Origin of the sequence: Roseomonas sp. KE2513, assembly GCF_016107305.1 — a bacterium.
Lineage (GTDB): Bacteria > Pseudomonadota > Alphaproteobacteria > Acetobacterales > Acetobacteraceae > Roseomonas.
In genome coordinates this window covers 111,213-164,119 of the sequence record NZ_RCVR01000012.1, presented here as the reverse complement: position 1 = coordinate 164,119, position 52,907 = coordinate 111,213, and the positions used below count along the sequence as shown (strand labels likewise).

The 52,907-nt window shown below is 72.0% G+C and carries 44 protein-coding genes and 1 tRNA gene (1 of these 45 only partly in view); 16 read left to right on the top strand and 29 right to left on the bottom strand.

The window, feature by feature from the left end; translation table 11 throughout:
- Positions 1-62: 62 nt before the first annotated feature.
- From D9599_RS14400 to hrpB, 4 genes are all read right to left on the bottom strand, one after another.
- Positions 63-1,496 carry a HAMP domain-containing sensor histidine kinase gene (locus tag D9599_RS14400; protein WP_309228629.1) on the bottom strand — a complete coding sequence of 478 codons (1,434 nt, stop codon included), beginning with the start codon at positions 1,494-1,496 and terminating at the stop codon, positions 63-65.
- A gap of 28 nt (positions 1,497-1,524) precedes the next feature.
- Positions 1,525-2,211, bottom strand: a complete 687-nt coding sequence (locus D9599_RS14395) for a response regulator transcription factor (protein WP_198381916.1) — start codon at positions 2,209-2,211, stop codon at positions 1,525-1,527.
- Positions 2,212-2,362: 151 nt separating this feature from the next.
- Entirely contained in the window at positions 2,363-3,484 is a 1,122-nt protein-coding gene (locus D9599_RS14390; protein ID WP_198381915.1) for a trypsin-like peptidase domain-containing protein, read from the bottom strand.
- Positions 3,485-3,566: 82 nt separating this feature from the next.
- A complete protein-coding gene (gene hrpB, locus D9599_RS14385; protein WP_198381914.1) occupies positions 3,567-6,005 on the bottom strand; it encodes an ATP-dependent helicase HrpB in 2,439 nt (812 codons plus the stop codon).
- A gap of 149 nt (positions 6,006-6,154) precedes the next feature.
- On the opposite strand from hrpB, the gene D9599_RS14380 reads away from it, so the two are divergent.
- From D9599_RS14380 to D9599_RS14360, 5 genes are all read left to right on the top strand, one after another.
- Complete coding sequence (locus D9599_RS14380; RefSeq protein ID WP_198381913.1) at positions 6,155-6,613, top strand: carboxymuconolactone decarboxylase family protein; 459 nt, start codon at positions 6,155-6,157, stop codon at positions 6,611-6,613.
- A 2-nt stretch (positions 6,614-6,615) separates the two neighbouring features.
- The gene (locus tag D9599_RS14375) at positions 6,616-7,509 is read left to right on the top strand and encodes a sigma-70 family RNA polymerase sigma factor (protein WP_198381912.1); all 894 of its coding nucleotides are present in this window, start codon (positions 6,616-6,618) and stop codon (positions 7,507-7,509) included.
- A gap of 96 nt (positions 7,510-7,605) precedes the next feature.
- The gene (locus D9599_RS14370) at positions 7,606-8,556 is read left to right on the top strand and encodes an aldo/keto reductase (RefSeq protein WP_198381911.1); all 951 of its coding nucleotides are present in this window, start codon (positions 7,606-7,608) and stop codon (positions 8,554-8,556) included.
- A gap of 240 nt (positions 8,557-8,796) precedes the next feature.
- Positions 8,797-10,887, top strand: coding sequence for a protein-disulfide reductase DsbD (locus tag D9599_RS14365; protein ID WP_232480501.1), 2,091 nt, complete (start codon positions 8,797-8,799; stop codon positions 10,885-10,887).
- 57 nt (positions 10,888-10,944) lie between these two features.
- Positions 10,945-11,030, top strand: a tRNA-Leu gene (locus tag D9599_RS14360).
- Between the two features lies 1 nt (position 11,031).
- Here D9599_RS14360 and D9599_RS14355 read toward each other — a convergent pair.
- Positions 11,032-11,883 carry an SH3 domain-containing protein gene (locus D9599_RS14355; protein ID WP_198381910.1) on the bottom strand — a complete coding sequence of 284 codons (852 nt, stop codon included), beginning with the start codon at positions 11,881-11,883 and terminating at the stop codon, positions 11,032-11,034.
- Between the two features lie 183 nt (positions 11,884-12,066).
- Between D9599_RS14355 and D9599_RS14350 the strand changes: the two genes are divergently transcribed.
- Positions 12,067-12,723, top strand: a complete 657-nt coding sequence (locus D9599_RS14350; RefSeq protein ID WP_198381909.1) for a DsbA family oxidoreductase — start codon at positions 12,067-12,069, stop codon at positions 12,721-12,723.
- A gap of 89 nt (positions 12,724-12,812) precedes the next feature.
- On the opposite strand, the gene D9599_RS14345 is transcribed toward D9599_RS14350, so the two are convergent.
- The 15 genes from D9599_RS14345 to D9599_RS14275 form a co-directional block, all read right to left on the bottom strand.
- Positions 12,813-13,268, bottom strand: a complete 456-nt coding sequence (locus D9599_RS14345; RefSeq protein WP_198381908.1) for an SRPBCC family protein — start codon at positions 13,266-13,268, stop codon at positions 12,813-12,815.
- 241 nt (positions 13,269-13,509) lie between these two features.
- Positions 13,510-15,132, bottom strand: a complete 1,623-nt coding sequence (locus D9599_RS14340) for a squalene/phytoene synthase family protein (RefSeq protein ID WP_198381907.1) — start codon at positions 15,130-15,132, stop codon at positions 13,510-13,512.
- Positions 15,129-16,223: a glycosyltransferase family 2 protein gene (locus tag D9599_RS14335; protein WP_309228628.1), complete on the bottom strand. Its 1,095-nt coding sequence runs from the start codon at positions 16,221-16,223 to the stop codon at positions 15,129-15,131. Before D9599_RS14335 ends, D9599_RS14340 begins: the two co-directional genes overlap by 4 nt.
- A 45-nt stretch (positions 16,224-16,268) precedes the next feature.
- On the bottom strand, positions 16,269-17,063 hold the full coding sequence (locus tag D9599_RS14330) for a lysophospholipid acyltransferase family protein (RefSeq protein WP_198381906.1): 795 nt from the start codon (positions 17,061-17,063) through the stop codon (positions 16,269-16,271).
- A gap of 3 nt (positions 17,064-17,066) precedes the next feature.
- Positions 17,067-18,683 (bottom strand): NAD(P)/FAD-dependent oxidoreductase, encoded by a 1,617-nt coding sequence (locus D9599_RS14325; protein WP_198381905.1) that lies wholly within the window; start codon positions 18,681-18,683, stop codon positions 17,067-17,069.
- A 2-nt stretch (positions 18,684-18,685) separates the two neighbouring features.
- Positions 18,686-20,233, bottom strand: coding sequence for a phytoene desaturase family protein (gene crtI, locus D9599_RS14320; RefSeq protein WP_198381904.1), 1,548 nt, complete (start codon positions 20,231-20,233; stop codon positions 18,686-18,688).
- Positions 20,234-20,335: 102 nt separating this feature from the next.
- On the bottom strand, positions 20,336-21,925 hold the full coding sequence (locus tag D9599_RS14315) for an acyl-CoA dehydrogenase family protein (RefSeq protein WP_198381903.1): 1,590 nt from the start codon (positions 21,923-21,925) through the stop codon (positions 20,336-20,338).
- Positions 21,922-23,058, bottom strand: a complete 1,137-nt coding sequence (locus tag D9599_RS14310) for an FAD-dependent oxidoreductase (RefSeq protein WP_198381902.1) — start codon at positions 23,056-23,058, stop codon at positions 21,922-21,924. Before D9599_RS14310 ends, D9599_RS14315 begins: the two co-directional genes overlap by 4 nt.
- Positions 23,059-23,110: 52 nt before the next feature.
- Entirely contained in the window at positions 23,111-24,289 is a 1,179-nt protein-coding gene (locus D9599_RS14305) for a DUF3140 domain-containing protein (RefSeq protein ID WP_309228627.1), read from the bottom strand.
- Positions 24,286-25,143 (bottom strand): hypothetical protein, encoded by an 858-nt coding sequence (locus D9599_RS14300; protein WP_198381901.1) that lies wholly within the window; start codon positions 25,141-25,143, stop codon positions 24,286-24,288. The genes D9599_RS14305 and D9599_RS14300 overlap by 4 nt, the downstream gene beginning before the upstream one ends.
- Positions 25,144-25,159: 16 nt before the next feature.
- Complete coding sequence (locus tag D9599_RS14295) at positions 25,160-25,999, bottom strand: aldose epimerase (protein ID WP_198381900.1); 840 nt, start codon at positions 25,997-25,999, stop codon at positions 25,160-25,162.
- A 5-nt stretch (positions 26,000-26,004) separates the two neighbouring features.
- Positions 26,005-26,847, bottom strand: coding sequence for an NAD(P)-dependent oxidoreductase (locus D9599_RS14290; RefSeq protein ID WP_198381899.1), 843 nt, complete (start codon positions 26,845-26,847; stop codon positions 26,005-26,007).
- A 7-nt stretch (positions 26,848-26,854) separates the two neighbouring features.
- Positions 26,855-28,135, bottom strand: a complete 1,281-nt coding sequence (locus tag D9599_RS14285) for a TRAP transporter large permease (protein ID WP_198381898.1) — start codon at positions 28,133-28,135, stop codon at positions 26,855-26,857.
- Between the two features lie 31 nt (positions 28,136-28,166).
- Positions 28,167-28,700, bottom strand: coding sequence for a TRAP transporter small permease (locus D9599_RS14280; protein ID WP_198381897.1), 534 nt, complete (start codon positions 28,698-28,700; stop codon positions 28,167-28,169).
- Positions 28,701-28,702: 2 nt separating this feature from the next.
- Positions 28,703-29,689: a TRAP transporter substrate-binding protein gene (locus D9599_RS14275; protein WP_198381896.1), complete on the bottom strand. Its 987-nt coding sequence runs from the start codon at positions 29,687-29,689 to the stop codon at positions 28,703-28,705.
- Between the two features lie 131 nt (positions 29,690-29,820).
- Between D9599_RS14275 and D9599_RS14270 the strand changes: the two genes are divergently transcribed.
- A complete protein-coding gene (locus D9599_RS14270; RefSeq protein WP_198381895.1) occupies positions 29,821-31,173 on the top strand; it encodes an amidase in 1,353 nt (450 codons plus the stop codon).
- Between the two features lie 22 nt (positions 31,174-31,195).
- Here the strand turns inward: D9599_RS14270 and D9599_RS14265 are convergent, their stop codons facing one another.
- The 4 genes from D9599_RS14265 to pnp form a co-directional block, all read right to left on the bottom strand.
- The gene (locus D9599_RS14265) at positions 31,196-33,445 is read right to left on the bottom strand and encodes a molybdopterin cofactor-binding domain-containing protein (RefSeq protein ID WP_198381894.1); all 2,250 of its coding nucleotides are present in this window, start codon (positions 33,443-33,445) and stop codon (positions 31,196-31,198) included.
- A gap of 12 nt (positions 33,446-33,457) precedes the next feature.
- Positions 33,458-33,907, bottom strand: coding sequence for a (2Fe-2S)-binding protein (locus D9599_RS14260; protein ID WP_198381893.1), 450 nt, complete (start codon positions 33,905-33,907; stop codon positions 33,458-33,460).
- Between the two features lie 170 nt (positions 33,908-34,077).
- Positions 34,078-35,478, bottom strand: coding sequence for a nitronate monooxygenase family protein (locus tag D9599_RS14255; RefSeq protein ID WP_198381892.1), 1,401 nt, complete (start codon positions 35,476-35,478; stop codon positions 34,078-34,080).
- 157 nt (positions 35,479-35,635) lie between these two features.
- Positions 35,636-37,885: a polyribonucleotide nucleotidyltransferase gene (pnp, locus tag D9599_RS14250; protein ID WP_198381891.1), complete on the bottom strand. Its 2,250-nt coding sequence runs from the start codon at positions 37,883-37,885 to the stop codon at positions 35,636-35,638.
- Positions 37,886-38,442: 557 nt separating this feature from the next.
- Here pnp and D9599_RS14245 point away from each other — a divergent pair.
- The gene (locus D9599_RS14245) at positions 38,443-38,649 is read left to right on the top strand and encodes a cold-shock protein (RefSeq protein WP_043830510.1); all 207 of its coding nucleotides are present in this window, start codon (positions 38,443-38,445) and stop codon (positions 38,647-38,649) included.
- 439 nt (positions 38,650-39,088) lie between these two features.
- Here D9599_RS14245 and D9599_RS14240 read toward each other — a convergent pair whose 3' ends face one another.
- Positions 39,089-39,685: a YbhB/YbcL family Raf kinase inhibitor-like protein gene (locus tag D9599_RS14240; protein ID WP_198381890.1), complete on the bottom strand. Its 597-nt coding sequence runs from the start codon at positions 39,683-39,685 to the stop codon at positions 39,089-39,091.
- Positions 39,686-39,805: 120 nt separating this feature from the next.
- Between D9599_RS14240 and D9599_RS14235 the strand changes: the two genes are divergently transcribed.
- On the top strand, positions 39,806-40,681 hold the full coding sequence (locus D9599_RS14235; protein ID WP_198381889.1) for an aldose 1-epimerase family protein: 876 nt from the start codon (positions 39,806-39,808) through the stop codon (positions 40,679-40,681).
- Between the two features lie 86 nt (positions 40,682-40,767).
- Positions 40,768-41,574: a class I SAM-dependent methyltransferase gene (locus D9599_RS14230; protein ID WP_198381888.1), complete on the top strand. Its 807-nt coding sequence runs from the start codon at positions 40,768-40,770 to the stop codon at positions 41,572-41,574.
- Positions 41,575-41,617: 43 nt separating this feature from the next.
- On the opposite strand, the gene D9599_RS14225 is transcribed toward D9599_RS14230, so the two are convergent.
- Positions 41,618-42,595 carry an ABC transporter substrate-binding protein gene (locus D9599_RS14225; protein ID WP_198381887.1) on the bottom strand — a complete coding sequence of 326 codons (978 nt, stop codon included), beginning with the start codon at positions 42,593-42,595 and terminating at the stop codon, positions 41,618-41,620.
- Between the two features lie 71 nt (positions 42,596-42,666).
- On the opposite strand from D9599_RS14225, the gene D9599_RS14220 reads away from it, so the two are divergent.
- Positions 42,667-43,455 (top strand): alpha/beta hydrolase, encoded by a 789-nt coding sequence (locus D9599_RS14220; RefSeq protein ID WP_198381886.1) that lies wholly within the window; start codon positions 42,667-42,669, stop codon positions 43,453-43,455.
- Here the strand turns inward: D9599_RS14220 and D9599_RS14215 are convergent.
- Genes D9599_RS14215 through D9599_RS14205 form a run of 3 tightly spaced genes read right to left on the bottom strand, consistent with a single transcriptional unit; the run spans position 43,431 to position 47,529 of the window.
- Positions 43,431-43,907, bottom strand: a complete 477-nt coding sequence (locus D9599_RS14215) for a MarR family winged helix-turn-helix transcriptional regulator (RefSeq protein ID WP_198381885.1) — start codon at positions 43,905-43,907, stop codon at positions 43,431-43,433. The genes D9599_RS14220 and D9599_RS14215 overlap by 25 nt on opposite strands.
- The gene (locus tag D9599_RS14210; protein WP_198381884.1) at positions 43,907-45,376 is read right to left on the bottom strand and encodes an indolepyruvate oxidoreductase subunit beta family protein; all 1,470 of its coding nucleotides are present in this window, start codon (positions 45,374-45,376) and stop codon (positions 43,907-43,909) included. Before D9599_RS14210 ends, D9599_RS14215 begins: the two co-directional genes overlap by 1 nt.
- Positions 45,373-47,529 carry an indolepyruvate ferredoxin oxidoreductase subunit alpha gene (locus tag D9599_RS14205; protein WP_198381883.1) on the bottom strand — a complete coding sequence of 719 codons (2,157 nt, stop codon included), beginning with the start codon at positions 47,527-47,529 and terminating at the stop codon, positions 45,373-45,375. The genes D9599_RS14210 and D9599_RS14205 overlap by 4 nt, the downstream gene beginning before the upstream one ends.
- A 79-nt stretch (positions 47,530-47,608) precedes the next feature.
- Here D9599_RS14205 and D9599_RS14200 point away from each other — a divergent pair, with 79 nt between their 5' ends.
- The 5 genes in view from D9599_RS14200 to D9599_RS14180 are tightly spaced (at most 52 nt apart) and all read left to right on the top strand, a layout consistent with a single transcriptional unit that may run on beyond the window.
- Positions 47,609-48,943 (top strand): aromatic ring-hydroxylating dioxygenase subunit alpha, encoded by a 1,335-nt coding sequence (locus D9599_RS14200; RefSeq protein ID WP_198381882.1) that lies wholly within the window; start codon positions 47,609-47,611, stop codon positions 48,941-48,943.
- Positions 48,940-49,431, top strand: a complete 492-nt coding sequence (locus D9599_RS14195; RefSeq protein WP_198381881.1) for an aromatic-ring-hydroxylating dioxygenase subunit beta — start codon at positions 48,940-48,942, stop codon at positions 49,429-49,431. The genes D9599_RS14200 and D9599_RS14195 overlap by 4 nt, the downstream gene beginning before the upstream one ends.
- A 28-nt stretch (positions 49,432-49,459) precedes the next feature.
- Complete coding sequence (locus D9599_RS14190) at positions 49,460-51,808, top strand: xanthine dehydrogenase family protein molybdopterin-binding subunit (protein WP_198381880.1); 2,349 nt, start codon at positions 49,460-49,462, stop codon at positions 51,806-51,808.
- Positions 51,805-52,776, top strand: a complete 972-nt coding sequence (locus D9599_RS14185) for a tripartite tricarboxylate transporter substrate binding protein (RefSeq protein ID WP_198381879.1) — start codon at positions 51,805-51,807, stop codon at positions 52,774-52,776. The genes D9599_RS14190 and D9599_RS14185 overlap by 4 nt, the downstream gene beginning before the upstream one ends.
- A 52-nt stretch (positions 52,777-52,828) precedes the next feature.
- Positions 52,829-52,907 carry the start of a tripartite tricarboxylate transporter substrate binding protein gene (locus tag D9599_RS14180; RefSeq protein ID WP_198381878.1) on the top strand. Its footprint extends 890 nt past the window's final position, so 79 of the gene's 969 nt are visible here — the first part of the coding sequence; the start codon lies at positions 52,829-52,831; its stop codon lies beyond the right edge, outside the window.

Sequence of the window (52,907 nt, the reverse complement as noted above, 5' to 3'; positions counted from 1 at the left end):
GAACGCTGCGCGTTCGCCCGGGAGATGTGGAGAGGGAGGAGCCCTCTCCCAGGCCCACCGGATCAGCCCTCGGCCGCCGGCGAAAGATGAGGCGGCAGGATGAGGGTCGCGGAGAGCCCCGGCGGGGAGGCGCCGGGCCGTGTATCCGTCAGCACGAGTTCGCCCCCGTGCAGCCCGGCCACGGCGCGCACGAGCGATAGGCCAAGGCCGTAGCCGGGGGTGGCGCGCGCGCTGTCGGCGCGGAAGAAGCGCTCGCCCGCGCGGGCGCGGTCCGCCGGGGAGAGGCCCGGCCCCTCGTCCGCGACGGTGATGCGCAGCGCCCCCGCCGAGAGCCCGGCCGAGAGGCGGATGACGCCCCCGGCGGGGGAGAACTTCACCGCGTTGTCCAGCAAGTTCGCGACGGCCTGGAGCAGGAGGTCGCGATCGCCGGTCAGCGGCAGGGATTCCGGCAGATCCACCCGAAGCGCCACGCCCCGCGCTTCCGCGATGGCGTCGTAGAGCTCGGCGGCATCGGCCAGCAGCGGCGCGAGGTCGAGGGAGCCGAAGGCGGCGCGGCGGGCGCCCGCCTCGGCCTCGGTGATGCGCAGCACCGCCTGGAAGATGCGCGTCATCCCGTCGAGATCGGCCAGGCCCGTCTCGATCGCGCGGCGCATGGTCTCGGCATCGCCGTCCAGCGCCTCCTCCAGCCGGCCGCGGGCGCGGGCAACGGGGGTGCGGAGGTCGTGCGCGATGGCATCGGACACGCCGCGGATGCCCGCCATGAGCGTGCCGATGCGGTCCAGCATGGCGTTCATCGTGCGCCCCAGCCGGTCGAACTCGTCCTCCTTGCCAGAGAGGGGCACGCGCTGGCTGAGGTCACCCTGGGCGATGGCCTGCACCGTCTCGGCGGCCGGGCGCAGGCGGGACTGGAGCGCGCGGCGCAGCAGCAGTGCGCCGATGAGGGCGATGAGGCAGGAGGCGCTGGCCGCCCAGCCGAGGCCGCGCCCGAGCAGCTCGCGCAGCCGCAGCCGTTCCTCCACGTCGCGCCCGACGATCAGGCGGTCCCCGTTGGAGAGGTCGGCGCGGTAGAGCCGCGCCTCGGTCAGTGCCCCCTCCCGCACGAGGGGGGCGCGCAGCCAGCGCAGCGCCTCGGCGTCGGGCGCCGGGCCGTCCAGCTCGTCCGGCGTGGCCGCGAGGTTGCCAGCGATCTGGCGGCCGGCGGCATCGGTCAGGCGGTAGAGGTCCTGGGCATCCCCGTCGCGCTGCAGTCGAAAGGTGATGGCCTGCTCCACCCCCGCCCGCCCCGCGTCGCGGTAGCGCTGCATGAGGGCGGCGACATCGGCGCGGATTGCGGCGTCCGTCTGCCGATCCAGCCCGCCCGCCGTGTTCCACCAGACAATGCCCGCGAAGGCGACGCCGCCGAGGAGGAACATGACAGCGAAGAAGACCGCGAAGCGGAAGCCCGCGCTGTCGATCAGGCGCGGCGCCGGCGCGCGCCGGATCTCCGCCGCGACCACGAAGCCGCTCCGCCTCAGGCGCCGGCCTTCACGCCGCGTCCTCGGCGCGGATCATGTAGCCGGCGTTGCGGATGGTGTGGATCAGCGGCTTCTCGAAGCCCCGGTCCAGCTTCTGCCGCAAGCGGGAGACGTGCACGTCGATGACGTTCGTCTGCGGGTCGAAGTGATAGTCCCACACCTTCTCCAGCAGCATCGTGCGCGTCACCACCTGGCCGGCATGGCGCATCAGGTGCTCGAGCAGGCGGAACTCGCGCGGCTGCACGTCGATCCGCTTGCCACCGCGCGTAACGGAGCGGGAGAGGAGGTCCAGCTCCAGGTCGGCCACGCGGAGCCGCGTGGCGGGCACCTCGGCGGCGGGGCGGCGCCCGAGGGCCTCCACGCGCGCCAGGAGTTCGGCGAAGGCGAAGGGCTTGGTGAGGTAGTCGTCGCCCCCGGCCTTCAACCCGCGCACCCGCTCATCGACGGAGGAGAGGGCGGTGAGGAACAGCACGGGCGTGCGGTTCTCCTGCCCGCGGAGCGTCTCGACGAGGCGCAGCCCGTCCACGCCGCCCGGCAGCATGCGGTCGATGACGAGCAGGTCGAAGGGCTCGCCGGCGGCGGCGAAAAGGCCGTCGCGGCCGTTGTCGCGGTGCTCGACGGCGTGGCCGGCCTCGGTCAGGCCACGGCGGACAAAGCGGGCGACCTCGGGGTCGTCCTCGACGAGGAGGATACGCATGGTGGTCCCTGGTGTTCGGCGCGGGGAGAATGCCGTGCCGGGCGGTGAAGGGCCAGATGGGGGCGTGATGGGCGCGAAGTCAAGGATGTGGGTTTATTTTCCTTGACCTTCCTACGCCTTTCTGCCTGGGAAGGTCGGCCCTGCGCCTCTCCTACTGCGGCTGCACCGCCGCCGCCGTTCCCGGCGGGCGCCGCCCCACCTGCACGTTCACGTCCTGCCCGCGCCCCTCCCGCGTCAGGGTCAGCCGCACGCTCTGCCCGGGCGTGACGCCCGCGATGCTGCGGATCAGCGCGCGGGAACTCTCGATGCGGTCCCCGTTCAGGGCGGTGACGAGGTCGCCCTGCCGCAGCCCCGCCCGCGCGGCGGGAGAGTTGCGCTCTACCCCCTGGATCTGCACGCCGCGCCGGCCGCGCGGGGCGTCCGGGTTCACGTCCTGCACCGCCACGCCGAGCCAGCCGCGCTCCACCCGTCCGTCGCGCCGAAGCTGATCGATAACGCCGCGCGCCAGGTCGGAGGGCGTGGCGAAGCCGATGCCGGCGGAGGCGCCGGAGGGGGAGTAGATGGCGGTGTTGATGCCGATCACCTCGCCCGCCGTGTTGAAGAGCGGCCCGCCGGAATTGCCGGGGTTGATGGCAGCGTCGGTCTGGATGAAGTCGTCGAAGGGTCCGGCCCCGATCTCGCGCCCGCGGGCGGAGACGATGCCGGTGGTGACCGTGCCGCCAAGGCCGAAGGGATTGCCCGCCGCCATCACCCACTGCCCCACGCGCACGGGACTGCTGCCCCAGGGCACGGCGGTCAGCGGCACGCGGGATTCGATCCGCAGCAGTGCAAGGTCCGTCAGCTCATCGGTGCCGACCACGCGCGCCGGATGCTCTGTCCCGTCCTGGAGGGAGACGACGACGCGGGCGGCCGAGCCGACAACGTGGTTGTTGGTCACAACGAAGCCGCTGGGATCGATAATGAAGCCCGAGCCCGCGCCCTGCACCTGCTGGCGGTTCCGGCGCTCGCGGAAATAGCGCTCGAAGGGCGTGCCGCGCAGCTCCGGCGGAACCTGCGCCGTCTGCTCGCCAGTCACCGCGATATTGACCACCGCGGGCAGCACCGCCTGGGCGAGGTCCGCGAAGTCCGGCAGCACCGTCATGCGCGGGGAGGCGGATTGCGCCCGGGCGTCGAGCGGCGTGCAGCCGGGGGCGATCGCGACGGCGGCTAGGGCCAGCAGGGCGGCGCGGCGGCCGGGGGAGGTCGCGGGGGGCTGGAAGGCGGAATCGGGCATGCGGGCTACTGGCTCTCCGGCAAGTCGCGGGAATGTCACCCCATAGAGGGGTAGCGTCGAGGAGGTGTTCAAGGTCCGGGGATCAGCCCCCGGCGGAGGGGTCCTCCGGCCAGGCGTGGCGCGGGTAGCGCCCGCGCATCTCCCGCCGCACCTCCGCCCAGCCGCCGCGCCAGAAACCCGGCAGGTCCGAGGTGACGGCGATCGGCCGCCCGGCGGGGGAGAGGAGCGAGACCTGGAGCGGGATGCGCCCACCCATCAGCCGCGGCGGGTCGGCAAGGCCGAAGAGGTGCTGGGCGCGAGCTTCGATGGCCGGCACCTCGCGGTCGTAGTCGATGGCGGCGCTACGGCCTTCCGGCAGGTCCACGCGGGCGGGCAGTTCAGCATCGAGGCGTCGCCGCAGCTCCCAGGGGATGAGGGATTGCAGCACCGCCATCGCGTCCAGGCCACGAAGGTCGGCGAGGCGCGATTTCCCGTGCAGATGGGGGGCCAGCCATTCGGCGGCGGTCGCGGCGAGGGCCGCGTCCGAGACGTCCGGCCAGGGCGCACCCTCCGTCACGTGGGCCCAGCGGAGGCGGGCGCGAAGCCCCGCGGCCGCTTTCGTCCAGTCGAGGTCACGGAAGGCGCGTCCGGCGGCGGCGCGCGCCAGGGCCTCGGCCACTTGTGCCGGATCGGCGTGGGGAAGGGTTGCCTCCTCAAGCACCAGCGGGCCGAACCGCAGACGGCGGCGTGCCACCACCGCCCCGGCGCGAGCGTCGAACTCGGTTACTTCCTCGCGGACGAAGCGCTCGGGGAAGCGGGACTCCAGCACCGCGCGGTCGAGCGGTGCCGCCATGCGGATGCGGGATTCGGTGCCCTGCAGTTCCAGCGCCGCCACCGCCAGCAGCGCGGATTTCCGCAGGGAGTCGGTCGCCGCCAGTCGCGCGCCCTGGCCCGAGGCGAGGCGATAGGCACCCTCCATCGTGCCGCGCCGGGCGGCGATGCGGTCGGGGAAGCCGGCGGCGAGCAGCGCGGCCGGATCGCCATCGGGCTCCGTCCGCTCGGGCACCGCGAGGCGGCGGCGGTGAAGCTGCGCCGTCCGCCGGATGCGGGCGACGGTCGCGCGGTCCGCCTCCGGGTGGTCGCCGCCGCGCAGCAGGTCGAGGCGGAGGCGAAGATCGGTCGGCGCCTCGCGATTGCGGATCGGGTCGCGCTCCTCCAGCAGGGCCGCGAGGTCGGCGGCCAGCGCGCCCTCGCCCGGCGTGCGGGTCTCCACCATCACGCGGGCGAGGCGCGGATGAGCGCCGAGCCTGGCCATGCGCCGTCCGGTCGCGGTGATGCGCCCTTCCGCGTCCAGCGCGTCGAGGTCGTGCAGCAGGGCGCGGGCGGCGGCCAACGCGCCCTCCGGCGGCGGGTCGAGGAAGGGCAGCGCGCGGGGATCGGCGCCCCAGGCCGCGCAGTCGAGCGCGAGGCCGGAGAGTTCGGCCTCGAGCATTTCGGGCCGGTCGGCGAGGGGCAGGCCGCGATGCAGCGCCTCGGTCCAGAGGCGGATGGCGACGCCGGGCTCCGTGCGGCCCGCGCGCCCGGCCCGCTGCTCCGCCGCCGCGCGGGAGATGCGAACGGTGGCGAGGCGGGTGAGGCCGGTCGCGGCATCCAGGCGCGGCGCGCGTCGGAAGCCGCCATCCACCACGATCCGCACGCCCGGCACCGTCAGCGAGGTTTCGGCGATGGAGGTCGCCAGCACCACCTTGCGGCGGGTGGAGGGGTTCAGCGCCCGGTCCTGCTCGGCGGGCGGCATCTCGCCGTGCAGCGGCAGCACCTCGGCGTCGATGCCGGAAAGGCGCTCGGCGGTGCGCCGGATCTCGCCCCAGCCGGGGAGGAAGGCGAGGACGTCGCCGGGATGCGCGCGCAGGGCTTCGCGGATGGCGCCCGCCATGGCCTCCGGCAGGTCGCGCGGTTCCTTGATGTCGCGCGGGCGGTGATGGACCGCCACGGGGAAGGCGCGGCCGGCGCTCTCGATCAGCGGCGCGTCCAGCAGCCCGCCGAAGCCGGCGGCGTCCAGCGTCGCGGACATGGCCACCAGCCGCAGGTCCGGCCGCAGCGCGCGCTGCATGTCCAGGCAGAGGGCGAGGCCGAGATCGGTGTCGATGTGCCGCTCATGCGCCTCGTCGAAGAGCACGGCCGAGACGCCCTCAAGGTCCGGGTCCGATTGCAGGCGCCGCACCAGCAGCCCTTCCGTCACCACCTCTATCCGCGTGCGGTCGGAGACGGCGCGGTCGAGGCGGGTGGAGAGGCCGACCAGGCCGCCCGGCCCGCCCTCTCCCACCAGTTCGGCCATGCGGCGGGCGGCGGCGCGGGCGGCGACGCGGCGGGGTTCCAGCACGAGGATCTTCCCGCCCGCCCAGGGCTCGTCGAGCAGGGTGAGCGGGACGAGGGTCGTCTTGCCCGCGCCTGGGGGCGCGACGAGGACGGCGTTGGGGCCGGCGCGAAGGGTTGCAAGAAGGGCGGGAAGGGCCTCGGCGACGGGGAGCTCGGGAAGCTGCATGGACGCGGAAAGCATGGGGATCGGTCTCGGCGCCAGGGGGCAGCTTGTCAAACCTCGGGACCGCGCTGCGCGAAAATTCGCGCCGCGGCGTCACATCCGGCCGCCCTGCCTCGTCCTATGGCCGGCAACCCCAGCAAGGACAGAGCACTATGACGCCCCGCCTCGACTACTTCGCCGCCGCTCCCCGGCTCATGCAGGCCATAGTCAGCCTCGAGAAGGCCGTCGCCTCCTCGGGGCTGGAGCAGGGGCTGATCGAGCTGGTGAAGACCCGCGCATCCCAGATCAACGGCTGCGCCTTCTGCATCGACATGCACACGCGCGACGCCCGCAAGGCGGGGGAGAGCGAGGCGCGGCTCTACCTCCTGGATGCCTGGCGCGAGGCCCCGCACTACACGCCACGGGAGCGCGCGGCCCTCGCCTGGACGGAGGCGCTGACCCTCGTGGCCAGCACCCGCGCGCCCGACGAGGACTACGATAGGCTGAAGCCGCATTTCACCGAGGAGGAGATCGTGAAGCTCTCCCTGCTCATCGCGACGATCAACGCCTGGAACCGGCTGGCCATCGGCTTCCGCGCCGTGCCGGCCTCGGCGATCCAGGCGGCGGCCTGACGATGGCGGGCGGGCCCGAGGCCATCGAACACTTCGCGCCGCTGCGCGCGGAACTGATCGGGCTCGCCTACCGCATGACCGGCTCGCTCGCGACGGCGGAAGACATCGCGCAGGACGCCTTCCTCCGCTGGAACGCGGCGGATCGCGGCGGGATCGAGGTGCCGCGGGCCTGGCTGCTGAAGGCCACCGCCCGCCTCAGCCTCGACCATCTCCGCTCCGCCAGGCACCGGCGCGAGCTCTATGTCGGCCCCTGGCTGCCCGAGCCGGTGCTCGATTCGGGGGAGGCGCCGCAGCAGGCCGCGCACGCCCATGTGCAGGAGTTGTCGGTCGCCTTCCTCCTCGCCCTGCAGCGCCTCACCCCGGCGGAGCGGGCGGTCTTCATCCTGCACGACCTTTTCGAAACCTCCTTCGCCGAGATCGCCGGCCTTCTCGGCCGCAGCGAGGCCGCCTGCCGCAAGCTCGCCACCCGTGCCCGCGCGCATCTCGGCGAGGCGGAGCCCCGCCAGGACGTGACGGAGGAGGAGGCGCGGCGCATCGCCGGTGCCTTCCTCGCCGCCTCTCGCGACGGCGACGAGGCCGCGCTGCGCGGGCTGCTGGCGGAGGATGTGGTGCTGCGGACGGATGGCGGCGGCGTCCGGCCCGCGGCCCTCAACCCCATCGCGGGCGCGGACCGGGTCGGGCGCTTTTTCGCGGGCTTGGCGCGCAAGCGGGCGGCACCCCCCTCCCCACTGCTGCATCTCGGCCGCGTCAACGCGCTGCCCGGCTATGTCACGCTGGAGCCGGACGGGCTGCCGCAGACCACGGCGCTGGAGATCCGCGATGGCCGGATCGCCGCGATCTACATCGTGCGGAACCCGGAGAAGCTGGGGCAGGTGCGCGCGGCGGTGCGGGCCTGACGGCCGCGGCCGCGCTTCCGCGGGGGCGGGTGCCCCCCTGGGCAGCGCGGGGGGCGCCGCCCAACTGGGGTCCTGCACCAGGAGATGGACCACCTCATGCAGATGCGCGCCCTCGGCCGGACCGGCCTCGAGATCGCCCCCCTCGTCTTCGGCGGCAATGTCTTCGGCTGGACCGCGGACGAGCCGACGAGCTTCTCCCTGCTGGACCGCTTCGTGGATGCCGGGCTGAACGCGATCGACACCGCCGATGTCTATTCCCGCTGGGCACCGGGGCACCGGGGCGGCGAGTCCGAGGAGATCATCGGTCGTTGGCTACGCGCTAATCCCGGCAAGCGGCAGCGGGTGTTGATCCTCACCAAGGTCGGCATGGACATGGGGGAGGACCGCAAGGGCCTCTCGCCGCGCTGGATCGAGCGGGCGGTGGAGGACTCGCTCCGCCGCCTGGGCACGGACCGGATCGACCTCTACCAGTCCCATTCCTTCGACGCTGACACCCCGCAGGAGGAGACGCTGCGGGCCTATGAGGCGCTGATCAAGGCCGGCAAGGTGCGGGCCATTGGCTGCTCGAACTTCGACGCGGCGCAGCTCTCGGAAGCGCTGGACACCGCCAAGGCGCAGGGCCTGCCGCGCTACGAGTGCCTGCAGCCCGAGTACAACCTCTACGACCGTGGAAGCTTCGACGGCCCGCTGCGCGATCTCGTCATGCGGAAGGGCATCGGCGTCATTACCTATTTCAGCCTTGCCGCCGGCTTCCTCTCGGGCAAGTACCGGTCGAAGGCGGACCTTGAGGGCCGGGCCCGGGCCGTGCGGGTGGAGCGATACCTCAACGAGCGCGGCACCCGCATCCTCGCGGCCCTGGACGAAGTTTCGGCCCGTGCCGGCGCCGCCCAGGCCGAAGTCGCCCTCGCCTGGGTGATCGCGCGGGAGGGTGTGACGGCGCCGATCGCCAGCGCCACCAGCCTCGACCAGATGGAAAGCCTTATACGCGCGGTGAACCTCACCCTCTCGGCGGAGGATATTGCGGCGCTGGATAAGGCAAGCGCCTGATGCCGTTGGCGGAGAGGGCACGGCCCTCTCCGAGCCTCTCCCGCCAAGGGCCTGAGGCCCTTGTATCCCATCTGGCTGCCGCGAAACCTTCCTGAGCGTGCAGTCGCCTCGGGCCACCGACCCGAGGCGCATCGGCCGCATGGTGAGTCCGCCTTGAAGAAAAAGATGATGGTGAGGGGCCCGGGGAGAGGAAGAAACCCTTCTTCCTCTCCCCTGTGTCACCCGCGGCGACAGCAGCCGTTGCACGCCCCCGCGCATCGGTCCTATCCCCTGGCCATGCGCGCCCTCCTCCTCCTGCTGGCGTTCCTGCTGGTCCCCGCCGCCGTGCGGGCGGTGGAGAGCGAAGCCGTGGTTTCGCCGCGCGCCCGGGTGACGCTGGTGACAGAGGCGGCGGCGGTCGCGCCCGGGGGGACCTTTCGGCTTGCGCTGCGGCAGGTGCTCGCGCCGGGCTGGCACACCTACTGGACCAATCCAGGCGACGCAGGGGAGCCGCCCTCGCTCGACCTGTCGCTGCCCGATGGCGGCGAGGCCGGCCCGCTCGCCTTTCCCGCGCCGCTCCGCATTCCCTACGGGCCACTCGTGAATTTTGGCTACCTGGGGGAGGCGGTCTTCCCGCTGACAGTCACCGTCCCTGAAGGGCTCCAGCCCGGCCGCATCTTCACCATCGAGGGCACGGCACGCTGGCTGGTCTGCGCCGATCTCTGCATTCCCGAGGAGGGCGCCTTCCGGCTCGACCTGCCTGTGGAGGCCGCGACGCGCACCGACCCGACGGCGACGGAGTTGTTCCGCGCGGCCGAAGCCGCCCTGCCCCGCCCCTCCCCTTTCGCGGTGCGGGCGGGCTTCGAGGGCGGGCGGGGTGCGATCGAGCTGGCGGGCGCCGGGCTGGGCCCGGCCTCGGTGCGGCAAGCCTTCTTCTTTCCCGATGAGGTTGGCGTCCTCGGCAATGCCGCGCCTCAGCCCCTGTCGGTGCGGGAAGGTGCGCTGGTGCTCGGGCTGGCGCGCGGCCCGGGGTCGGAGGCAAGGCCGCTGCCGCGGGAGTTGTCCGGCCTCGTCGCCATCACGGACGCGGCCGGCGTGCGCGCCGCCTACAGGGTTTCGGCCGCGCCGGGCGCGGTGCCTGAAGGCGGTGGGGCAGCGCTCTGGCAGGTGGTGCTCTGGGCGGCGCTCGGCGGGCTGATCCTCAACCTCATGCCCTGCGTCTTCCCGGTGCTGGCGATGAAGGCGATGGGCATCGCGCGGCTTTCCGGCGCCTCGCGCAACGCGGTGCGGGCGGAGGCGCTGGGCTATGTCGCGGGGGTGGTCGCTGCCTTCCTCGCAGTCGGTGGCGCGCTGGTCGCGGCGCGGCTGGCGGGATCGGCGGCCGGATGGGGGTTCCAGTTCACCGCTCCCGCCTTCGTCGCGGCACTCGCCTGGCTGATGCTGGCCGTGGGGCTGAACCTTTCCGGCGTCTTCGCCGTGGGCGGGCCCTCCACGGGCGGGCGGCTCGGCAGCTTCGGCACCGGCGCGCTGGCGGTGGTGGTCGCCACCCCCTGCACGGCCCCTTTCATGGCGGCGGCGCTGGGCGCGGCGCTGGCAATGCCGCCGCTCGCGGCACTGGCCGTTTTCGGCGCCATGGGCCTCGGGATGGCCGCGCCGCACGCGCTGCTGGCCGCCTTCCCCACCCTTGCCCGCCTCCTGCCGCGGCCAGGGGCCTGGATGGAGCGGCTGCGGCAGCTCCTCGCCTTCCCGATGTATGGCGCGGCGGCCTGGCTCGCCTGGGTGGCCTCGGTGCAGGCGGGGCCGGAGGGGCTGGCCTGGGTGCTGGCGGGCGCGCTGCTGGTGGGTTTCGCCGGCTGGGCGCTCGGCGTGGCCCAAGCGACGGGCGGCGGGCGGATCGGACGCGGGGCGGCGGTGCTGGCCGTGCTCGGCGCTCTCGCCCTGCTGCCGATGGTGTCCGGCAGCACGCCGGCGGCCACCGCGGCCGTTCCGGGCGAGGAGGCTTGGTCGGCGGACCGGCTGGCGGCGCTGCGCGCCGAGGGGCGGCCGGTCTTCGTGAACCTCACGGCCGCCTGGTGCATCACCTGCCGGGTGAACGAGCGCGTGGCACTCGATACCGAGGCTACGCGCGCCGCCTTCACCCGAGTGGGCGTCGCGCTGCTCACGGGCGATTGGACCCGGGGCGATCCCGCTATCACGGCCCTGCTGCGCGAGCGCGGGCGGGACGGCGTGCCGCTCTACCTCTTCTACCCCGCGGGCGGCGGGGAGCCCGTCGCGCTGCCGCAGATCCTGACGGAGCGGATGGTGATCGAGGCGATCTCCGCCACCCCGGAGCGCCCGCGACCGGCGGCTTGATCACGCCACTCGATCCGGAGGCGTGACGGGACCGCAAACGGCGCTATGATGCGCCGTCCCCCCTTGGCGGAACGGTAGACGCAGGCGACTTAAAATCGCTCACCCGTAGGGGTGTGCCGGTTCGAATCCGGCAGGGGGGACCAGTTATTCCACCGAGGCGACGGCGCTGCCCGTGCGCCGGACATTCGCTCCGCCCTGGCTTAGGCCGGGCAGGAGACCCTGGTTCATCCCCTGGCCGGCTGCCTGCCCGATCCCCGCGCCGCCTCCCTGCACGGTAACGAGGCTGCCGTGGATCCAGCCCTCCGGCGCGCTCTCGCCCACTTGGTACCAGCCGCCCGGCGCGGTGCCGAAGACGTTCAGCACGGCGCCCGAGCGCGCCACCCGCAGCACTGTACCGCCCCCGTTCGGGGAGGAACGGAGATTGCCGTTCTGGCGCATTACCAGCGTGCCGGCGGCCCCATGCAGCGGCGCGGCCGAAGCGGGCTCGACCGCCACGGGCGGCACCACCGGCTGGCTTGGCTGGGCCATCTGGTCCAGCGTCGGCAGCCCGTTCGGTAGCGGCGGCGTCGGCGAGGAGACGGTGCTGCCCCCGGCCCGCTGTACCGGCCCGCCACCATCGAAGCAGCGGCCGACCAGCTCCACATAGACGCGCGTCGCCTCGATGTTGCTGCGGCCGATATACTGCTCCACCTCGGTCGTGCCGCCCACGGTCTTCACCACGGAAACGAATGGCACGAAGACGGAGTCGCCTGAGACGGTAGCCTGGCCGCAGACGGCATAGGTATCCGCGATCGCCTGGCGATGCGTCTCGACCGCGCGGAAGCGCAGGTTCTCGGGATCGCGGGCGGCGGCACGCACGCGCTCCTCCGCTGCCGCCTTCACGCGAGAGACGGCGCCATTCCCGGCGGTGGTCCCGGATGACTGGCCCTTGGGTGCGGCATCCTCCCAGCAACCGCCCAGCGCCAGCAGGCCCACGAGGAGAAATCCCTTACGCAACACGTCGTTCCACCCGATTCCATGGTTCAAAGCTCACAACGCCGAAGGGGGCCGAGTCTCGGTTTCACGAACCCGTGCCCCGTCGCGCAACCAGTGGTGCGACCGGCGGCACCCTGCGCGGCCATGGCGCTGGCGCGCGGGAGATGGTTGCATCACACCCCGGATGAGAAGAGGAAAGCGCGCATGCCCGGGCCCGACGCAACGCTGCTTGTCGTGGTGGACACGGTCTGCCCCTGGTGCTGGCTCGGCAAGCGGCGGCTGGACGCGGCGCTTGCCATGCTCGCGGCGGAGGGCCTGCGCCTCGCCCGCCAGTGGCACCCCTTCCAACTGAACCCCGACATGCCCGCGGGCGGGATGCCGCGTGCCGAGTACCGGGCGCGGAAGTTCGGCAGCGTCGAGCGCGGGCGGGAACTCGACGCGGGGCTGGCGGCCGAGGGTGCGAAGGACGGTCTGGCCTTCGGGTTCGAGCGGATCGAGCGCTCGCCCAACTCCCTCGCCAGCCACCGGCTCATCCGGCTCGCGGCCCTGGAGGGTGGACCGGTCCTTGCGGATGACGTCGCGGAAGGGGTCTTCGCCGCCTACTTCTCGGAGGGACGCGACATCGGCGACCCCGCGGTGCTGGCCGCGATCGGCAACGCCGCGGGCCTGCCGCCCGGCCGCGCCGCGGCGATGCTCGCCACGGACGAACTGGCGGCGGAGGTGGCGGAGGATGCCGCCCGCGCCGCCGGACTGGGCGGCGTGCCGGCGATCATCCTCGGGCGGCAGCTCATCGTCTCGGGCGCGCAGCAGCCCGCGGCCATGGCGGCTGCCATCCGCGCGGGGCTGCGCGAGGCGGCCTGACGGAAGGCGGGTGCGTCAGGGATCGGGCGGACGCCGCCCTTTCGCCCGGCACCACCTCCGGGCCCTTTAAGGAGGGCGGTTTCCGTCCCTCAGATGGCATTCTCCACGAGGGCCTTGAGCTGGTCCGCCGCAGCGCCCCAGCCAGCCTCGAAGCCCATCGCCCGGTGCCGTTCGAGCGCGTCGCGCGTCCAGTGGCGAGCGCTGGCCCTGTACACTGTCCGGTCCCCCTCGGGCTCAACCTCGAAGACGCCGACCATGAAGGGCCCAGCAGGCCGCCAGCCCACGGTGAAAGCGTCGGTGAAGATGAAACGCCTGTTGGGCTCGAAGGACAGAACGACGCCCTCGTTCAGCATCTCCTCCCCGTTCGGCCCGCGCATGACGATGGCGCTGCGTCCGCCCGATCTCCATTCGAGCTCGCGAATCCGCGCCTGCCACGGCCTCGGGCAGAACCAGTCCTCAAGCTGCTCCGTCATCACGCGCCAGACCTTCTCGACGGGCGCATCGATGCGGCGCTCGATCCGCAGCTCCAGGTTTTCCTCGGTCATTGTCCTGTCCTCCTCTCTGCCGAGTGTGAGCCGCCTTTCGTCCCTGCCCAACCCGTCCCGGTCCCGACCATCGTGTGCGGATCTGCCGCGCGTGGACAGGCGCACCGACGCACGGACGACCGGCGGAGGTGCGGAGCCGCCAATCCTTCGCCCGTGGACGAAGGATCGCGCCGTCCCGGTCCGGACCTTTTCAGGGATGCCCTGAACGCCCGGCCTCGGCCGCCTGCCCGGTTGGCCGCGATCACCCCCAGCCGAGCGCTATCGCCGCCAGCCGCGCCCGCTCCGCCGTGCCCAATCGCGGGCGGAGGCGCGGCGGGTGGAAGCCGCGGGCGACCAGGCGGTCGAGGATCCGGCGATAGGCCCACATCATCACCCGCGCGGGGCGCAGCGGCCCGGCATTGGCGGAGGTCAGCTCGGCCTCGGCCGCCGCGAAGCCGGCCTCGGCGCGGCCGAGCAGGCGGTGGCAGGCCTCGTGCAGGTCGGGGCGCTCGAGAAGCTCCGCCGGGGAGGCGTCGGGGCCGAGCCAGGAGAGAGGGATGTAGACCCGGTCCCGCTCCGCGTCCTCGTCGATGTCGCGCAGGATGTTGACGAGCTGCAGCGTGCGGCCGAGGGCGAGGCCGAACTCCACCGCCTCCGGCGCGCCGAAGATCCGCACGGACATGGCGCCGACGCTGCCTGCCACGCGGCGGCAGTAGAGCTCCAGCGCCGCCTCGTCCGGCAGGCGCAGCCGGGGCGCGGCGTCGGTCTCCATGCCCTCGATCATGGCGATGCATTCTGAGTGCGGCAGGTCGAAGCGGGCGCGCGCCCAGGCGAGCTCGCGCGAGAGGGCGCAGTCGGGCGCGTCGAGCTTCGCGCGCCACTCCGCGAGGAAGCGGCGCTTCTCGGTGAAGGGCGCGGCCCCGTCGGCGATGTCATCCACCGCGCGGCAGAAGGCGTAGACGGCGTAGAGTGCCCGCCGCCGCTCCCCGCGCAGCGAGGCCATGCCGCGGGAGAAGGAGGAGCCCGCCCGCGCGACCGCCGCGCGCACCACCGCCGCGTCGGAGGCCGGGCGCGGCGAGGCGAGCAGTGCCGCCAGCGCGTCCGCCTTCGTCAGCGCCACGCGGCCGGCCATGGGGTCGGCCGCGCGCAGCCGCGCCAGCAGCCGCCGCGCGCAGCCAATGGTGGTGGCGGATTCGAGGGCCAGGCGACGGCTTTGCAGGCGGTGCGGCAGGGCAGCCGCGATGTCGAGCAGCGCCTCGCAGCGGTCCAGCAAGGCGTCGAGCAGGGCGCGGCGCGGTGCCGGTTCGTTGAAGACCGCCGCCTCGCCCCCGACCTCGTTCATCCAGGCTCGCGGCAGGTAGATGCGGCCGATCTGCGCGCGGTCCTCGCCCATGTCCTGCAGGTGGTTGAGGACCTGGAGCGCGATGCAGAGCGCATCCGCCGCGGGCTGGGGCGCCGAGCCCTCTCCGTGCAGGCGGAGCAGGATGCGGCCGACGGGCACGGCGGAATAGGCGCAGTAGTCCACCAACCCTGCCCAGTCCTTGCAGCCCTCGTTGCGGGAGTCGCGGCGGAAGGCGGTGAGCATGGCGCGCGCCTCCTCCACGCCGGCACCGCTCGCCCGCAGCGCCGCCGCCTCGGGGACGCCGGGGGCACCGTCGAGGGCAGCCTCGATCGCGTCCAGCCGCCGCAGCTTCTCGGCGGGGTCGAGGTCGGGGCTATCCGCGATGTCGTCCGAGAGGCGCACCACCCGGTAGAAAGCGAGCACCTTGGCCCGCACCGCTGGGGAGAGCAGGCGGGAGGCGACGGGGAAGTTCTCGCTGTCCGGCCCGCGCGTCGGCGCCCCGGCGGCCACGCCCTCCATCTCCGGGGCCATATGCGCGCTCACAGCCCGTCCGCCGGCTGGTAGGCCCGGCCCTTCCATCCCGCGGGGCGGCCGAGGGCGGAGCGGATGAGGGCGGTCCACTGGATGGCAAGGGCGACGGCGACGGTCAGGGGATGCAGGGGAATGGTCCAGAGCGGTTCGCGCACGCGGATCGTGATCGCGGCGCGGGTGAGAAAGGAAAGAACCAGCGCCGCCACCGCCCAGGGGCTCGGCAGCAGCAGCCACGGCAGAAGATGCGGCCCGGCCAGCAGCACCGTCCAGACCGGCAGGCCGGCGGGGGTGGCCATGCCCTCGCGGGCGTTCTTAATGAAGCCGCGCCAGGCCTCGGCGAAGCCGGAATACATGCGGCACTCGGCGAGGGGACTGCCGTCCACCACCTCCGTCCAGTGACCCGCCTCGCGCAGGTTGCGCGAGAGGGCCATGGCATCGTGCAGCCGGTGGCGGAAGGCCGCGTGGCCGCCCACGGCCTCGTAGGCGCCGCGTTCGGCCATCAGGAGCTGGCCGCAGGCGGCGGCCATGGCGGGGTGCTCCGTGAAGGCGCGGCCGGCACCCGGCAGGTAGCCGAGCATCATGAGGTTGATGGCGGGCACCGTGACCCCCTCCCCCGGCGTGCCGAGGATCTGCCGGGGCACCCCGCTGACGAGGGCAAGGCCGTTCGCGCGGGCATGAGCCGCCATGCGCGCCGCGGCGTCTGGCGCCAAGCGCACATCGGCGTCGATGAAGAGCAGGTGCGTGCCCCGCGCGGCCTCCGCCAGCCGGGCGCAGGCATGGACCTTTCCTGTCCAGCCCGGCGGCAGCGGCGGCGCGCGGAGGAGGCGCAGGCGCGGGTCCGCCTCCGCCCGCGCCGCGACGATCGCGGCGGTGCCGTCGGTCGAGCCGTCGTCCATCACCAGCACCTCGACCGCGACGCCCGTGCTGGCGAGCGCGGCGTCGAGGCAGGCGCCGATATTCGCCGCCTCGTCCCGGGCGGGGATGAGGACCGAGACAAGGGTATCCGACGCGGGCACCCCCTCCGCCCGGCCGAGCAGGAACAGGTTGGCCGCCGTCATGCTGGCGGGGAAGGTCGCGATGAGGAGGGAGAAGATGTCGATCACCGCGCATCCCCCCCATTGGCTGCTTCAGGCGTCACGCGGGGCAGTCTAGCCGGATTTGGCGTCGCGAACATGCCGGGGGTCGAAGCGGCGGCCGCGCAGCAGCGCCCGGAAGCGGCGCCAGAGGTCGTAGAACCCGCCCATCCCCTCCGCGCCAGCCGCGACGACCTCGAAGCGGGCGGGGTCGCGGGGGATGGCCTCGGCCGCCAGCCGGTCCATCGTGGCGGTCAGGGCCTCGCGCAGCGCCCCCTCCCGCGCCTCGCGGTCCAGCGCCAGGAGGTCGGCCGCCTCCATCGGAGGGCCGAAGGCGGCCAGCATCTCCGGCCGGCTCTCAGTCCAGAAGACGTAGTCGAGCGCGAGCGGCAGGATGACGGCGTTGGGGGCGATCTCGGCCAGTCGCGTGACGCCGGGCGCGATGACGACGGGCCGCTCCCGCACGTCCTGGAAGCGGCCGGGCACGTTCATCCAGAGCATGGCGCGCGGCGCGGCCAGCACCTCGTTCGCCGTGCGCAGGAAGGCCGCCGCCCCTCGCGCGCCCGGCTCGATGCCGAAGACGCCGAGGCGGCGCATGAAGCGGTACTTCGCCAGCGCCTCCGCCGCCATCGGGATGAAGACGTGGCGGCTCGGGAACAGGCGCGCCGAGAGCAGCATGAAGGCCACCCCGTCCCACCAGGAGGGGTGGTTGGCCAGCACGATCAGCGGCCGCCCGCGATGTTCCTGCGGGATGCCCCAGGGCGGCACCCGCAGCGCGCCCATTCCGCGCCGGAAATGGCGCGAGAAGACGACGTGGAAGAAGGCGAAGAGCCGCGCGTCCCGCAGCGTGACGGGCGACGGCGCGGGCATCCCTTATTCCGCCGGAGCCATGGCGGCGTCCATACGCGCGAGCACCGCGTCGCGCGTGCCGGCGCGGCGAGCCGCCTCGGACATGCCGGGACCGCCCATGTCCTTGTCGAGCGCGTCCGCCGCGATCCAGCCGGACATCATCACCATCGGCATGCCCGGCCCCGGATGCGCCGCCCCGCCCGCGAGGTAGAGGCCCTTCACCTGGCGCGAGCGGTTGCCCGGCTTGAAGGCGCCGAGGAAGGCGCCGTGCGAGGCGAGGCCGTAGATCGCGCCGTCGAGCACCTTGTAGCGCTCGTGGATGTCCTGCGGGGTCAGGGCCCGCTCCACCACGATGCGCTCCTCGATGTCCTCCATGCCCGCGGTGCGCTTGAGCTTGTTCAGGATCACCTGCCGGTACTCGGGCAGCATCTTCGACCAGTCCTGGCCGGGGCGCAGGTGCGGCGTGTGCACGAGGACGTAGAGCGCCTCTCCACCATCGGGCGCGACGGAGGGATCGGTGCCCGAGGGCGCCGCGAGATAGGCGGTGGGGTCGGGCGCGGGGATGCCCTTCTTGTAGATGGCGTCGAACTCCTCCTCCGCGTCGCGCGAGAAGACGAAGTCGTGGTGCCCGAGATGCTCGTAGCGCTTGTTGAGGCCGAGATAGAGCACGACGCCGGAGCAGGCGGGCTTGAAGCCCTTCTTCTCGTATTTGCGTCCCGGCTTGCCGCCGACCAGCTCCTTGTAGGTGCGGATCGCGTCCATGTTGGAGATGACGGCATCGAAGGGAATGGTCTCGCCCTTGGCGACCACGCCCGCGATGCGCGTACCGTTGTCGCGGAGGTCGAGGCCCGTCACCTCCGTCGAAGGCCGCAGCTCCGCGCCGAGGGATTCTGCCAGCTTCGCCAGCCCCTCCGCCACGGCGCGGGTGCCGCCCACGGGATACCAGATCCCCTCGCTCGCCTGCATGTCGCCGATGCCGCAGATGACGGCGGGCGCGAGATAGGGCGAGGAGCCGACATACTGCGTGTAGTGGTCGAGCATCTGCGCGAGCCGCGCGTCGGGCACGTGGCCGCGGATGACCTTGGCCACCGTCTTGCCCATCCGCAGCGCCATCACGTCCTTCAGCGTGTCGGCCTGCATGTTGGACCGGAAGTCCATCGTGTCCGTCAGGTCCTCGACCGACTTCCAGAAGAAGAAGCCCTCGGAGATGCGGTGCAGGTTCTCGGACTCGCGCTGGAAGGCGCGGTAGCCGGCGCCGTTGCCGGGCGCGAAGGTGTCCATCTTGGACGCCATCTCGTCGACGTTCTCGGAGAGGTCGATCCGCGTGCCGTCCTCGAAGAAGCAGCGCCACTGTGGGTCGAGGCGAACGAGCGGCAGATCGCGCGCCTGATCGCGGCCCGCTTCCGCGAAGATGCGGCGCAGCACGCGGGGTACGGTGAGGATGGTCGGCCCCATGTCGAAGCGGAAGCTGCCGCCGTTGCGCCCGCCGGGTGTCGCGGGGGCGTCGAGGTGCAGCACGGCGGCCTTGCCGCCCAGCCATTCGTTCTTGTCGAACAGCGTCACCTGGTGCCCGCGGGCCTGGGCCACGCAGGCGGCGGCGAGGCCGCCGAGGCCCCCGCCGATGACGGCAACCTTTGCCATGCTCAGATCCTCGTGGAGACGGGCGCGCGGCCGAGGTCGCGCAGCAGGAGGTTGGCGCTGATCCGCGCCCCCTCGTAGATCACGGGCAGGCCGGAGCCGGGATGTGTGCCGCCTCCGACGAGGTAGAGCCCCTTCGTGTCGCCGAACCGGTTGCCGGGCCTGAACATGAGCATCTGGCGCAGATCATGCGCGAGGTTGAAGGTCGCGCCATAACCCACGGCATAGTCGTCCCGCCAATCGCGCGGCGTCACGATGCGCTCGTAGCGGATGCGCTGCTCGATGTCGGGCACGCCCAGGCCGCGCAGTCGGTCCAGCGCCAGCTTGCGGTAGCGCGCGGTGTCGGCTTCCGTCCACTCATGGCCGTGTGTCAGGTTCGGCACCGGAACCAGCACGTAGAGGCTCGAATGGCCGGGCGGGGCCATCGTCGCGTCGGTCGCGCTGGGATTGTGGAGGTAGAGGGAAGGCGTCTCGGGCACGATGCCGCCCTCGATCTCCGTGATGTTCCGCTGGTACTCCTCCGAGAGGAGAATGGAGTGGTGCGCGAGGCCGGGGAACTCTCCCTCCACCCCGAGGTAGAGCATGAAGGTGGAGCAGGAGTAGCGCGACCGCTCGATCCGCTTGTCCGACCATTTTCGGCGGATCGCGTCAGGCACCAGCCGCGGCATGGCATGGGCGAAGTCGCCGTTGAGAACAACTGAATCGGCCGGGATCAACGTGCCGCCCGCCTCCACCCCTGTCGCGCGCTCGCCCTCGAAAGTGATGCGGTCCACCGGTGTGCCCAGGCGGAACTCGACGCCGAGGTCGGCCGCCACGCGCGCCATGGCGGTCGCGACCGTGCCGCAGCCCCCGCGCGGGTGGAACACGCCGTGCTCGTATTCGAGGAAGGAGAGGATGGTGAAGAGGCTGGGGCAGCGGAACGGGCTCATCCCCAGGTATTTCGATTGGAAGGAGAAGGCGAGACGCGTGCGCGGGTCGCGGAAGAAGCGGCGCAGGTCCGCATCGACCGAGCGGCCGGGCTTGAGCAGCGGCAGGGCGCGCAGCATGTCGGGCGCCATGAGGTCCGCGGCTTTGGTGAAGGCGCGCTCCAGCACCGGGCGGAAGGCGGCAAGCTTGCGGCGGTTCTCCGCCATGAAGGGCCGCACCCCGGCCGCGTCGCGCGGGTCGATCTTCGCGATCTCCCGCTCCATCCGCTCAAGGTCGGGCGTCGCGTCGATGGTGACGTTGCCGGCGGCGGCCTCGAAGACAAGGCGGTACTGCGGGTCGAGGCGGATCAGCTCCACCTCGTCCTCCAGCCGGGTGCCGCATTCCGCGAAGATCTCGCCGAGGATGCGGGGATAGAGGAAAAAGGTGGGGCCGAGGTCGAAGCGGTATCCCGCCTCCGTCTCCAGCGTGCGGCTGCGGCCGCCGACCACCCGGTCCTTCTCCAGCACCGTGACGCGCAAGCCCCGAGCCGCGAGCAGCATGGCCGAGGCAAGTCCGCCGGGACCGGCCCCGATGATGACGGCGTGCGGCCGCTCAGGGCGCAAGGAGGGGCGGCTGAGGGCGTTCATCGGACTCCGTCGGGCAGGGACACCGGGGATGTTTGCGCGGAAGCCGTGTGCGCAAGGGCTCGTTGAAGCAGGTTGCGCGGATGTTGCGAAGGCACCCGCCGATCAAGCGGGCGCCATCGCCTCGGCCAGCCGGGCCCCGGCACGGGGCAGCAGGCGGCGAAGGAAGAAGCCGCCATCGGCCGCCAGCGCCGGCTCGGCCGCGGCCGCACGGGCCAGCCAGCCGCCGCCAAGCACCCAGCCGGCGGCGTCCAGGAAGGGCGCGGCCGCGGCGCCCGCCACCTCCGGCGGGGCCTCGGCGAGCCGCCGGGCGGCCTCTGCCAAGGCCTCTGCCGGCACGCGCAGGGCTGGGCCGGCCGCCCCTGCCTCCTCCACCAGCAACAGGAAATCCGGTAGCGCGCGGGGCAGCTTGCGGAGGGTGAGGTCCGCTGCCTGGATGCCATTCGTTCCCTCGTAAATCGGCGCGATCCGGGCATCCCGCCAGATCTGCGCCGCCCCGGAATCCTCGACGTAGCCGGCGCCGCCATGCACCTGGATACCGAGGCTTGCGACCTCCACGCCCCGGTCGGTGCACCAGGCCTTCACGATGGGGATGAGAAGGGCGAGGCGCGCTTCGGCCCCCGCCTCGCCCGCCCTCGCCCGGTCGATGCAGACGGCGGCGTCGAGCGTCAGCAGGCGCGCAGCATGGGTCACGGCGCGCATCTCGGAGAGCATCCGCGCCACGTCCGGGTATTCCGCGATCGGCCTTCCGCCCTGCACGCGCTCGGCCGCATAGGCCTCGGCGAGGAGGGTCGCGCGGGCGCACTGGCCGACGCCCTCCACCCCCACGGCGAGCCGGGCCGCGTTCATCATGGAGAACATGGCGGCCAGGCCCCGGTGCGGCTCGCCCACCAGCTCGGCCTCCGCCTCCTCGAAGATCATCGTGCAGGTGGGACAGGCGTGAATGCCCGGCTTGCGCTCGATCCCGCCGCAGCGGAGCGAATTACGCCGGCCGTCAGGCAGTACCTTCGGGCAGGCGAAGAGCGAGATGCCGCGCGAGCCCGGCGGCGCGTCCGGCAGGCGCGCGAGGACGAGGTGGAGCGTGTTCTCCGCGAGGTCGTTCTCCCCCCAGGTGATGTAGATCTTCTGACCGCTGATCCGGTAGCCGCCAACGCCGTCCGGCACGGCCCGCGTGCGGATGGCCGAGAGGTCGCTGCCCGCCTGGGGCTCCGTCAGGCACATGGTGCCGTTCCAGGCGGCGGAGACGAGCGGCGGCAGCAGCCGCGCGGCCTGCTCCTCGCTCGCGTGATGCGCCAGCAGCTCGATCGCGCCTGCGGTCAGCATCGGCATGAGCGCGAAGGCCATGTCAGCGGAGGTCGCCAGCTCGAAGACCGAGGTGAGCATCGCGTGCGGCAGGCCCTGCCCGCCATGGGGTTCCGGCGCCGCGATGCCCTGCCAGCCGGCCGTGCGCCATTCCTCCAGTAGCGCCGCGTAGCCCGGCGGCGTGCGGACGACGCCGTTCTCGATCGCGCAGCCCGTGCGGTCGGCCTCCACCCGGCCGGGGGCGATGCGCTCCTCGGCGAAGCGCGAGGCCTCCTCCAGGATGGCCACGACGTCATCGGCCGCGAGCGGCGTGCCGAGCCGCGCGGAGAGGCCCGGCAGGTCGTGCAGGCGGTTGAGTGCGAGGGCCAGGGCCTCGGCGGCGGGCATCATCATGCGGCGACATCCCCTCTCTGCTGCGCATCACCCGCGGCCCAGCCTGGAAGGGCGGCCATGCGGGTGGGATCACCGATCGCCGCGGCGACCGCGCGTCCGAGCACGGGTCCGAACTTGAAGCCGTGGCCCGAGAAGCCGCTCATGACCACACAGCGGTCGGAGAGCGGCTCAACCACGAAGCGCTCCCCCTCCGCCACGTCGTAGTAGCAGGCGCGGGCCTCGATCACGCGATAGGCGGCGGCCTCGCGAAGGCGCGGCAGCGCGAGGGCGAGGATGGCGTCGCGCTCCTCCGCCGTCGCCTCGCGCGGGTCCTCGGCATCGCCGCGGAGGGAGAAGCGGTGGTCGCCGATCTTGAGCCCCGTGCCGGCAACCGGCGGCACGGCGTAGAACCCGCCTGCCTCGGACAGGTCGAGCACCATGGGCGCCCGCGCCCAGGCCTCGCGCTGCGCGGGCGGTGGTTCCAGATAGACCACCACCTGACGGGAGGGAGTCACTCGCCCGGCGAGTTCGGGTAGCAGGCACGGCGCCCAGGGGCCTGCCGCGACGACCAGCATGTCGGCGGCCATCCTGTCGCCCCCGGAAAGCGTGACGCTCGCCCGCGCCGGATCAATGCCCACCGCCCAGGCGCGGTGAAAGGCAACGCCCCGCGCCCGCAGGTGCCGCGCAAGACCCGCGACGATGCGCCGTGCGAGCAGTACGCCGCCGCGGGGCATGTGGAAGCCCTCCGCCACGCCGCCCGCGCGCAGCCAGGGGAACCGCGCCTCGAGCGTGGCGGGCGGGAGGTCCTCGGCCGCCAGCGCGTGGCTCCGTAGCGCGCGGCGGCTGGCGGCGAACCAGTCCGCCTCCCCGCCAGCGCCGTCTGAGAGGGCGAGCACACCCGTCTCGGCATAGGGGCGCTCTCCGATGGCGGCGAAGACGTCGTCCCAGGCCGCGTAGGCCTCGTCCACCATCCGCATATAGCCGGCGGCGGCACCGTAGGCGTGGCGGATCAGGCGGTGATCGTCCACCGAGGCGCCGCGCAGGTTCGGCACCTCGTCGGCCTCCACCACGCTCACCGCGTGGCCGGCGGCCTCCAGCGCCCAGGCGGCGGAGAGGCCCATGATCCCGGCCCCGAGGACAAGCGCGCGCTGCATGCCCCCATACTGCGCCGCGCCGCGCCCGGGTGCCAACCGGGGCGGCGGGCTCTCAGGTGCGACGTGTCGGCGGCTTGCGCGGCGTGGTCGCGCGGCGCGCAGCGGTGGCCTTCGGCGCGGCCGCGCGACCCGCGCGCGGCTTGGCGGTCGCCGCTCGCTCCTTCGCCGGTGCCTTGGCGGATGTGGTTTTCGTCGCGCGTCCCTTCGCCGGGGCCTTTGCCGGAGTGGCTGTCGTCGCGCGGCCCCTCACCGGAGCCTTCGCTGACGCGGCCTTTGTCGCGCGCGTCCTTGCGGGGGCCTTGGCAGGTGCGGCCTTCGTCGCGCGTCCCTTGCTCGGTGCGGCTGCCCTGGTCGCCCGGGCGGGCGCCTTCGCGGCGGCTCGCGACCTGGCCGGGGCCGCCTTCGTTGCCCGCGCCGCTGGCTTCGCCGCCGTGCGCGCCGCACCCCGAGTGGCGGGCTTCGCGGCGGACTTGGCAGTGCCGCGCCGCGCTGCCGTGGCCGGTGCCTTGGCCGCCGCCGTCCGCCGCGCCGGGGCCCTCGCCGCGCCGCTGCCGGCCGCCTTCGCACCCGAGGCCCTGCTCGCAGTCGCCTTCGACGCAGTGCGGCCAGTGCTGGTCTTCGCCGCCCCTGACTTCGTGCCCGTCGCCCGTGTCGCCAAGGCTTTGGCGCCCTTGGCCCTGGTAGACTTCGCTGCCGGAGGCTCCGCGCTCGCTTTCCGGCCAGCCGGCCTTGCCGCAGGGGTGCCGGCAGGTGCCGCAGCCTTGCGAGGGGCGGTGCGGCGCGCAGCGGTCTCCCGCGCGACGGGCTGGCGCACCGCCGGCTTGCGCGCGGCCGTCCGCCGCGCCGCGGGCTTGCGCGCCGGGGCGGGCGCGTCCTGCCGCGCGTCCGGCCCCTTCATCGGGTCGTGCCCCCAGTTCATCAGGCTGTAGCGCCAGCGGGAATGCTCGATATCCTCGCTCGGGCCCTGCGCCATATGGCGGTGCACATAGCCCACTACCTTGCGCATCTGCGCGAGATCCTCCTCCGAGGGTTCCTCGGGCGGGTTCTCCAGCAGCCGGACGATGTGATGGCCCATCTCGTGGCCGACCGCCTCGCTCTCGCCCTCGCGGACGAAGCCGACGGAGCGGCTCTCCTCGGTTTCAAGCCAGTCTCGCAGCGCGGCGGCTTCCATGTTCACCGCCTCGCGGAAGGCGCGCAGGACCTCCTGCGGATCGGTCGTGTCGTCGCTCACCGGGTCTTTCCCTTGCTCGTGCCCTTCGTAGGGCGCTTGGTCGTGCCGCGGCGTGCCGCGGGAGTGGCGCGGGCCGCCGCCGCCCGGGTGGGCGCCTTACGCGCGGCCGGTTTGGCCGTGGCTCGCGTGGCCGCCTTTGCTGCCGTCTGCTTGACCGGGGCCTTGCGGGTGGCCGGCGCGGCGCGCTTCGAGGGCGCGGTGGCACGCTTCGCCGCCGGGGTCGCGGACTTGCGCGCCGTGCTGCTCGTCGCGGCTGCCTTGTGCGCGGTCGTCGTCCGCTTAGCCGCGGGCGTGCGCTTCGTCGCCGCGGCGGCCGGCTTGCGCGCAGCGGGTGCGGCACGGCGCGTGGTGGTGCCCTTCGCAGCGGCCGGCTTCGCCGGGGTCGCACGCTTCGCCGACGTCACCTTGCCGGTGTCCCGCGCCTTGGCGGTCTTGCGCGCGACATCCGCGGGCTGGCGAGAGAACTGCTTGCCCGCCGCCGTGTCGCGCCGCTTGGCCGCGGTCGTGCGTGCGTATTCCGTGCTGCTCAGCGACTCCCTGGCTTTGCGGGGCAGGTAGCGCTCGCCGGTCTTCCCGCTCTCGCGGCCCGACTTCGTGCCCCAGTCCTCCTCTGTCCACTGGGAGAGATGGTTGTCGGCGCTCTTGCCGCCCTCGTAGCCGCCGCCCGCCTTCTTGTACTCGGCGACCGCAAGCTGCGCCTTGCGCGCCGACCATTCGCCGGCATCACCGCCCTTGCTACCGCGCGTGACGCGCGCCTTCACCTTCTCCCAGAGCTTCGGGTCAGTCCTGCGCGCCGTGCCGGATGCCATGGTGAGGATCTCCGCAATTCGCTGGCGAACGCGGTGCTGCTCCATAAGGTTGCCGGTTGCATCACGTCACGGCCAGCAGCGAGACGCTACCTGTGACCGCGGCGCCGCGCGGGAGGTGCCGCATGTCGCCGAAGGGTGCAAAGTCGGGGCGGTTCGCCACGTCCGGCACGTGGCTTACGGGCTCCGCGCAGATCACGCCCGCGCCGCGTGGCGCGAAGACCTGCAGGTTGCGCGACCAGGCACCCTCGCCCGCCATCGCGAAGGCGCGCGCGCCGAGGTCGAGCCGGAGCGTGCCGTCCCAGCCCGTGTAGTGCGTGTCCAGCCCGGCGAAGGCCTCCTCGCCGCCCTCCAGGCCGTCGGAGGCAGCGAGGCCAACAGGAAGGTTCCGGATGTCGCGCTCGATCATGCCGCTCGCGCGGAAGGCGATGCGCGTGCCGGCCGGGCGGACGAAGAAAGGATGCCAGCCGCTGCCGAAGGGCATTCCCTCCGCCCCGTCATTCGTCACCGTCAGCGCGAGGTGGAAGGCAGCCCCCAGCCGCAGCTCCATGCGCGCGACGTAGAGGTAGGGCGCGGCATCGATCCGCTGCACGAGCACGGCGCGGTCCGCCCCGGTGCTCTCCACCTCCCAGGCGTGCTCGCGCGAGAGACCGTGCAGCGCGGTGCGCTCGGCCACGCGGTTGCAGGGGAAATGCGCGACGCCGCCCGGATGCGGCAGCCGCCCCTCGTCCAGCCGGTTCGTCCAGGGCAGCATCACGAAAGCACCGGCCCAGCTGTCGTTGGGATCCGCGCCCTCGGGCAAGGGGACGAGCACGTCCTCGCGCGCATGGCTGAGGCGGGCCAGGGCGCCGCCGCGCGTGGGCAGCAGGCCGGCCCGCCACTCGCCGCCGGCGATCTCGATCATCCCGCCTAGTCCAGCGAGAACTGGTCCTTCGGCGAGGGCTTCTCCCGCGTGTAGTCCATGGCGGTGTAGCCGCCGCCCTGGTAGCGCTCCGTCACCGGGTCGCCCGAGACCTTGCCGCCGACCTTGTCGCGGAAGGCCTCGGCCGTGTCCTGCGGCTCCCAGCCGATGCGGTTGCGGTGGTCGCCGCCCCAGTAGGTTGCAGGGTTCTTCGAGGCGCCCCAGACCACCGCGTGGCCGATGCGCGGGGCCTCCAGGAAACGCTCCATCAGCCGCGCGAGGTCGGCGTAGGAAAGCCAAGTGGAGAGCATCCGGGCGTCAACCGGCTCGGGGAAGGAGGAGCCGATGCGGAGGTTGAGGTTCTCCACCCCGTGCTTGTCCCAGTAGAGCCGGCCCATCAGCTCCCCATAGGCCTTGGAGAGGCCATAGAAGCCGTCCGGGCGGAAGGCGCAGTCGGCCTCCAGCAGTTCCGCGTTGCCGGCCGGGCGCTCGTGGAAGCCGATGCTGTGGTTGCTGCTGGCGAAGAGGACGCGGGCGCGCTCCCGCCGGGCGGCCTCGTAGATGTGGTAGAGGCCGCGGATGTTGGGGCCGAGCACCACCTCGAAGGCCTGCTCGGTGCTGACACCGCCGAAATGCAGGATCGCCTGGCAGCCCTCGGCCAGGCGCAGGATCGTCGGACCGTCGTTGAGGTCGGCCTTCGTAAAGGCGGCGCCCTCCGGCACCGCGTCCGGAAAAGGGGCAATGTCGGTCAGCCGCAGCTTGTACCCGGCGCTTGCCAGCGCGGGCGCGAGCGCGCGGCCGAGGTTGCCGGACGCCCCGGTGAGCAGGACGGGGCGTGTCTTGTCGGTCATGAGGGCCTCAGCGGAAAACGGACGGGAGCCAGAGCGAGAGCCAGGGAATGTACGTCACGGCCAACAGGACGACAAAGCTGGCGATGTAGAAGGGCGCGCTCGTGCGCGTGGCCTCCCACATGGAGACCTTGCCGACCGCGCAGGCGACGAAGAGCAGCGGCCCTACGGGCGGCGTGATGAGGCCGATGCCGAGGTTGAGGATCAGCACGATGCCGAACTGCACGGGGTCCATTCCGGCGGCCACAGCCACCGGCAGGAAGACCGGCGTGCCGATCATGATCAGCGGCGCCATGTCCATGAAGGTGCCGAGCACCAGCAGGACGACGTTGATCAGCAGCAGCATGGCCAGCGGGTCGGAGGTGATGCCCTTCATCATCGCGACGGCCGCGGCGGGCACCTGCATCAGCGCCATCAGCCAGCCGAAGGCGGAGGCCGTGCCGATGATCAGCAGCACCATCCCCGTGGTGCGGCAGGCGCCGAGGACGGCCTCCTTGAAGGCCTCCCAGGTGAGGCTGCGATAGACGAGGCCGATGACCAGCAGGGCGTAGATCACGGCAACGCAGGCGCTCTCGGTGGCGGTGAAGATGCCCGAGCGAACGCCGGCGAAGATGATGACAATGAGCATCAAGCCGGGGATGGCGCCGACGGCGAGGCGCAGCAGCGCCCACCAGCCCGGAAAGCTCTCCCGCGGGTAGCCGCGCCGGACGGCGACGAGCCAGGCGACGAACATGATGGTCAGCATCAGCAGCAGGCCCGGGATGAGGCCCGCGGTGAAGAGGTCCGCCACCGAGATCGCGCCGCCGGCGGCGATGACGTAGAGGATCATATTGTGGCTGGGCGGGATCAGCAGGTCGATCAGCGCCGCGTTGGCGGTGACGTTCACTGCGTAGTCCGGCGCGTAGCCACGAGCGCGCATCTGCGGGATCATCACGCCACCGATGGCCGAGGCGTCGGCGACGGCCGAGCCCGAGACGCCGCCGAAGAGCGTCGCCGCGACCACGTTCACCTGGCCCAGCCCTCCGCGCAGGTGCCCGACCATGGCGGACGCCAGCGCCACGAGGCGGTCGGCGATCTGGCCGCGCATCATCAGGTCGCCGGCGAAGATGAAGAAGGGGATCGCCAGCATGGAGAAAATGTTCATGCCGGAGGCGATCTGCTGGAAGACCACGATGGCCGGCAGGTCCATCCAGAGCACCGTGACGAAGGCGGCGATGCCCAGCGCGAAGGCGACGGGCGTGCCGATCAGCAACAGCAGCGCGAAGCTGCCGAGCAGGACCGCGATATCCATGGGGGCGTTCTCTTCCGCGCTGCGGCTGGCGTCAGGCGTCGGTCAGGATGGGTTTGGGGTGCATGTCCGCCGGCGCCCGCATCCCGGCCGCGTGGGCAAGGAGGCGCTCGATCCCGAACAGGGTGATGAGCACGCCGCCGAGGACGAGCGGCAGGTACTCCACCGCGCCGCTGAGCCCGATGGTGGGGAGGGTGGTGTCGGCCACCTCGGCCGCGAGCTGGCCGGTGAACCAAGCCATGCCGATGCCGAAGGCGGTGATGCAGAGGTCGGACACCACGTCGCAGAGCCGTTCGAGCGGGGCGGGCAGCAGGGTCTTCAGCGTGTCGAAGCCCATGTGGAAGCCCTCCCGCACGCCGACGGCGGCGGCACCCATGATGGTCCAGGCCATCAGCATCATCGCGGCCGACTCCGCCCAGGAAGGCGTGTCGTTCAGGACGAAGCGCCCGAAGACGGCGTAGGCCACCACCGCCACCATCGCGAGCAGCGCGAAGGCAGCGACGAAGAGGGTGACGCGGCAAATGGCGTCCAGCGCGGCCGAGAAGCCGCGCTGAGTGGTGGCGAGCACGATCAGGTCGACTCGCGGATGCGGGAGACGATGCCCTTCATGCGGGCGTCGCTCACGAAGCGGTCGTAGACCGGGCCCATGGCGCGCTCAAAGGGGCCCTTGTCCATGGTGTTGATCTGGGCGCCGGCGGCGATGACGGCGGCCTTGGCCTCCTCGCTGCGGGCCTGCCACAGGCGGCGCATCTCCGGCACGCTGTCCTTCGCAGCCTGGCGCAGGATATCTTGCAGCTCCTTCGGCAGCCGGTCGTAGGAGCGCTTGGCCATGACCAGGATCTCTGGCGCCATGGAGTGCTCGGAGACAGAGTAGAACTTCGCCACTTCGAAGTGCCGGAAGGACTGGTAGGAGGGGTAGTTGTTCTCGGCCCCGTCCACCACGCCGGTCTGGAGGGCGGAATAGACCTCACCGGTCGGCAGCGGCGTGGGGTTGGCTCCGAAGGCGCGCATCATCGCCACCCACATGTCCGAGGCCTGCACGCGGACCTTCTGGCCGCGCAGGTCGCCCGGCTCGTGGATCGCCTTCGTGCGCATGTAGAAGCTGCGCGCGCCGCTGTCATAGTAGCCGAGCGGGATGAGGTTGTGGCGGGGCCCGCTGGACATGATGTCGTCGCCAATCGCGCCATCCAGCACGCGGTGCATATGCGCCTCATCCCGGAAGAGGAAGGGCAGGCCAGGGATCACCGTCTCGGGGATGAGGGAGTTGAGGCTTGCCGAGTTCACGCGGTTGAGGTCGATCACCCCGAAGCGTGTCTGCTCCAGCGTGTCCTTCTCCTCGCCGAGCTGGCGGGAGCCGAAGACCTGGATGCGGAGACGCCCGCCCGAGCGCTCCTCGACCTGCTTGCTCATGAACTTCACGGCCTCGACCGTCGGGTAGCCATCCGGGTGGACGTCGGCGGAGCGGAGCGTAACTGCCTGCGCGGAGGCGCGGCCGGCGATGAAGGGGGCGGCGAGCGCACCCAGGAGCAGGGCGCGGCGAGGCGCGTGGATGGTCATGGACAGTCTCCCGATGTCGCAGGGGCCCCTTGACGGTAACCCAATGGTTATTCGCAACGTGCTGCCAGCCGCCATCCGCTGTCAACGCTGCTCGCATTGCCGTCCCTTCATGGGCGCCGCATCATCGACCAATGAAGACGATCGACGCCGCCGCCCGTGCCCTGGCCGATGGTGGGACCACCGCCGCGCAGCTTGTGGAGGAGGCCCTCGGCCGAATTGCGGACCCTGCCGGCGAGGGCGCACGCGCCTTCGTCGAGGTGCAGGCGGAAGCCGCGCGCACGGCCGCGGGGGCGATGGATTCGCTCCGCCGCGCCGGCCGTGCGCCAGGCCCCTATGCGGGCATTCCCATCAGCATCAAGGACCTCTTCGACCAGACGGGCGTGGTGACACGCGCGGGCTCGCTCGCGCTGCGCGACGCACCGCCCGCAACGGCGACCGCGCCCGCCATCGCGCGGCTGCAACGCGCGGGCTTTGTCGTGCTCGGGCGCACGAACATGGTGGAGTTCGCCTTCTCCGGCACCGGTCTCAACCCGCATTACGGCACGCCCCTCTCGCCCTATGACCGCGCGACGAGGCGGGCGCCGGGCGGCTCCTCCTCCGGCGCCGCGGTCGCGGTGGCGGACGGGATGGGCTTCGGCGGGATTGGCTCCGATACCGGCGGATCCTGCCGCGTGCCGGCCGCGCTCTGCGGCGTCGCCGGCTTCAAGCCGACCGCGCGGCGCGTGCCGCTGGCGGGCGCCTTCCCGCTCTCCACCACGCTCGACAGCATCGGGCCGCTCGCGCCCTCCGCCGCCTGCTGCGCCATCCTCGACGCGGTAATGGCGGGGGATGAGGATGCCGCTCCGCCACCGGCCGCTTCCCTCGACGGGCTACGCCTCGGCCTGCCCAGTTCCACCTCGCTCTTCGACGGGCTTGCTCCCGCCGTCATCGCCGCCTTCGAGCTGGCGCTGCGGCGGCTGGAGGCGGCGGGGGCACGGCTGATGGACGTGGCCTTGCCGGAACTGGCGGAGATCCCTGCGGCCAACGCCACCGGGGGCTACGCAGCGGCCGAAGCCTGGGCGCTGCACCGAGACCTGATCGCCCGCGCGCGGGACCTCTACGACCCGCTTATCCTCGCGCGGATCGAGCGCGGCTCGGGGATGAGCGCGGCGGACCTCATCGAACTGGGGGCAGCGCGCGCACGCATCATCGCGGCCACCGCCCTGCGCACGGCGCCCTTCGACGCCATCGTCGCCCCCACCTGCCCACTGACGCCGCCCGCCATCGCGGAGCTGTCCACGGCGGAGAGCTTCAACCGGATCAACCTGCTGCTGTTGCGGAACACGGCGGTCGGGAACTTCCTCGACCGCTGCTCCATCAGCCTGCCCTGCCATACGCCGGGCGAGGCTCCCGTGGGGCTGATGCTGATGGGGGAGAACGGCGGGGACCGGCGACTGCTCGCCGTCGCCCGCGCGGTGGAGGGGACGTTGACGGGCGGGGAGTAGTCCTCCCCGCCCGCCAGGCCGGCTAGGCGGAGCCGAGCCGGGTCTTGGACATCGGCAGGCTGCGGATGCGCTGGCCCGTGAGCGCGGCCACCGCGTTCGCCACCGCGGGCGGCACGCCGGGCACACCGGGCTCGCCCACGCCACCGAGCGCCGCGCCGCTCTCCACCACCTTCACATGCACCCGCGGCATCCGGGCATGGGGAAGGATGGTGTAGGCGTCGAAGTTCCGCGCCTGGGGCTCGCCGTTCTCATAGACCACCTCCTCCAGCAGGGCCGAGGAGAGGCCGATGGCGGCCGCAGATTGCACCTGCGCCTCAATCAGGCCGGGGTTCACGGCCCGGCCCGGGTCGATCGCGATCCAGAGGTCATGCACCCGGATCTCGCCGTCGGTGATGGAGACCTCGGCGATGGTCGCGACCTCCGAGCCGAAGGGCGAGGCCATGGCGACGCCGCGGGCGCGCTTGCCGCCCTCGGCATCGAAGGGACCGCGCTTCCAGCCGCCTGAAAGATCGGCCACGGCGCGCAGCAGCGTCGCGTGGCGCGGGCTGTCCTTCAGCATCGACAGCCGCATCTCGAAGGGGTCCTTGCCGCCAGCGGTGGCCAGCTCGTCAAGGAAGGACTCGTAGAAGAAGTCGTTCATCGAGTGGCCGACCGAGCGCCAGAAGGCGATGACCGGCGGCTGGCGCACCTTCACGCAGTCCACCCGCTTCGCGCCGATCGCGTAGGGCTTGCCGGCGATGCCCTCGACCATCGAGGGATCGACGGGGGCGTTGGCGGCGAAGTAGCGGCCGATGGGCCCCTCCCCCACCGCCGCGGCCTGGAGCGCGACGGGCATGCCGTCCGCCCCCACCGCGCCCTTGAAGCGCACGAAGCCCATGGGCCGGAAGGCGTCGCGCAGGAACTCCTCCTCGCGCTTCCAGATCACCTTCACCGGTCGGTTCACGGCTTTCGCAAGGGCGATGGCCTGCGGGTAGGGCGCGGCGGCGTCGTAGGTGAAGTGGCGGCCGAAGAAGCCGCCGAGGATCGGCGAGTGGACCTTCACCTTGGAGGCATCGAGCCCGGCCGCCTTGGCGGCGAGATCCTGGAAGACCTCCGGCGCTTGGTTAGGCATCCAGAGTTCCAGCGTGCCGTCCTCGTTGAAGCGCGCGATGGTGGAGGGCGGCTCCAACTGCGCGTGGGCGAGGTAGGGGGCGTCGTACTCGGCCTCGATCGTCTTGCTGGCGCCCGCGAAGGCGTCGGCCAAGTTGCCGCTCTCCTCCGCGGGGCTGCCGGCGCCCTTCTCCGCGCGCAGCGTGGCCAGCATCCCCGCCGAGGAGAAGTCGGCGGGCAAGGCGCGGTCGTGCCGGCCCTCGGCCCAGGTGACGTTCAGCGCCTCCGAGGCCGTGCGGGCGCGCCACCAGCTATTCGCCAGCACGGCGACGGCGCCGGGCAGCTTGTGGACGGAATGCACGCCGGGCATGGCCCGCACCTCGGCCTCGTTCGCGATCTCGCCCGGCTCCTGACCTAGGCGCGGCGCGTGGATCACGCTCGCCTGGAGCATGTTCTCGACCGTGAGGTCGATGCCGTACTGCGCGCGCCCCGTGGACTTGTCGCGCGCGTCCAGCCGCGGCACGGGCTTGCCGATCCAGCGGAAAGTCGCGGGATCGCGCAGCGCGGCAACCTCGCTCGGCTGCAGCTTCATCGCGGCCTCGGCCAGCTCGCCGTAGGCGAGGCTGCGGTTCGATGCCTTGTGGATCACGCGGCCGGGCTCGGTGGCCAGCTCACCCTCCGGCACGTCCAGCCGCGCGGCGGCGGCGCGGACGAGCAGGTTGCGCGCGGTGGCGCCGAGCTGGCGCATGGTGTCGTAGCTGGAGCGGACCGAGAGGCTGCCGCCCGTCAGGCGCCGGCCGTTGACGATGAGGTAGTCGGCGCCGGGCGGGGCGCAGTCCACGATGAAGTTGGCGGGGTCGACGTCCAGCTCCTCGCCGACGATCTGCGCCATGGCCGTCGCGATGCCCTGCCCGCCCTCCACGAAAGGCGAGAGCAGCCGCACCTTGCCGTCGTTGCGGATCTCGAGGAAGGCCGGGACCTTGGTGCCCGGACGGGGAGCCACCGCAGCCATGCCCTCGCCCTGCGCGCGGGCGGTGCGGGCGCGGACCATCGTGCCAAGCAGAAGCGCGCCCGCGCCGATGCCGAAGAGGCCGCGGCGGGAGAGATTGGCGACGCCCCGCTCGGGGATCGTGACCGTCGTGCCGAGAAACGCCTCGGTGCCGGGGAGATTCATGCCATCCATGATGCGCACCCTTCAGGCCGTCGCGGCCTGCCGCACGGCGGCGGCGATGGCGTTGTAGGTGCCGCAGCGGCAGAGATTGGTCATGGCCGCGGCGATGTCCTCGTCCGTCGGCTTGGGCGTCGCCTTCAGCAGCGCGGTCGCGGCCATCACCTGGCCGGACTGGCAGTAGCCGCACTGGGCCACCTGACCGGCGACCCAAGCTTCGACGATCTTGGCGCCGACCGGATCGCTCTCCATCGCCTCAATGGTCGTCACCTGGGCGCCGACGACGCTCTCGGCGGGGGTGACGCAGGAGCGGGTGGCGTTGCCGTCCACCAGCACCGTGCAGGCCCCGCACTGGGCGATGCCGCAGCCGTATTTCGTGCCTGTCATGCCGAGCGTGTCGCGGAGCACCCAGAGCAGCGGCGTGTCGCCCTCGGCGTCCACCTGCTTCGTCTGGCCGTTGATGTTGAGTTCCAGCATCGCTGCCTCTGTTCCTTCGGCCCCAACGGGCCGATCGACACAAAGCTAGGGCGCTTCTGGCGAGAATGTCAGCGGGAGCCCCGGCAACCTGCCATCACTCTCCGGCGAAGCGCACGAAAAAGGCCCGTTCCCCATCAAGGGGAACGGGCCTTTGGAGGGCCGACGCTCGCTCAGCGGCCAGTCATGATCCGGCCAACGAGTTCCTTCACGGTCGGGATGAAGCCGTTGGAGTAGAAGGGATCCTGCGCGAAGCGGTAAGCGTTGTGGCCGGCGAACATAAGGTTGTGCTCGGGGTCGCCGCCATGGCCGATGTCCTGGAGCGTCTTCTGGATGCAGAAGGAGCGCGGATCGGCCTTCTTGCCGTTCGAGTGATCGTCGGTGTGCTGCGCCCAGTTGGAGAAGCGGCACTGTGAGAGGCAGCCCATGCAGGCGATCTGGTCGGCCACGATCTGCCGGCTGGTCTCGGGCGTCACGAAGATGAGCGTGTCGTCGGGGGTGCGCAGCGCCTCGGTATGGCCCTCGGCTTCCCACTGGCGGACATGCTCGAGGTCGGCGGGCACGAGGTAGACGGGGCGCTTGCGCGGCCCCACGCCATAAGTCGCGGAGTGCTCGCCCACGGGCTGCACGGTATAGGCCACCTGACGGTGACTGCGCCCCTCCAGCTCGCGCAGAAAGTCGTTGCGCACCGCGCTGCTGTAGAAGCCGGTGGGGGAGAAGTTCTGGAGGGACACGTCGCCGGGCTTGAGCGTCAGCAGGCGCTGCTTCCAGGCATCGGGGATCGGGCTCTCGCGCGTCACCAGCGGGCGGGTGCCGAACTGGAAGGCGATCGGTCCCAGCTCGGGATTGTCGATCCAGTCCTCCCACTCCTCGAGCCACCAGACGCCGCCGGCCATGATGATCGGCACGTCGCCGAGGCCGAACTCGCGCATCTGCTGGCGCAGCTTCAGCACGCGGGCATAGGGCGCCTCGGGCTTGCGCGGGTCCTCGGAGTTGGAGAGGCCGTTGTGGCCGCCGGCCAGCCAGGGATCCTCGTAGACCACGCCGCCCAGCCACTCGCTGGCCTTCGAATAGGCGCGCTTCCACAGCGCGGAGAAGGCACGGGAGGAGGAGACGATGGGGTAGATGTGCACGCGGTACTCGCGCGCGATGTCGGCCAGGCGATAGGGCATGCCGGCGCCGCAGGTGATGCCATTGATGAGGCCGCGCGCGCCCTCCAGCATCCCGCGCGCCACGCGCTCCGCCCCGCCCATCTCCCAAAGGATATTGGCGTGGACGCGGCCCTTGCCGTTCGAGCGCTCATAGGCCTCGCGCGCCTGGGCGATGCCGCCGGCGATCCCGTAGGCGACCAGCTCCTCGTGCCGCTCGCGCCGGGTCTTGCCGTGGTATTCCTGGGGAATGATGCGCCCCTGGGCGTCGTAGCTGTCTGCGTTGACCGCGGAAAAGGTTCCGACGCCGCCTTCCGCGGCCCAGTTGCCGGCAGAGGCGCCGTTCGACGCGGAGACGCCCTTGCCGCCCTCGACGAGGGGGAGAACGTCGGCACCGCCCATGCGGATGGTGTTGATCGCCTTCACAGCCGGGGTGTTCCTGGAACGGGGACAAACATGGGTTAAGCGGGAGGCGCCCATATGGCGTCGGCCGGTGGAAAGGAACAGTCCTTCCGGCACGATCAGGGCAATGTTTTAGGGGATGAAACAGGGGCGGAACCTTGGTCCCGCCCCGTCGTTTCCTTTAGTCCTCGCGACGGCGGGGGGCGCGGTCGCCGCCCCGGTCACCACGGTACCCATCGCGGTCGCCACGCTCGCGGCGCGGGCCCCGCTCACGGCCTTCGCCGCCTTCCTCGCCCTCGGGGCGGGGACGCTTGGCGCCGACCTGCTCGGTGATGTCGGCGCCCGAGGCCTGGTCCACCGTCCGCATGGACAGCTTCACCTTGCCGCGGTCGTCGAAGCCAATGACCTTCACCTTCACCTTGTCGCCGACGGAGACGATGTCGCCCGTGCGGGCCACGCGGTCCTGCGCCAGCTCGGAGATGTGGACGAGGCCGTCCTTGGCGCCGAGGAAGTTCACGAAGGCACCGAAATCGGCGACCTTCACGACGGTGCCGTTGTAGATCACGCCCACCTCGGCCTCGGCCGTGATGCCCTTGATCCGGTCGATGGCGGCCTGGGTCGCCTCGGGGCTGGAGGACGCGATCTTGATCGTGCCGTCGTCCTCGATGTCGATCTTCGTGCCGGTCTGCTCGACGATCTCGCGGATCACCTTGCCGCCCGTGCCGATCACTTCGCGGATCTTGTCCTTGGGCACGTTGATCACGGTGATGCGGGGCGCGTTGGCCGCCACCTCGCCGCGCGAGCCCGAGAGGCCCTTGGCCATCTCGCCGAGGATGTGGATCCGCCCGTCCTTCGCCTGATCGAGCGCGATGCGCATGATCTCGAAGGTGATGGAGGTGATCTTGATGTCCATCTGCAGGGCGGTGATGCCCTGCTCGGAACCGGCCACCTTGAAGTCCATGTCGCCGAGGTGGTCCTCGTCGCCGAGGATGTCGGACAGCACGGCGAAGCCCTTCTCCTCCTTGATGAGGCCCATGGCGATGCCGGCGCAGGGGCGCTTGAGGGGCGTGCCCGCGTCCATCAGCGACAGCGAGGTGCCGCAGACGGTGGCCATGGAGGAGGAGCCGTTGCTCTCCGTGATCTCGGAGACGACGCGGATCGTGTAGGGAAACTTCTCCTTCTCCGGCAGCAGCGGGTGGATCGCGCGCCAGGCAAGCTTGCCATGGCCGATCTCACGCCGGCCGGGCGAGCCCATGCGGCCGGTCTCGCCCACCGAGTAGGGAGGGAAGTTGTAGTGCAGCATGAAGTTCTCCCGGTACTCGCCCGGGAGTGCGTCGATGATCTGCTCGTCCTGGCCGGTGCCGAGAGTGGCCACGCAGAAGGCCTGGGTCTCGCCGCGCGTGAACAGCGCGGAGCCGTGGGCGCGGGGCAGCACGCCAACCTCGGCCACGATCGGGCGCACGGTCTTCGTGTCGCGGCCGTCGATGCGGATGCCGGTGTCGAGGATCGTGTTCCGGACGACGCTCGCCTCGAGGTCCTTGAGCAGGCCCTTGGCGGCGGCGACGTCGTGGCCCTCGGCCTCCAGCTTCTCGACGATGGACTTCTTCACCGCGCCGACCTTGGCGTAGCGGGCCTGCTTCAGCGTCTCCTTGTAGGCCTCGGCCATGTCGGCGGCGCCGAGTTCGGCGATGCGGGCCTTGAGCGCCTTCTCGGCATCGGACACCTCGGCCAGCGGCCAGGGCTCCTTGGCCGCGCGCTCGGCCAGCTCGATGATGCCCTGAATGACCGGCTGGAAGGACTTGTGGCCGAACTCGACGGCGCCGAGCATCACGGCCTCGGAGAGCTCCTTCGCCTCGGACTCGACCATCAGCACGCCCTCGGCTGTGCCGGCGACGACGAGGTCGAGCTCGCTCGTCTTCACCTGCTCGAGCGTCGGGTTGAGGATGTACTCACCCCCGGCATAGCCCACGCGGGCGCCGGCGATCGGGCCGAAGAAGGGGATGCCCGAGAGGGTCAGGGCCGCGGAGCAGCCGACCATGGAGACGATGTCGGGGTTGTTCTCGAGGTCGTGCGACAACACGGTCGCGACCACCTGGACCTCGTTGCGGAAGCCCTCCGGGAAGAGCGGACGGATCGGGCGATCGATGAGGCGGGAGACGAGGGTCTCGTTCTCGGAGGGACGGCCCTCGCGCTTGAAGAAGCCACCCGGAATCTTGCCGGCCGCAAAGGCCTTTTCCTGGTAGTTGACGGTCAGCGGGAAGAAGTCCTGGCCCGGCTTGACGTTGCGGGCGCCAACCACCGTGCAGAGGACGATGGTGTCGCCCAGGCGGGCCATCACGGCGCCGTCGGCCTGGCGGGCCACCTTACCGGTCTCGAGGGTCAGCGTCTTGCCGCCCCACTCGATGTCCTTGCGGTAGTAGTTATCGAACATGCGTGCATCCTGTCGGCCCCGCCGGGCCGGATTGCCTGGCGGGACGGTGTTGCGACGCGGATGGGATGAAGGGTGTCTGCGCCCCTCTGGCCCGCACTTCGGGCTTGGGGGTCCCCGGCGCTTCGGGCGGCATGGGGTCCGCGCGCCAGGTCTGCGCGACGGGGGTCCATGTGGCCGGAAACGCCGCGGCGTGGCCGTTCCTGTCAGCCCACCGCATACGCGGAGGGCGGGCTGGACCATGGAGGCCAAGCCCGGCGGGCCGCTATATGGCCCCTTCGCCCGCCGAAGGCCAGGGGAAAACGGGCCGCGGGCAAAGGCTGATCGGCCTATCAGGCGCGGCACCCGCGGAGATCGCCACATGGTCTTTAACAAGGGCTAATCCGGCCGGAGCCGGGGTGGTTGCAATCCGTTCATTCGGACACCACCTCAACCCTGCCACGCTGGTTCGGACGCTTTCCTCGCCCTCTCACGGGGTGACCGGGCCCGCTCCCCGCCGGTTCCTGGCTCCTCGTCGGGACCGGCCCGCGGGGCAACCTCTCTCGAAAGATACGCGACCGATGCCGACCGGAACCGTGAAGTGGTTTAATGCGACCAAGGGCTATGGCTTCATCCAGCCGGATGACGGCTCCAAGGACGTGTTCGTCCACATCTCGGATGTCACCCGCGCGGGCCTGCGCGGCCTGAACGAGGGCGACAAGCTCTCCTTCGAGGTCCAGAAGGACCCGAAGGGCAAGATGTCCGCCGCCAACCTGCAGATGGGCTGAGCCCGGGGCGGTTGCGGGGCGGAGCGCGGCACGCGCTTTCGCCAGTTCGGGGCGTCGCGGGGTCGAGGGACCCGGCGGCGCCTCTTTTCTTTCCGGCCTCCTCCATCGGGACGGCCGGCGAGAAACCAGACCGGCCGATACGGCTTGTTCACCCACCCGCCGCTACCCTGCGGCGGGATGGGCCGGCCGGCAGCGCCGGACCGTGGCCGCGGCGGTCATCCGACCACCGCGAGAATGCAAGGGGCAATCCCCAGACCTTCAGGGGACACGGGGCATGCCCATGACCTGCCTGGCGGCGCAGCGATGCGGCGCGGGGCGATAATGAAGAAAGAAGAAGTGTTGATCCAGAAGAACGATCGGCCGGCACAGCACCAGCCGGCCTCCCTCCCCCCGGCGGTGCCGGCGGGAACGCTGAGCGAGGCGGAGATCCGCCAGATCGTCAGCGAGATCCTCGGCTGATACGGCCGAGGGATCGCGACGCGGGTCGCGCATAGACGCCGATTAGGCAGCCTTTCGCGACCACCCCTTTCCCCAGCGCGGCGCGGACGGCGCCGCGGCCGGGGTTCTCCCCCAGGCCTTCCGGCCGGCGCCTGAGCGCGAAGATCTGAAACGCGTATCGGTGCGGCCCGTGGCCAGGTGGCGGGTCGGGCGGCAGCCAGTCCGTCCGGAAATACGAGTTCCGCCCCATCCCCACGCCGGAAATACTCGTCAGGTCGCCCGCGGCAAGGCCCGGCCCCTGGACGGGCAGGCGCGTGGCGATCGCGTGCACTAGCGGACGGGGCGTCGGGCTGTCGGCGTCCTCCACCACCAGCATCAGGGCGGCGGCGTCCTCGGGCAGGCCGCGCCAGGCGATCGGTGGGGAGAGGCCCGCACCGTCCGCCGTGTAGAGAGCAGGGATGATCCCGCCCTGCACGAAGGCGGGGCTCGTCACCTCGATCACCGCCGGCACGTTCACCCCCGCGAAGAGCAGGGCATTGATGCCGGGCCGCATGCGAGAGAGGAGGCGGCCGAAGCCGGCGGGCAGGACTTGCAGCATGGCGTCTCCCAGGGTCTGTCACAGCGGCTGCAACAGCGCTTTGTGACAGGGACGCGCGCGGCGGGGCGGGGTTGCGTCCCCGCGCTTGCGTGGCTGCCACCGACGGGCGATCCCTGGCGCATGACCGACCTTCACCGCTTCGGCGACTCCCGTCTCCTGGCCAGCGTCTCGGCGGAGGGGGCGGAGTTGCGCTCGCTCCGCGACGCCGCGGGCGGGGAGTGGCTCTGGGGCGCAGGGCCCGAATGGCCGCGCCACGCACCGGTGCTCTTCCCCATCGTTGGGCGCCTGCCCGGCGACACGCTGCGCCACGAGGGCCGTGCCTACCGGCTGACCCAGCACGGCTTCGCGCGCGACCGGCGCTTCACCTGGCGGCGGCGCGCACCCGATGGCTGCGCGCTGCGTCTGGAGGCGGATGCGGCGACGCTCGCGGCCTATCCCTTCGCCTTCGTCCTCGACCTCGAATGGACGGTGGCGGAAGGGCGGCTGGCCTGCACCGCCACCGTCTCGAATCCTGGGCCGGGGCGCCTGCCCTTCAGCCTCGGCGCCCATCCGGCCTTCGCCTGGCCGCTGCCCGGCACGGCCGCACAGGGGGATCACGCCCTGGCCTTCCCCGGGGCGGAGCTGGACTTCCTCTCAGCCCGGCGGCTGACGGGCGGGCTGCTGGACGCGGCCGAGAGCATTCCCCTGCCCGGCGGCCGGCTGCCGCTGCATCCCGGCCTCTTCGATGCCGACGCGATCGTGCTGCCTGACTTCCCGGGCCGCCGCCTCCGCCTGGAGGCGCCGGGGGCGGCGCTCGAGATGGGATGGGAGGGCTACGGCGACCTCGGCCTCTGGTCGAAGCCGGGCGGCGCGGGGTTCCTCTGCCTTGAACCCTGGTGCGGCATGGCGGCGCCCATGGGATGGGACGGCGATTTCAAGGCGAAACCAGGCATCGTCACCCTCGCGCCGGGCGCCGCGCAGTCCTTCCGCTGGTGGGTCTCGATGGAGCGGCCTTGAGGAGGCGGCGGGACCACCTCACGATGTTGTCACCTCTAGCAACGAATGATACGAAATCGCCGCCATAAGGCGAAGGCGCGCAGGACATGTTGTCACTCGACGACCTCGGCATCGTCCAGGGAACGGACAAGTCGTCCGTCTGCCACGGCTACCTGAAGCACTACGAGCGGCTCTTCGCCCCCTGGCAGCACGACCCGATCACGCTCGTGGAGATCGGCGTCTTTGACGGCGCCTCGCTGCGCACCTGGCGGCAGTTCTTCTCCCGCGCGCGGATCGTCGGCCTCGACATCGACCGGGACTGCCTCAGGCACGCCGCGGAGGGGATCGAGGTCGTCATCGGCTCGCAGACGGATGCGGCCTTCCTCGACGAGGTGGCGCGCTGGACGCGGCCGAACATCATCATCGACGACGGCTCCCACCAGGCCGACGACATCATGTTCACCTTCGAGCACATGTTCCGCCACCTCGTCCCCGGCGGCTGCTATGTGATCGAGGACCTGAGCGCCCATGTGGGGCCGAACGCCTCCTATTGGCGCGGGAAGGCCGAGTGCCCGCCGACCGACCATTTCGGCCGCTTCTTCCAGGAGGTGGCGACGCGGCAGTGCCCGGATATCGAGCGCATCGAGGCCTTCCCCAGCGCGGTTGCGATCTGGAAGTCGGCGCGGACGAACCTCGATGCCGTCGAGGCGCGCGTCGCGCAACTGCTCGATAGCGGCGACGCGACGGCCGAGAGTTTCTATCGCCAGGCGCTCTTCCTGCGCGACCGCGGCAAGATCGGCCAGGCCGAGGTGGCCATCGCGCGGGCGATCGAGATGGATTCCACGAGGCCCTGGTACCATACCGCCCGCGAGGACATCCTTGCCCGGGCGCAGGCGCGCACGGCGGCGGAATAGGCCGGCCTGCGGGAGGGATCGCCGCCCCTCCCGACCACGCGGATCAGCCGAACAGGTCGTGCGTGTAGAGGTCCGCGAGCGGCGAGGCGCGCGGGATGATGCCGGCATCGACGTAGAAGCGCTGCACGAGGTCCATGCGGGCCTCGTCCACCCGGCCGGGCACGGCCATGTCGGTATAGACACCCTCGTTGTAGAGCTTCAGCGTCGCCAGCACGCGCGGGGCCTGCACGGGCGCGCCGTTGCGGCCGAGGAAGGCGACGAGGTCGGCCGAGGCCGCTTCCGGGTCCGCTTGCAGGTCCGCCAGGGCCCGCAGCAGGGCGCGGCAGGTGGCGGCGATCGGCTCCTTCTGCGCGCGGATCGCGTTGTCGCTGGCGATGACGACCTGGGCCATGCTCGGCGTGTTGCCGCGGTTGGAGAGGCGCGTGACGGGCACGCCCTCCGCTTCGGCGTCCACGATCCAGTCGGGCACGGCGGCCATGGCGTCCACGGTGCCCGCGACGAAGGCCTGCCAGACGCCGGCGGGACCGAGGGACTGGATCTCGGCGCTGCGCGGCGTGAGGCCGACCGAGCCCATCGCGCCGATCAGCGAGTAGTAGGTCGTGTCCTGCACGGACTGCACGCTGATCTTCTTACCCTGAAGATCGCGCAGGCTGTTGATGCCGCGGTCCTTGCGCGCGACGACGGTGACGAGCGCACCGCCGCCGAGCGCCATCACGGCGCGTACGGGCACGCCATTCGGGCGCACGATAATCGGCGTGTCCCCGATGCCGCCACCCATGGGCGCATTGCCGGCGCCAACTTGGGTGGCCACCGCCGCACCGCCGCGCAGCGTGATAAAGTTCGGCTTTACCCCGTTTGCCGCGTAGTAGCCGCGGGCTTCCGCGAGGTTGTGGGGCGCGAAGGCCGTGAGGAAGCGGATGGAAGGGAGGAGGAAGTTCACCTCGCTCGCCTGCGCCCGCGCCACCCAGGGTCGGGCGAGCGGGGCGGCTGCGAGCAGCGCGAGGGCGTGGCGGCGGTTCATGGGCGACCTCTCTCTGGCGTGGTGGGAATCGGGGGATTGACGGAGGAAAGGCTGACAGCAAGCTGGCGGCCATGACATCCGGCACGAAGATCTGGCGCGACCTCGATCAAGCGGGGCTCGATGCCGCCTATGATCAGCGGGTCTGGGCAAAGGACGCCGCCGACTGGATCACGCGCTACGCCGCCGACACGGCCGCCGCGCGCGCGGCCCATCCGCCGGAGGTGTATGACACCGGGGCGGGGCTGCTCGACCTCTATCGCGCCAAGCCGCCCGCGCGCGGCATCCACCTGCACGTGCATGGCGGCGCCTGGCGGAGCCTGACGCGCGCCGATGCGGGCATGGCCGCGCCCGCGCTGGTCGCGGCCGGGCTGGACGTCGCCGTGCCCGATTTCCGGCTGCTGCCGGAGTTCCGCCTGCCGCACATGGTGGAGGACGTGGTGGCGGCCTGCCTCTGGGCGGCGGCGCGCGGGCCGCTGCACCTCTCCGGCCATTCCTCGGGCGCGCATGTCGCGGCGGTGGTCGCGACCGATCCGCGCGTGGGGCCGCTGCTGCGCTCCGTCACGCTGCTCTCGGGCTTGTACGACCTGGAGCCGGCGCTGCTCTCCGCGCGTGGCGCCTATGTGGCGCTGGAGGCGGCGGAGGCGATGGCGTTGAGCCCCGTGCACCATGTCCGGCGCATCGCGGCGCCCGTGGTGATCGCCTACGGCACCGCGGAGAGCCCGGAGTTCATCCGGCAGTCCCAGGATTTCGCGAAGCTTCTGGGAGTCGAGCCGATCGTGCTGGAGGGGACGAACCACTTCGCCACGGCCTATGCGCTGGCGGAGGGTCCGGTGCATCAGGCGATGCTCGCGCTCGTCTGAGGGGGCGCGACCGCCCCTTCCAGCCGGTCGATGAGGCGGAGGAGAAGGGCACGCTCCGCAGGGTCCAGCGCCGCGAGGCCCGCTTCCGCTTCCTCCAGCGCCAGCGGCAGCCACTCGCGGTAGCGGGCACGGCCGCGGGCGGTGAGTTCCACCGAGACGGCGCGCCCGTCGGCGGCGTGGCGGCCGCGGCGGAGAAGCCCGTCCCGCTCCATCGCCGCGATCTGCCGCGAGAGGGTGGAGTGCGGCACGAGGGTATGGGCCGCGAGTTCCACGATGGTCAGCGCCCGACCGGCGCGGGCGGCCACCATCAGCACGCGCCACTGGGCGAAGCCCGCGCCGCGCTCGGCCAGCAGGGCTTCCAGCCGCGTGTTCCAAGCGGCCATCAGGCGGTTCAGGCGGAAGGGGACGAGGTCGGGCTCCTCTTCCCCTCCCATTGAGTCGAGCGCCGGCATCAGGCGTTCGCCAGCGCGCCGCGCAGCGCCGCGTGCTCGGGATCGGCCAGCGCGGCCTCCCGCGCGCGGGCCACGCGGCCGGCGGCGAGCGGATCGCCCGCGGGGCCGGCGAGGGCGGGCTCCACCGCGCCCTTCATCACGGCGGCGAAAGCCCGACGGCCGCGGCGATAGGTCTCGCCATAGCCCTTCAGCAGGCGCGGCAGGGCAGCGATCTCGATGGCCAGGGCGTGGTCCCCGCGCGCGGCCGCCTGGATGACGCGGGCAAGCCATTCCTCGATCGCCGCCCCCTCCTCCGCCCAGCGGAGGGTGAAGGGGCGCCAGGGACGGAGACGGGCGAGGAGGAAGAGGCGGAGGAAGCCGGACAGTGTGGTGCTGCGAAGGCGGAGGGACATGCCGCCCTCGATCCGCCCCGTGCGCTCGGCCCAGCGCAGCAGGGCGCGGCCGGGCGCAGGCGGGAGAAGGGAGGCGACCTCCTCCCAGCCGGGCTTCATGTGCTCGGTGACGGTGACGGGCTCGCCGGGGCGGGCGCGGACCTCCGCGCGGATCTCGGCGAAGCGGGCGGCGGACGACTTGTGCTGGGCGATCCGCACCACGTCCTCATAGGCCATCCAGAGGGTGAGCTGGCGCGCGACCTCGGCCGAGAGGCGCCAGTTGCCGCCGGGCGCGGGGTCGGCCGCGAGCACCCGGCGCACCCGCTCCATCCAGGTCGCGGCGTAGCGGGCGGACTGGTAGCGGGCGAGGCGCGGGAGCGCGATGTCGGCGACCGCCAGCACCTCCGGCGGCAGGCTGGCGGCGGCATCGGCCAGCAGCGCGGGCAGGCTGGCGCGCGGTGCGGACGCTGGAGCGGCGGCGGGCTGGGGGCCGGACAGCGCCAAGCCCGTCTCGAAGGCGCGCAGGTTCGCCTCGGGCGCGACGCCGGCGGCGATGGCGGCGCGGAGCGCGTCGAGCGGAATGGGCACCACGCCGCTCGCGGCCATGCGGCCGAGGAGAACGGCATTCAGCGCCTGCCCCTCGGCGGCCGAGGCGTCCACCAGCAGGGCGCGGCGCGGCATCTCGCGGATGGCGCGCATGACGCGCGCCACGTCGAAGCGGCCGTCGCCCATGGCGGACTTCTCGCTCGTCGCGAAGACGCGGCGGGTGGAGGCGACGAGGGTCGTGCGGTCCGGCGAGACGAAGCCGCGCTCGCAGCAGCGGCCGGCCTCCACCAACTCGGTCGCGATCACCACGTCCACGTCGCCGGGCGAGGGGCCGAGGCCGAAGACGGGCCGGCGGCCAGCCAGCGTCGGCCAGGGCTCCGGCCACATCTCGATGTAGTAGGTGGTGGCGCCGGTGCGCTGGGCAACGCCGGGAATGGAGGTGCCCTGCACCGGTAGGTCCGCGCGCTGGGCGGCGCCGACGATCCAGTCCGTCAGCACGCCGCCGCCCTCCCCGCCCATGGCGGAGACGAGGATCGAGAGGGGGCGGGTCATGCGGCCGCCCGCGCTTCGGCGCGGCGTTCGGCCCAGGATTGCAGGCGGGCGATCACGGCGTCGCGCCAGCGCAGGCGGCGGGCGTCGGCGCGCGTCGGGTTGCTGACGATGTCGGCACGGTAGAAGGAGGGGCAGAGCTGGGCCGCGTCCGCCACCTCGCCGCAGAGGGAGCAGCCGACGCAATCCTGGTTCACATGCGCCACCGGGTCGCTCCGCAGCGGGTCGGGGTTCTCCTTCAGCGTGAGGGAGGGGCAGCCGGAGAGGCGGATGCAGGAGTGGTCGCCCGTGCAGGTCGTGGCGTCCACGCCGTAGCGGGTGCGGACGACGCGCTCCCCGGCCTTCAGCGCGCGGGCGTATTCGGGCTTCACGCGGCGCTGGCGGGCGAGCTGGCATTCCTGCTGGGCAACGATGACCTTCAGGCCGCCTTCTTTCGTGGTCAGCGCCTCGCGCAGGGTGCGGACCATATCCTTCACGACATAGGTGCCTTGGGTGCGGATCCAGGTGACACCCATGGCGCGCAACGCGGTCTCGATGGGAATGCGCGGCCCCTCGCGCTTCTCCGCGCGGGAGGAGGGAATGTCCTGCTGGCCGGTCGCGCTGGAATAGCCGTTATCCATGACGATCAGCACGCCGTCCGTGCCGTTCTGCACGGCCGCCGAGACGCCGGTGGAGAGGCCGTTGTGCCAGAAGCCGCCGTCGCCCATCACGGTGATCGTACGCTTCTTGCCGAAGAGCGGCGCGAGAGCGGCGGCGGAGGAGAGGCCGAGGCCGTAGCCGAGGATGCTGCTGCCCATGTTGAAGGGCGGCAGCGTCGCGAAGGAGTGGCAGCCGATATCGGCGGCGACGTGGACGGGGCCATCCTTGTTCTGCACGATCTTCATGGCCGCGAAGACCGGGCGCTCGGGGCAACCCGTGCAGAAGCCAGGCGGGCGCTGGGGAAGCTCTGCGCCGATGAGGGCGCGGGCGCGCTCGGCGGGGGCCGCGACCTCGGCCGCGACGCGGGCGACGGCGGCGATGTCGATGCCGGCGGGCATGGAGCCCTCGATGAACTTCGCGACGCCCGCGAGCATCACCTCGGCCGTGTACTCGCCGGCCATGGGAAGGCACTTCTTGCCAAGGACCTTCGTGTGGACGGAGGCCTCGCGCAGCGCCTGGCCGATGGCCTGCTCGAGGTATTCGGGATTGCCCTCCTCCACCACCAGCACGGCGCGCTTATCAGCACAGAAGCCGGTCACCTCCTCCTCCACGATGGGATAGGTGACGTTCAGCACGAGGATGGGGATGCGGCTGTTGCCGAAGGCATCGGCGAGGCCCAGGCGGGCGAGGCTTCGGAGAAGCGTGTTGGCGTGGCCGCCCTGGACGATGATGCCGATGTCGCCGACATCCCCAGGCAGGTGCTCGTTCATCGCGTGCTCCACGATGAAGCGCTTGGCCGCGGGGAAGCGGCGGGCGATCTTGTCCTTCTCCTGCCGATAGGTGCTGGGGGGCAGGATCACGCGCTCGTAGTCGAAGACAGGTTCGGTGAGCGGGCTGTGCAGGCTCACCTTGGGCCGCACGTTGTCGCGCGCGGTGAAGCGGCCGCGCAGGTGGCAGGCGCGGATGCGGACCTCCACCATAACAGGGGTGTTGGAGGCCTCGGACATCTCGTAGGCGAGACCGATGGTGCGGACGAGGTTCTCGTGGTCCGGGCGCGGGTCCAGCAGCCACATGGAGGACTTCATGGCGAAGGCGTGGGTGCGCTCCTGCATGATGGAGGCGCCCTCCCCGTAGTCCTCGCCGACCACCATCACCACGCCGCCGACCACGCCGGCGGAGGCGAGGTTGGAGAGGGCGTCGGAGGCGACGTTGGTGCCGACGGTGGACTTCCACACCGCGCAGCCGCGCACGGGGTAGTTGATGCTGGCCGCCAGCATGGAGGCGGCGCCAGCCTCGTTCGCGGCAGGGGCGTAGACGACGCCGAGCTCGTCCAGCAGGGGCTTGGCGTCGCTGAACACGTCCATCAGGTGGGAGACGGGCGCGCCCTGGTAGCCCGTGACGTAGGAAACGCCGGATTCGAGCAGGGCCTTGGTGATGGCGAGGATGCCCTCGCCCTCGAAGATCTCGCCCTCGCCCAGGCGGAGAAGGGACACCTCCTTCGCGAAGGATCGCTCCATAGGAAAAGTCCCCAACCGGTTATAACCACTTGCATATAGTTTGGCGGGGCGCCTAGCATCGCGTCAAGGAGATAAGCCCATGGACATGCCGCTCCCGACGCGAGGCCGGCTGGACCCGGCCGAGATGGTCCAGGAGGGGCGCGTGCACCGCGCCGCCTATGTGGACCCTGCCATCTTCGAGATGGAGATGGACCGCATCTTCGGGCGGGCCTGGCTCTATCTCTGCCACGAGAGCCAGGTGGCCACCCCCGGCCGCTTCTTCGCGACGCAGATGGGCCGGGAGCCGGTGATCGTGGCGCGCGGGCGCGACGGCGTCATCCGGGTGATGTTCAACCGCTGCACCCATCGCGGCGCGAAGCTGACGATGGACGAGACGGGGCAGGCGAAGCGCTTCGTCTGCTGCTACCACGGCTGGGCCTTCGACCTCGACGGCAAGCTGGCAGAGGTGCCGCTGCCGGAGGGCTACGGCGATGGTGCCTACCCGCCGGAGGACGGCTCGCTCGACCTCGTGCGCGTGCCGCGGGTGGAGAACTACCGTGGCTTCATCTTCGCGAGCCTGGCGGCCGAGGGGCCGACGCTGGCGGAATTCCTCGGCCCCGTCGCCTCCTCCTTCGACGACATGGTGGACCGGGCGCCGGGCGGGTTGCTGGAGGTGGCCGGCGGCGTCTCGCGCCACGCCTATGACGGCAACTGGAAACTGGTGATCGAGAACCACAACGACACGCTGCACCCGCGCTTCGTCCACGCCTCCTCCGTCGCCGCCGCGCGGGATCAGAAGGACACGGTGCACAGCGACGGCGCGGGCGAGGTGCAGATCAAGCAGATGCGCCAGAACGGCGCACCGGCCGCGGTGTGGGAGAGCCTGGGCATCTGGGCCAGCGCGTCGGGCCACTCCTTCATGGGCGACTACCACACCGACGCTCACATGGCCGCGCGCCCGGCGGAGGACCCGGTGCAGATGGCCTATCGCAAGGCGTTGGAGGAGACGCACGGGGTGGAGCGGACGGAAGAGATCCTTTCCATCCAGCGCTTCAATACCGTGGTGTACCCGAACCTCTCCTTCATGAGCCGCTTCCGCCAGCTGCGCGTGGTGCAACCGATCAGCGTGAACCGCACGGTGGTGACGACCTACACCTTCCGCATGCCCCTCGCGCCGCCGGAGATGTTCCGTGACAGCATTGCCTTCGCCAATGTGGTGAACGGCGTGGGCTCGCTCGTGCTGACGGATGACCTCGAGACCTATGCCCGCGTGCAGGACGGGCTGGCGAGCCAGGGCGGGGACTGGGTGGACGTAAAGCGCGGCATGGGCGGCGACGCCAACGAGGCGAACGGCACGCTGCGCGGCCAGACCGGCACGAGCGAGATCCACCTGCGCGCCCAGTTCGCGGCCTGGCGCCGCTGGATGACGGCATGAGCGCGGTGCTGGAGGCGCCGCCGCCGGCGCTTGATCCCGCGCTCGCCGCCCTGGTGATCCGGGAATCCGCGCTGCTGGATGCCTGGAAGCTGGAGGAGTGGCTGGCGATGTACGCTCCCGTCTGCGCCTACTGGGTGCCGACGGAGTGGGACCAGGCGAGCCCGCACGACACGGTCAGCCACATCTACGACGACCGGCGGCTGCTGGAGACACGGGTGCGGCGCTTCCGCCACGCGATGTTCCACGCGCAGAAGCCGCCAAGCCGGACGGTGCGGCTCGTCACCAACCTGCGCGCCGGACCGGTGCCGAACAGCACGCTCTGCTCCTACGAGGTAGCGGAGTTCCGCAACAACCGGCACCGGCGCTATGTCGGGCGGGCAACCCACGAGTTCGAGGCGGACGGGGCCGGGGGCTGGTTGATCAGCCGCAAGCGCTTCGACATGATCGACTGCGACGCCGTGCTGGACGGCATATCGATCATACTTTGACCGCGGCAGCGCGGCGGCGGGGGACGTGATGGACGGCTCGGTTCTTCCCACGGAGGCCGGCATCGGCGCCCCGGTCCGCCGGCACGAGGACAAGCGCCTGCTGCGCGGCCTCGGCCGCTACACCGAGGACGAGGTGCCACCGGGCGCCCTGCACGCGGTGTTCCTGCGCAGCCCGCACGCGGCGGCGCGCATCCTCTCCATCGACACGGCCGAGGCGCGCGCCATGCCGGGCGTGCGGGGCATCCTGACCGGGGCGGACATGGCGTCGCTGCGCCCCCTGCCCTGCGCCGTGCCGCGCGCCCTGCCCGGCGGCGCGCCCATGCCGCGGCCGCCCTACCGCGCGCTGGCGATCGACGCCGTCGCGCATGTCGGCGATCCCGTGGCGCTCGTCGCGGCCGATACGGCGGCGCAGGCGCGCGACGCGGCCGAGGCGATCGTCGTGGACTGGGAGACGCGGCAGGCGGTGACAGACGCCGCCGCCGCGCTCGCGCCCGGGGCGCCGGAGGTCTGGCCGGGGCTCGCGCCGGGCAACCTCGCCTTCGAGTGGAAGCTCGGCGACCACGCGGCGGTGGCGGCGGCCATCGCGGGGGCGGCGCATGTCGTCTCGCTCGATTTCCGCATCAGCCGCGTCGTCGGCGCCTTCATGGAGCCGCGCGCGGCGGTCGCCTGGCACGACCCGGCGGAGGGGCGCTTCACCCTTCGCAGCGGCGTGCAGGGCGCGCATCCCGTGCGCGACGAGCTGGCTGCGATCCTTGGCATCCCTGCCTCCTCGCTGCGGGTGATCTCGCCGGACATGGGCGGCGCCTTCGGGCTGCGCGGCCAGCCGACGCAGGAGCACGCTGCGCTGCTCTTCGCCGCCCGCGCCCTCGGCCGCCCGATCCGCTGGACCGCCGACCGGACGGAGGGGATGCAGAGTGATCCGCACGGGCGCGACACGCACAACCGCGTGGAGCTTGCGCTGAATGCGGAGGGAGACTTCCTCGCGCTGCGGATCGAGACGGCGGCCAATCTCGGCGCCTATCTCGCGCTGATGGGACCACACGCGAGCACGAACAATCTCGGCGGGCTAGCGGGCGTCTATCGCACGCCGCGCATCGCGGCGACGGTGCGCGGGGCCTTCACCAATACGCAGCCGCTGGCGCCGTACCGCGGAGCCGGGCGGCCGGAGGCGACCTATGCGGTGGAGCGCGCGATCGACGTGGCCGCCGCGCGCCTCGGGATGGACCGGATCGAGTTGCGGCGGCGCAACCTCATCCCGCGCGAGGCCATGCCGTACAAGACAGGCCTCATCTTCACCTACGACAGCGGCGACTTCGCGCGCGGCATGGCGATGGCCGTTGAGGCCGCGGACCTGCCGGGCTTCGCCGCCCGCCGCGCCACCAGCGAGGCGCGGGGGATGCGGCGCGGCCTCGGCATTGCCAACGCCATCGAGATTAGCGCGGGGCCGCCGCGCACGCCCGCCCCGGAATCCGCCGAGATCCGCGTGAACGCCGATGGCAGCGCGACCTTCCTGCTGGGCACGCACAACCACGGGCAGGGGCACGAGACGGTGTTCCGGCAGATGGCAGCCAGCATGCTCGGGTTGGCGCCGGAGAGGGTGCGGATCGTGGCCGGCGATACGGACGCGGTGTCGCAGGGCCGCGGCTCCTTCGGCAGCCGCACGATGGTGGCCGGCGGCACGGCCGTTGCCCGCGCCTCCGAGCGGATCATCGAGCGGGGGCGGCGCATCGCGGCCCGGATGCTCGAATGCGACGAGGGCGATATCGAGTTCACCCCCCTTCCCGGTGGCCGCTTCGCCGTGGCGGGCACGGACAAGGGCGTGACGCTGGCGCAGGTGGCCGCCGCCGCCCACGCGCCCGGCCCCCTGCCGCCCGGGGAGGATGGCGGGCTGACCGCGCAGACCATGGCGGCACCGGGCGACGCGACCTTCCCCAATGGCTGCCACCTGTGTGAGGTGGAGGTCGATCCCGAGACCGGGCGCATTACCCTCGACCGCTACACCGTCGCCGACGACGTGGGCACGGTGGTGAACCCGCTGCTCATGCACGGGCAGATCCATGGCGGCATCGCCCAGGGCTTCGGCCAGGCGGTCATGGAGGAGGCGCGCTTCGACGCGGAGAGCGGGCAGTTCCTCGCCGCCTCCTTCATGGATTACGCGCTGCCGCGGGCGGGCGACCTGCCGGTCTTCGAGGTACTGTCCAACCCGCAGCCGACGGCCACCAACCCGATCGGCGCCAAGGGCGCGGGCGAGGCTGGCACGGTGGGTGCACTGCCCGCCGTCATCTCCGCCATCTGCGACGCGCTGGGGGTGGAGCACCTCGACATGCCCGCGACGCCCGAGCGCGTCTGGGCCGCCCTGCAGGACGCCCGCTCATGATCCGCCGCCGCTCCCTCCCCGCGCTTCTCGCCACGCCCTTCCTGGCGCGCGCCGCCCTCGCCCAGCCCGCGGGCTTCCCGCAGCGCCCGCCCCGGATCATCGTGCCCTTCACGCCCGGCGGCTCCCTGGACGTGGCCGCGCGGATGCTGGCGGAGGAGAGCGGGCGGCGCTGGCCCTTCGGCGCGGTGGTGGAGAACCGGCCGGGGGCGGCGGGGAATATCGGAGCGGAGCTCGCTGCCCGCAGCGCGCCGGACGGGCACACGATGGTGGTGGTCAGCAACAACATGATCACCATGAACCCGCATGTCGGTCCGATGCCGATCGACCCGCTGACCGCCCTCGCCCCCGTCTCGATGCTCGCGCAGAGCCCCTTCGTGCTGGTGGGCGCGACGAACATCCCGGCGATCGATCTGCCAGGGCTGCTGGCCATGGCGCGGGAACAGCCGGGGCTGCTCACCTACGCCTCCATCGGCAACGGCACGCCGCACCATGTCTCGATGGCCATGCTCTGCGGCATGGCGGGGATCGAGATGACCCATGTGCCCTATCGCGGCACGCCCGAGGGGCTCTCCGATGTCGGCGGCGGACGCGTCAGCTGCATGGCCTCCCCCTTCGGCCCGGCCCTGCCGCTGATTCAGTCCGGCATGGTGCGGCCGATCGCGGCCATGGGTGCGACGCGCCTGCCCTGGATGCCGGACCTGCCGACGGTCGCGGAAAGCGGCCTGCCCGGCTTCGACGCGGGAAGCTGGCTGGCGCTGGCCGTGCCGCGCGGCACGCCACCGGCGACCGTCAGGTTCCTGGCGGAGTTCTGCGCCTCCGTCATGAATGATCCGAAGCTCCGCCCGGCGCAGGACCGGGTGGCGCTGGTGCCCGACACCATGGGGCCGGAGGAGACCGGCGCGCTCTGGCGGCGCGAGCACGCGACCTGGGGCAAGGTAATCCGGGACGCGCGGATCACCGCCGGATGAGGGCCGGCGCGTGGATCGCGGCCGGACGATCGGCTGCGCGGATCGCCGGGGGATGATCGCCCGTCGCGGCATCGGAGCGCTGGCGGGTCTGCTGCTCGGAGCCCAGCCGGGCCTCTCCCAGGCAGCTTTTC

What these genes read in the sequence shown, in the direction of transcription:
- hrpB (WP_198381914.1), bottom strand. Translation starts at nt 6,005, where the DNA reads ATGCAGCTTCCCGAGCTCCCCGTCGCCGAGGCCCTTCCCGCCCTTCTT.
- D9599_RS14225 (WP_198381887.1), bottom strand. Translation starts at nt 42,595, where the DNA reads ATGAACCGCCGCCACGCCCTCGCGCTGCTCGCAGCCGCCCCGCTCGCC.
- D9599_RS14220 (WP_198381886.1), top strand. Translation starts at nt 42,667, where the DNA reads ATGACATCCGGCACGAAGATCTGGCGCGACCTCGATCAAGCGGGGCTC.
- D9599_RS14245 (WP_043830510.1), top strand. Translation starts at nt 38,443, where the DNA reads ATGCCGACCGGAACCGTGAAGTGGTTTAATGCGACCAAGGGCTATGGC.
- D9599_RS14235 (WP_198381889.1), top strand. Translation starts at nt 39,806, where the DNA reads ATGACCGACCTTCACCGCTTCGGCGACTCCCGTCTCCTGGCCAGCGTC.
- D9599_RS14195 (WP_198381881.1), top strand. Translation starts at nt 48,940, where the DNA reads ATGAGCGCGGTGCTGGAGGCGCCGCCGCCGGCGCTTGATCCCGCGCTC.
- crtI (WP_198381904.1), bottom strand. Translation starts at nt 20,233, where the DNA reads ATGAACGCCCTCAGCCGCCCCTCCTTGCGCCCTGAGCGGCCGCACGCC.
- D9599_RS14350 (WP_198381909.1), top strand. Translation starts at nt 12,067, where the DNA reads ATGCCCGGGCCCGACGCAACGCTGCTTGTCGTGGTGGACACGGTCTGC.
- D9599_RS14295 (WP_198381900.1), bottom strand. Translation starts at nt 25,999, where the DNA reads ATGATCGAGATCGCCGGCGGCGAGTGGCGGGCCGGCCTGCTGCCCACG.
- D9599_RS14310 (WP_198381902.1), bottom strand. Translation starts at nt 23,058, where the DNA reads ATGCAGCGCGCGCTTGTCCTCGGGGCCGGGATCATGGGCCTCTCCGCC.
- D9599_RS14395 (WP_198381916.1), bottom strand. Translation starts at nt 2,211, where the DNA reads ATGCGTATCCTCCTCGTCGAGGACGACCCCGAGGTCGCCCGCTTTGTC.
- D9599_RS14345 (WP_198381908.1), bottom strand. Translation starts at nt 13,268, where the DNA reads ATGACCGAGGAAAACCTGGAGCTGCGGATCGAGCGCCGCATCGATGCG.
- D9599_RS14370 (WP_198381911.1), top strand. Translation starts at nt 7,606, where the DNA reads ATGCAGATGCGCGCCCTCGGCCGGACCGGCCTCGAGATCGCCCCCCTC.
- D9599_RS14205 (WP_198381883.1), bottom strand. Translation starts at nt 47,529, where the DNA reads ATGGAGCGATCCTTCGCGAAGGAGGTGTCCCTTCTCCGCCTGGGCGAG.
- D9599_RS14185 (WP_198381879.1), top strand. Translation starts at nt 51,805, where the DNA reads ATGATCCGCCGCCGCTCCCTCCCCGCGCTTCTCGCCACGCCCTTCCTG.
- D9599_RS14380 (WP_198381913.1), top strand. Translation starts at nt 6,155, where the DNA reads ATGACGCCCCGCCTCGACTACTTCGCCGCCGCTCCCCGGCTCATGCAG.
- D9599_RS14285 (WP_198381898.1), bottom strand. Translation starts at nt 28,135, where the DNA reads ATGGATATCGCGGTCCTGCTCGGCAGCTTCGCGCTGCTGTTGCTGATC.
- D9599_RS14315 (WP_198381903.1), bottom strand. Translation starts at nt 21,925, where the DNA reads ATGATGATGCCCGCCGCCGAGGCCCTGGCCCTCGCACTCAACCGCCTG.
- D9599_RS14215 (WP_198381885.1), bottom strand. Translation starts at nt 43,907, where the DNA reads ATGCCGGCGCTCGACTCAATGGGAGGGGAAGAGGAGCCCGACCTCGTC.
- D9599_RS14265 (WP_198381894.1), bottom strand. Translation starts at nt 33,445, where the DNA reads ATGGATGGCATGAATCTCCCCGGCACCGAGGCGTTTCTCGGCACGACG.
- D9599_RS14300 (WP_198381901.1), bottom strand. Translation starts at nt 25,143, where the DNA reads ATGGAGCAGCACCGCGTTCGCCAGCGAATTGCGGAGATCCTCACCATG.
- D9599_RS14200 (WP_198381882.1), top strand. Translation starts at nt 47,609, where the DNA reads ATGGACATGCCGCTCCCGACGCGAGGCCGGCTGGACCCGGCCGAGATG.
- D9599_RS14390 (WP_198381915.1), bottom strand. Translation starts at nt 3,484, where the DNA reads ATGCCCGATTCCGCCTTCCAGCCCCCCGCGACCTCCCCCGGCCGCCGC.
- D9599_RS14270 (WP_198381895.1), top strand. Translation starts at nt 29,821, where the DNA reads ATGAAGACGATCGACGCCGCCGCCCGTGCCCTGGCCGATGGTGGGACC.
- D9599_RS14275 (WP_198381896.1), bottom strand. Translation starts at nt 29,689, where the DNA reads ATGACCATCCACGCGCCTCGCCGCGCCCTGCTCCTGGGTGCGCTCGCC.
- D9599_RS14210 (WP_198381884.1), bottom strand. Translation starts at nt 45,376, where the DNA reads ATGACCCGCCCCCTCTCGATCCTCGTCTCCGCCATGGGCGGGGAGGGC.
- D9599_RS14190 (WP_198381880.1), top strand. Translation starts at nt 49,460, where the DNA reads ATGGACGGCTCGGTTCTTCCCACGGAGGCCGGCATCGGCGCCCCGGTC.
- D9599_RS14375 (WP_198381912.1), top strand. Translation starts at nt 6,616, where the DNA reads ATGGCGGGCGGGCCCGAGGCCATCGAACACTTCGCGCCGCTGCGCGCG.
- D9599_RS14325 (WP_198381905.1), bottom strand. Translation starts at nt 18,683, where the DNA reads ATGGCAAAGGTTGCCGTCATCGGCGGGGGCCTCGGCGGCCTCGCCGCC.
- D9599_RS14330 (WP_198381906.1), bottom strand. Translation starts at nt 17,063, where the DNA reads ATGCCCGCGCCGTCGCCCGTCACGCTGCGGGACGCGCGGCTCTTCGCC.
- pnp (WP_198381891.1), bottom strand. Translation starts at nt 37,885, where the DNA reads ATGTTCGATAACTACTACCGCAAGGACATCGAGTGGGGCGGCAAGACG.
- D9599_RS14290 (WP_198381899.1), bottom strand. Translation starts at nt 26,847, where the DNA reads ATGACCGACAAGACACGCCCCGTCCTGCTCACCGGGGCGTCCGGCAAC.
- D9599_RS14230 (WP_198381888.1), top strand. Translation starts at nt 40,768, where the DNA reads ATGTTGTCACTCGACGACCTCGGCATCGTCCAGGGAACGGACAAGTCG.
- D9599_RS14260 (WP_198381893.1), bottom strand. Translation starts at nt 33,907, where the DNA reads ATGCTGGAACTCAACATCAACGGCCAGACGAAGCAGGTGGACGCCGAG.
- D9599_RS14240 (WP_198381890.1), bottom strand. Translation starts at nt 39,685, where the DNA reads ATGCTGCAAGTCCTGCCCGCCGGCTTCGGCCGCCTCCTCTCTCGCATG.